This window comes from Geobacillus sp. Sah69 (assembly GCF_001414205.1).
Classification (GTDB): Bacteria; Bacillota; Bacilli; order Bacillales; family Anoxybacillaceae; genus Geobacillus; species Geobacillus stearothermophilus.
Window position 1 is genome coordinate 1 of the sequence record NZ_LLKS01000027.1, and the last position, 43408, is coordinate 43408.

Here is a 43408-nt window from a genome sequence, read left to right on the forward strand (position 1 = left end):
AGCCGGAAGCGGCGTCCACTCCAACACCGAAAGCGCCGTTTTCCCCAAGTCACGAAACACGGTCCAAAACTCTGGAAAATACCGATCCGTCCAGCGGACGATCGCGTTTTTCACCGCCGTCTGTTCCTTGCGGAGCTTCTCTTTGAGCGTGCTYCCCACGCGCAAATCGGCTTCAATCTCGTGCAGCAGCCGGGGAACGAGGAATCGTCCGTCTTTTGCCAGTCTGGCAATGACCAGGGCGTCTTTGGCGTCGTGTTTCGTCGGCAGGTTGTCATCAAGTTCTTTCGACCGGCACACATGCGCCGGGTTGACCATGACCAACGGGATCCCGTGCTCCTCGAGGAAGTAGGCCAGGTTCAACCAGTAGTGCCCGGTCGGCTCCACCGCGACGATCACCTCTGACTTCCCRAACGCTTGCATCGCCYCCTGAATCGCTTTATACAGCTGCTGAAACCCCTCTTTCGACTGGAAGATCGGGAACGACTTGCGAAGCACGCGCCCCCGGTCATCCACGAAGCAGGCGTAGTGGGTTCGTTTCGCGATATCGATGCCCACGACAAGCGTTTGTTCCGTAACTTGATCAATTTTATAGTTTTGTGTACAATTCATCTGAAGTCCTCCTTGGCATGATGGTAGGTATTGTTTGACACCCCTGCATCATACCAAGAGGGCTTTTTTTGATCAAGTCCCCGGAAAAGCTCCTAACGGGAATGCTCCTTTACGAGGCGGCGTGCTGCGCCGCGGTTATGGTTCGTTCGCGGCGGCGGCCGCTTCGTCATCGATGACAAACTGGCTTTTCAAATAGTTCATGGCTGTCGTGCAAATGCCGGCGTCGATCGCTTGCTGCAGCGCGACGAATTCGCGGTAGGCGTCCATTTCAAAGGCGCGGTACGGATCCTCTTGGCCGTAGCTGCGCAAATGAATCCCCTCTTTTAATACATTCAGTTGATTTAAGTGGCGAATCCAGTGGGCGTCGATGGTTTCAACCATCAAATGCTTAAGCCGCATCGTTTGTTCTTCGTCGCACGGAAGATCGGCGAGCGCCGCTTCAAGCGATTGGTATTCGTCCCAAACAAGTTGGGCGATTTCTTCTTTTTGCTTATGGCGAAGATCATCAATCGGATAGGCAAACTGGAAAAAGGCACGGCGCAGCTCGTTGTGCAGTCCTTCGATGTTCCACTCTTCAAAAAAGACGTTTTCCGGACAATAACGGTCGATCGTTTGCGTGATATAACGCTGAATGTGCCGAAGGAGCTCGGACAGCACCTCTGCTTGCTTCAGCGCCAAGACGCGATCGCGCATATGGTAGATGACTTTGCTTTGTTGGTCGATCACGGTGTCCAATTTCAATAAATGCAATCGCGCCGAATAATGGGCGTTTTCGATCGTTGTTTGCACTTTTTGGACGAACTTGATCGGGTCGGGCGACACGATGAGCCCGGTTTCATCCGTCTTGACTTTGCTTCGCCATTTTTCCAGCTCCTCTTGATCGTACAGCTGAAATAAATCATCCTCCAGCGAAATGATAAACTGGGAAGACCCCGGATCCCCTTGGCGTCCTGCCCGGCCGCGCAGCTGCATATCAATGCGATGGCTTTCATGCCGCTCTGTGCCGATGATGTGCAGCCCGCCAAGTTCCTTGACGCCTTCTCCAAGCAAAATGTCGGTCCCGCGCCCGGCCATATTGGTCGCGATCATCACTTGCCCTTTTTGCCCGGCGGTCGCGATGATGCGCGCTTCTTCTTCCTCCGTTTTAGCATTGAGCAGGTGGTGAGGGATGCCTGCTTTCGAAAACGCCGCTGACAACCGTTCCGACTGTGCGACCGATGTCGTGCCGATGAGAACGGGACGGCCGATGGCATTCATTTTTTTCACTTCGTCGATAATTTTCCGTACTTTCGCCTCGTACGTCTGGTAGACGAGGTCGTCCCAGTCGGTGCGGCGGGATGGCCGGTTTGTCGGAATCGTAATAACGCGCAGCTGGTACGTTTGCCAAAATTCTTCTTTCGACGGCGTAGCGCTGCCGGTCATCCCGGCTAGCTTCTCATACATGCGAAAATAGTTTTGGATCGTAATCGTGGCTTGGATGTCGTTTTCTTCGGTGATTTCCACACCTTCTTTCGCTTCAATGGCTTGATGCAGGCCGTCGCTGAACGAGCGTCCTTCCATCACCCGGCCGGTGAACGGGTCAACGATCATCACTTTGCCGTTTTTGACGATGTAATCGACATCCCGCCGCATGATAAACCAAGCGCGCAGCGACTGCATCGCATGATGGAGCAGCACGTGATGCTCCCAGTCGTATAGATTGTCGATGCCAAACGCCCGCTCGATTTTTTGCGCCCCTTCTTCGGTGAGGAAAATTTGTTTCGTCTCCAAAGACCGTTCATACTCTTTTCCTTCTTCGAAGGTGCGGACGATGCGCGCCATAATCGGGAACAATTCGGCTCCGATTCCCGATTTATTGGCGATAATGAGCGGGGTGCGCGCTTCGTCGATTAAAATGCTGTCGATTTCATCGATGATGGCGTAATACAGCGGGCGCTGCACTTTATCTTCGAGGCGGTACACCATGTTGTCGCGCAAATAATCAAAGCCGAACTCGGTGCCGGTGCCGTACGTGATATCGGCCGCGTACGCTTCTTTTTTCTCGCTGGCCGTCATTTGCGACACATTCAGGCCGACGGTTAAGCCGAGAAAGCGGAACACACGGCCCATTTGTTCGCAGTCCCGGCGCGCCAAATATTCGTTGGCCGTAATAATGTGGACGCCTTTTCCAAGGAGGGCGTGCAAGTAGCTTGGCAAAGTGGCCGCCAACGTCTTTCCTTCCCCGGTCTGCATTTCGGCGATGTTTCCTTCATGCATCGCCAATCCGCCCATCAGTTGCACGTCGTAATGGCGCAGACCGAGCACGCGCCGCGCCGCCTCCCGGACGACGGCAAACGCCTCGGTTTTTATGTCATCGAGCGTCTCGCCGCGTTCGAGCCGTTCTTTGAAGACAACCGTTTTTTGGCGCAGTTGTTCATCGCTCAGCGAAGAAATGGTTGGTTCCCATTCATTGATTTGCGCCGCCAGCTTGGCAAGACGCTGCACGTCTCGCGCGCTTTCGTCAAATAGTTGCTTTACTTTTGCAAACATATGTCCATTCCTCTCCTAGACAGGCATGATTCACACCAAGTGCTTTAAACCTAATTATAGCACAAGATGTTTCCTGTGGAGGGAGGATGTAAAATGTGGAATCGTTCGCCGGATTGGCGCTCGAGCTTCTCGCGGCAAGGGAAAAAGAAATTTTCCATCCTTGGGGACAAAAAAGGGGTGTAAAAAAAGATTGATTTACTCATCGTATATGGTAACATAAAGATGATGTGTGTTTCCGCGATTTTATAAGGCCAAGGTGATTGCATATGAATATGGAAGCATTTTCCGCATGTTTGGCTTCGTTTATCACAGTATTGGTCATCACCCCGTTCGTGATCAAACTCGCGGTCAAAATTGGCGCGGTCGATCGGCCGAACGGGAGAAAAGTGCATACAAAAGTCATGCCAAGGCTTGGCGGATTGGCCATTTTTATCGGTGTCGCCGTCGGCTATTTTGTCGGCGGGGTGTATAAAGAGCAAGTGACGGGGATGACGGTCGGCGCCATCATCATCGTGCTCGTCGGGATGCTCGACGATTTGTACGAGCTGTCGCCAAAAGTGAAGCTGGCCGGCCAGCTGCTGGCGGCGTTCGTCGTTGTTGCTTCCGGGCTGAAGGTCGATCTTTTGACCGTTCCGTTTGTCGGCACGTTTGAGTTGGGGCTGTGGAGCTACCCGATCACGATATTTTGGATTGTCGCGATTACGAACGCCATCAACTTGATCGATGGATTGGATGGATTGTCCGCGGGCATTTCCGCCATTGGGATTGCGGCCATTGCCGTTATGGCGGGCATGGCAGGCAAAATGCTCATTTTCACGCTCTGCTTGATCCTCTTAGGCAGCGTCATCGCGTTCTTGTTTTACAATTTCCACCCGGCGAAAATTTTCATGGGGGATACCGGCGCGTTGTTTTTAGGATATGCGATTTCCGTCCTGTCGGTGCTAGGGCTTTACAAAAGCGTGACGCTCTTCAGCTTCGTCGTTCCGGTGATCATTTTGGGTGTGCCGATTTTCGATACGACATTTGCCATTATTCGCCGCATTGTGAATAAAAGGCCGATCTCGGCGCCGGATAAGTTGCATCTTCATCATCGGCTGCTGGCCCTTGGCTTTTCGCATCGCAACACGGTGCTGCTCATTTATGCGTTTGGCTTGATGTTTGCCATCAGCGCGATTTTGTTCTCCGCCTCGACGTTATGGCAGTCCATTCTCATCGTCTTTGCCTTGATCGTCTTCGTGGAACTGCTGGCTGAACTGATCGGCTTGGTCAATGATCAGTACAAACCGTTTATGACTTTTATTCGTAAGCTGCTTCGGGGAAGCCGAAAAGTATACGGAAATGACCGATAAATAGCAAATGAGCCGTTTGTGCCATGAAAGGGACAAACGGCTTTTTTCAGGAATGCCCCGTCTTTGGAAAATTATGCCCTTCTTTTTCGTTGTTTATGCAGCTTCTGCCGTTCCTTCGCTGATTTTTTTGCGGCAAGGCCAAGATTGCCACAAAACTGTCATTATATATTGACGCAAAAATATGATAAACTAAACATGGTTATTCTACATATTTTTTGGATTCGGAGGAACTTGCGATGAACGTGCCAATGTTGGATTTAAGCGAACAGTATGAACAATTGAAGCCGGAGATCATGCGCGTATTGGATGAAGTGATGCGCTCCTCTCGCTTTATTTTAGGAGATTATGTCAAAAAGCTAGAAGCAGATATTGCTGCCTACAGCCGGGCGAAACACGGAATCGGCTGCGGCAACGGAAGCGATGCGATACATATTGCTTTGCAAGCGGCCGGCGTCGGGCCGGGCGATGAAGTCATCACAACGGCGTTCACCTTTTTCGCGACGGCAGGATCGATTGCGCGGGCCGGCGCCAAACCGGTGTTTGTCGATATCGATCCGGTGACGTTCAACATCGATCCAGCGCAAGTTGAAGCGGCGGTGACGGAGAAGACGAAAGCCATCATCCCGGTGCATTTGTACGGGCAAATGGCGGATATGGAGGCGATTGCCGCGATTGCCAAGCGGCATGGATTGGTTGTCATTGAGGACGCCGCCCAGGCGATCGGCGCGAAATACAACGGGAAATGCGTTGGCGAGCTTGGGACGGCGGCGACGTACAGTTTCTTCCCGACGAAAAACTTGGGCGCCTACGGGGATGGCGGCATGATCATTACGAATGATGACGAACTGGCCGAAAAATGCCGGGTCATCCGCGTTCATGGCAGCAAGCCGAAATATTACCATCATGTACTTGGCTACAACAGCCGCCTCGATGAGATGCAAGCGGCGATTTTAAGCGTCAAATTCCCGCATCTGGATCGGTGGACGGAACAGCGGCGCAAGCATGCGGCGACGTATACGCGCCTGCTCGAGGAGGCGGTCGGCGACCTTGTTGTGACGCCGAAAGAAGTCGACGGGCGCTATCATGTGTTCCATCAATACACGATTCGAGCGCCGAAGCGCGACGAGCTGCAAGCGTTTTTGAAAGAACAGGGGATCGCGACGATGGTGTACTATCCGCTGTCGCTGCATTTGCAGCCGGTGTTTGCTTCGCTCGGGTATAAGGAAGGGCAGCTGCCGGAGGCGGAAAAAGCGGCGAAAGAAGCGCTGTCGCTGCCGATGTTCCCAGAGCTGAAAGAGGAGCAGCAACAGTACGTCGTCGAGAAAATCGCGGAATTTTACCGTCATTTCGCTTGATCGTCCAACCGGCCAAAGGAAACGTCACTTGCGCACAGCAATGGCGTTTCCTTTGGCGTTGGATCATTTGTTTTGTTCACAACACTTTGTTATTTTATGATAAGGGATGGTGGCCGGATTGACGGCGGAAAAACGACCGTTTGTGCTGTACGAATATTTGCGCTTTTTTTGGCAGCGAAAATGGTGGTTTCTTGTTGTTCCGCTTGCGACGATCGTGTTGACCGTCATCGCAGGGCGGCTTTTGCTGCAGGGGGAGAAGTATACGGGGAAAGCTGTCGTGTTTACCGGATCGATTGATGTAAAAGAGTTGACGGATCCGAAAAATATAGAAGCGAAGTTTCCAGATGTGAAAAACTTGGATGTCGTCGTTCCTGAGGAACAGTACGTGCAAATCACGGTCAAAGGCGACGATGAACAAGACGTGAGTCGAGAATTGAAGCTTGTTGTGTCGGAATACAGCCAGGAGCTCAAGCGCCATTCGCAAGAGCGGATTGATGTCACCACGAAATACTTGCATGCGCTGGAAAAACGGGAACGCGCCTTGCAGCAAAAAGTCGATTATTATAGCGAACAAATACAGTCGGGCCGCTTGAATCCAGAACAGCTCCATGACATCAGCGACTTGTTGGTCGAGTCGGAAAACAACTTGACTGAAGTGATGGAGCGTGTCAATCGCATCCGCGGCAATCTTGTCTTTTACGAAAAACCGGCCGTATTGTCGGAAACGGTGGCGAAATCGAAAACGTATACGGGGCAGCTGATGGCCGTCGGCCTTGTCCTCGGCCTGTTTTTGACGGTCGTTTGGCTCGTGCTTTGGAAGTATATATTGGACGCGAGGAGGTACTATTCTTCATGATCCGTTTTGCCATTGTCGGCATGGGGCATATCGCCAAAAAACATATCGATGCCATTGAAAAGGCGGACGGCGCCGAGCTGGCGGCCGTGTGCGACACGAATCCGGAACGTTTGCGCGACGTGTCGGACGTTCCTGTTTACACTGATATGGAGACGATGTTGAAGGAGAACGAACAGATCGATGTCGTCAACATTTGCGTTCCGTCTGGATTGCACGCGCGGCTGGCCAAGCTGGCGGCCCGCTATCGCCGTCATATCATTGTGGAAAAGCCGATGGCGCTCCGTGTGAGCGACGCTGAAGAGATGATCCGCGCGGCGAAAGAATACGACGTGAAGCTCGCGGTCGTTCATCCGAACCGCTTCCGTCCGGCTATTCGGAAGCTGAAAGAGGCGATGGAGCGTGGGATGTTCGGAAAACTGAGCCATGCGAACGCCACGGTGCGCTGGAATCGAAATCAAGCCTATTATGATCAGGCAGCGTGGCGGGGGACGAAAGAGTTTGACGGCGGCGTCTTGATGAATCAAGCCATTCACAATTTGGATTTGCTGCTTTGGCTGATGGGGCCGGTCAAGGCGGTGCAAGCGATGGCGGCGACCCGTCTGCGCAAGATTGAGACGGAAGACGTCGCGGCGGCGGTCGTCGAGTTTGAAAGCGGGGCGCTTGGCGTCATTGAGGCAGCGACGACGATTTATCCGCAAAACTTGGAGGAATCGATCGCCATTTTCGGCGAAACGGCATCAGTGAAAATCGGCGGCCGGACGGCCAACTTTATCGAAACGTGGGAAGCGGAAGGCGTCAGCGAGGAAGAACGGGCAAAGCTCATCGATGAGATCAACGCCGACCCGTTTGGCAAGCCGGGGCACCAATGGATCATTGAAGATATGGTGCAAGCGATTCGCGAAGACCGTGAGCCGATCGTCACGGGTTTGGACGGATTGGCTCCTGTTCGGCTGATCGAAGCGATTTTGCGTTCGGCGGAAACGGGGACAAGAGTGCAACTATCTGAGTAGAAAGGAATGAGAGGAATGAACTACGCGGAACGGCTGTTGAAAAAGTTTGAGAAACGCGACGCGGTCATCGGCGTGGTCGGGCTTGGCTACGTCGGGTTGCCGCTGGCAGTCGAAAAAGCAAAAGCAGGGTTTCATGTCATTGGCTTTGACATCCAACAAAGCCGCGTCGATCAAGTGAACAATGGGATCAACTACATCGGCGATGTCGTCGATGAAGATTTGCATGAGATGGTCAAACAAGGGCGGCTTGTGGCGACGACCGATTACGCCCGGATCGCGGAAGTCGATGCCGTGGCGATCGCGGTGCCGACCCCGCTCGATGAGCATCATCAGCCGGATACGTCCTACGTCGAAAACTCGGCGAAGGAAATCGCTAAATACGCCCATGAAGGGATGCTTGTCGTGTTGGAATCGACCACCTATCCAGGCACGACGGAAGAAATCGTGAAACCGGCGCTGGAGAAAAAGGGGCTCGTCGTCGGGAAAACGGTGTTCGTTGCCTATTCGCCGGAGCGGGTTGACCCGGGCAACAAGCAGTTTAAGACGAAAAATACGCCGAAAGTCGTCGGCGGCGTGACAAAGACGTGCACGAAAGTGGCAGCGGCCATGTATCGAGCTGTGCTTGAAGGCGATGTCCACGAAGTGTCGAGTCCGGCGGTGGCGGAAATGGAGAAAATTTTTGAAAATACGTTCCGCCATATCAACATTGCGTTGGCGAACGAAATGGCCATTTTGTGCGAACGGATGGGCATTGACGTTTGGGAAGTGATCGAGGCGGCGAAAACGAAGCCGTACGGATTTATGGCGTTTTACCCGGGCCCGGGGCTTGGCGGCCATTGCATTCCGATCGACCCGTTTTATTTGACATGGAAAGCGCGCGAATACAACTACCATACGCGCTTGATCGAGCTGGCCGGAGAAATCAATAATGCCATGCCGGAATACGTTGTCAATCGCGCAATGCTCATTTTAAACGAAGAAGGCAAGGCGCTGCGCGGTTCGAAGGTGGCGGTGCTCGGCGTCGCCTACAAAAAAGACATTGATGATGTGCGTGAATCGCCAGTGTTGAAAATCGTCGAGCTGCTCGAGCAATACGGAGCGGAATTTGCGGTCGTCGACCCGTATGTTCCGTCGTTCCGGGCGTGCAATCGGGTGATTGAGACGGTCGAGCTGACGCCGGAACTGCTTGCACAGTCAGATCTTGTCTTGATTACGACGGATCATTCCAACATCGACTATGAAATGGTCGCTCGTCACAGCCGGGTCGTGTTTGACACACGCAATGCTATGAAAGATGTGTCGAAACCGGCCAAATACGTCAAATTGTAAGCGAAGGAGACGAAACCATGAACGTTGTCGATCCCTCTGTTGTTTGCGGTGAACGTGTCGAAATCGGCCATTTCACGGTCATCGAGGCGAATGTCAAAATCGGAAACGACGTTAAAATCGGACATCGCGTCACGATTCACGAAGGAACCGTCGTCGGCGACGGCGTGACGATCGCCGACGGAGCGGTGCTCGGCAAACCGCCGAAGCCGGCGAAAACGAGCACCGTCAAGCTGTCGGGTGAGCTGCCGCCGCTTGTCATCGGCGACCATTGCACGATCGGCGCCAACGCTGTCATCTATCGAGGAGCAGTGATCGGCGCCTACACATTGATCGCTGATTTGGCGAGCGTGCGCGAAAACGTGCACATCGGCCAATATGTGATCGTCGGGCGCGGGGTGTGCGTCGAAAACCACGTCCAAATCGGCGATCGGACGAAAATCCAGTCGAACTCCTACATCACGGCCTACACGACGCTCGAAGACCATGTGTTCATCGCCCCGTGCGTCACGACGACCAATGACAACTACATGGGGCGGACGGAAGAACGGTTCGCCAAAATCAAAGGGGCGACCGTCAAGCGCGGGGCGCGCGTCGGAGGCGGAGCGATTTTGCTGCCGGGCGTGACGGTGGCGGAAGAGACGTTTGTCGCCGCTGGGGCGCTCGTCACAAAAGATACGGAACCGAGGACGGTCGTGAAAGGATTCCCGGCGCGCTTCAGCAAAATGGTCGACGAGCGGGAGTTGTTATAAATTGTTCTCGGCATTCAAGCGTTTAGGAGCGGACTCGCTCCTTTACGCGTTTATGAACGTCGGCACGAAGATGATTGCCTTTTTGATGCTGCCGATTTATACAAGCTATTTGTCCAAGGCGCAGTACGGGGCGGTCTACTTGATCGACCAATGGACGTCGATGCTGACATTTCTCGTCATTTTCGGTACGGATTCGGCGCTCTCTTTTTACTATTACGACACGGACGACAAAGAGAAGCGCCTTTTGTATGTGCGCAACGTCATGTACTTCCGGCTGTTTGTCGTCGCCATCTTATTTTTGGCTGTCGTTTTGGCCGGTCCGTGGATCGCAGGCGCGCTGTTTCAAGAACCTCGCTATGTCGATTTGCTGTACATCAGTATCGCGACGTTGCTGCTCGATACGATTTTCGTCATGGCGACGACGGTGCTGCGGTTTGAATTTCAGACGAAAAAAGTCGTGATTTGGACGCTCGTGAAAATGCTGCTTGTCGCTGTGCTGTCGTATGCGGCGCTCCGGTGGTTCGCGGCGACGCCGGAAGGGCTGCTCATCGGCCGGCTCGTGAGCAGCGCGCTCGTGTTTTTGTTGATGCTGCATTTGACCGTAAAGTATATGGTGTGGCGCGTGCGCTTTGACGTGTTAAAGGAGCTGCTTGCCTACGCCGCCCCGCTCGTGCCGACTTCGCTCGCCTTTTGGGTGATCGCCAACGTCAGCACGTTTTTCATCCAACGGTTTGCGTCGTTGGAGGAAGTCGGGGTGTTTGGGGTTGCCTTGCGTCTCGCGACCGTGATCACGCTCATCACGAGCGGCGTGCAGATGGCGTGGCGTCCGTATTCGATGTCGATGAAAGACCGGCCGGAAAGCCGTGCGCTGTTTGCGAAAGTGTATATGGCGCTTTTGCTCATTGGAGCGTTTGGGTTGCTTTTGATCGCCACGGCGAGCCCGTGGCTTGTGGAAACCTTTTTCAAACCGGAATATCGCGATGCAGCGTCCTATATCCCGTTTTTATCGGCCGTCACGTTTTTGAACTTTTATTATCTGATTGTTTCCACCGGCTTGTTTTTGACAAAGGAAACCGGCTATATTTCACGGGTGTTCACGCTAGCGGCGCTTCTTCATCTTGCATTGAACGCCGTTTTGGTGCCGCTTTGGCTCAGCTGGGGGGCGGTCGCGGCCAGCCTCATGACGTATATGGTCGCTGTGGCTTTCATTTTTCGCAAAAGCCAGCAAGTGTATCCTGTGCCAGTGTCATGGAAAAAGATGGCTTTGGTTTTGGTCGGCACATTGCTCTCCCTCATCGTCATCGTCTACGTTCAGCAGGCGCCGCTTGCTGACGGCTGGGTGCTCGCTGGTTGGGGCCTGTTTGCCGCCACACTCTTTGCCAGCCGGGTTGATCGTGATTTGCGCCGTCCGGTGCGCACGATCGAGGATGAAAATGCGCAAAATACTTGATAACCGCTCATCTGATCTAGGAGGTGCTTCGGATGAAAATCGCCACCGTGTTAGGCGCCAGACCGCAGTTTATCAAGGCTGCCCCCGTCTCGCGCGTCTTGCGAAAACAATATACCGAAGTGCTGATCCATACCGGGCAGCACTATGACCCGAATATGTCGGCCATTTTTTTTGAGGAGTTGAACATTCCGACGCCTGACTACTATCTTGGGGTGGGTTCAGGCAGCCATGGAAAGCAAACGGGCGAAATGCTGATGAAAATTGAAGAAATTGTCATGCAGGAAAAACCGGATTATGTGCTCGTCTATGGCGATACGAACTCGACGCTCGCGGGCGCTCTTGTCGCAGCGAAGCTCCATATTCCCGTCATCCACGTCGAAGCCGGACTGCGCAGCTTCAACAAGCAGATGCCGGAAGAAATCAACCGCATCATGACCGATCATGTCTCCGAGCTCTTATTTTGTCCAACGGAGACGGCCGTGGAAAATTTACGAAAAGAAAATATTACGCGAAACGTCTGGAATGTCGGCGACGTCATGTATGACGCCATTTTGTACAACAAGGAGCTCGCACAGCGCCAATCGACGATTTTGGCTGATTTGTCGCTGGCGGAACAATCCTACTACTTGATCACCATTCACCGAGCGGAAAATACCGATGACCCCGACAAATTGAAAGCCATTTTGGCTGCTTTTCGGGATATTGACGGAACGAAAGTGTGGCCGATTCATCCTCGGACGCGGCATAAGCTTGAAGAGTACGGCTTGGACGCTTCGGCGATTCCAGGGCTTCGGCTGATCGATCCGGTCGGTTATTTGGACATGCTTCGGTTAGAGAGCGGCGCGAAAAAAATCATCACCGATTCAGGAGGCGTACAAAAGGAAGCGTATTTCCTTCGTGTGCCTTGCGTGACGGTGCGCGAACAAACCGAATGGGTGGAAACGCTCGAAGGCGGGGCGAACATCTTAACCGGCACGGACCGCGAGAAGATCGTCGCGGCGGTCCACAAGGAAGTCGCCCCTGTTTATGCGGACGTCTTTGGCGATGGGCATGCGGCGGAGAAAATCGTGGCGGCGATCGGACAGCGATAAGGGTGCGTCGGCATGTTGGACGTGTTGATTGGGTTGATTGTTCTTGTCGTCTCCACCTTGATGTTTCGCTATGCAGCGGGGACGCTTTCATGGACGGCGCCGAATCTCGTGTCGATTGTGTACTATTACTCGTTCCTTCTGTCAAGCTTCATCGGCGCGCTGCTGATCGCCTTGGGGATGGACGATTACTACATGATTCGCAAGCTGTTTCGGCCCGAGGAATACCGGCAGATTGGATTTGCTGTCGTATGCTTTGTCATGATCGTGTTCCCGCTGTCGATGGTGGTCGTTTCAAGGCTGTGCGGATTTGAAGCGAGGCAGGAGTTTCGCGCCTATTTGCAAAAGCCGCTTTCTCCGTTGGCTGGAGCGACGGGCAGCCAAGTGTTTTATGCGTTTTTGGCGCTGTCGCTCCTCAGTTTTGCCGCCATTGCGTATATGATTTGGAAAACGCCGACGATTCCGGTGTTTGCGCTCTTGACAGGGACGGATGAGAGCTTGGCTGCGTTGCGCATTGAGGCGTCGCGCCATTTTGCCGGAAACGTGCTCGTTCGCAATATTTTTGCCATTACGCTCACGCCGCTTTTGTCGTTTATCGCTTATTTGTTTGCCGAGCTGACGCACGAGTGGCGGTGGAAGCTGCTGTTTATCTGTCTGTTTGTCGGAGCGGTGTTCGTCAATGTGTATGATTTGGCCAAATCGCCGATTTTCTTTTATGTGATGATGTTTTTCCTCATTCGCATTTACATTGGAAAAACAAGGCTGTCGGCGGTGAAACTGGCGCTGTATGGGGGAGTGGGGGCGGCGGTGCTCGTCGGCATGTACATCGTCATTCAAGGGGTGCAAGATGCCACGACCTTTTTGTCTTACAACAAGGGCCCGATCGGCCGCATGATTTTGGCGCAAATCGCGCCGACGTTTCTTCATTTGAATTTGTTCGGCGAAGCGCTGCCATTTCTTTATGGAAAAAGCTTGCCCTCGATTTTAACAGGGTTGTTTGACGTCGAGAACGTCCGCTCCGCCCGCCTCGTGATGGCGCACGTGTTCCCAGAGCGGATTGAAGACGGGACAGGGGGAGTGTTGAACACCCTTTTTGTCGCTGAGGCGTATGCCAATTTCGGTTATGTGGGAATCGTCATCGGCACGCTGTATGTCGGTGTCGTGACGCAGCTGTTGTACATTGGGTTTCTACGGCTGCCAAAAAATCCTTTGTTTTTAAGTTTGTTCGTTTATTTTTCCATTAACATCCCCCGCACGCTCGTCGGTGGGTTCACCGATTTTTTGTTCAATCCGACCTGGGTGCTGCTCGTGGCGTTGTTTGGCGGAATGGCGTTGTGGCTGCGGGTGCAGGGGGATTTACGGGCATGGTTTGCAGCGAAAAGGCGAATCACGGATGAGGGATGAATGATGAAAACCGTATTGATTTATTACCCGTTTTCACTCGTCGCGGAACGAAACAGCGGGTCAAAGCTGCGGCCGTATGAAATGCATCAGGCGTTTTTGCGCTGGGGAGCGAAAGAGGGAGTGGACGTTCTTCTGATCGCCGGCACGTCAGCCGAGCGGGAGAAGCAATTTCAAGAGCTCCGCAGCCAAGGCAAGCTCGATGATGTCTGGTTTTGCTATATGGAAAACCAGACGATTCCGCTTTGGCTCACGGACCCAGGACACCGGCCGCAACGTCCGTTCGTCGACCGGGACGTTCTCCGCTACTTGAAAGCCCGCAACGTTCCGATCGGCGTCTTTTACCGCGACGTCTATTGGAAGTTTCCTGATTTGTATCCGCTCCGCGGTTGGAAAAAAGCGGCCATGCAAATGATGTACCGTTGGGAAGAACGGTTTTACGAGCGGTACTGCGATGTCATCTTTTTGCCGAGCCTCGAAATGGGAACATACGTCACGATCCGCCGCCCGATGGTCGATTTGCCGCCGGGTGGGAAGCAAAAGCCGTTTCAGCGGTTCGGGACGGCGAAACAGCCGCTGAATGCCATTTATGTTGGCGGCATCAACAATGCTGACTATGGGCTTTTGCTCCTGCTTGAGGCGATTCGCTTGGCAAACCGCCGCAAGCCGCTTGTTTCGCTCACCGTCGTCTGCCGAAAAGACGAGTACGAGCGGCAGCCGCTTGCGGTGAAAGAAGAGCTTGCCGCCTTGCAAGTGCGCGTCGAGCACGTCAGCGGCGAAGCGCTCGACCGTTTGTATGCGGAGATGGATTTCGCCTTCATCCCGCGGCGGCGGAGCGAGTACAATGATTTTTCCGTTCCCGTCAAGCTGGTTGACTATCTGTCGAGCGGCCTGCCGATTGTCGCCACCGCTTGCTCAGCGCAAAAGCGGTTGATTGAAGCGGATGGGTACGGCGTCATTTGCGACGACAACCCGTCGTCGATGGCAGAAGCGATCGCCAAGATGGCGGACATGCTCGAGGAGTGCCGCTTGCGCATTGCGCGGACGTTTATGGCGAAACATTCATGGGAAGCGAGAGTGGAAAAGGTGAAAGAAACGTTGGTGGGGGGCCTCCGATGAAAGTCGCCTTATTGGCTCCAAGCAAATCGATCCATACGCATAAGTGGGCCCGCTTTTACCAAACGCAAGGCATCGATGTGAAAGTCGTGACGTTTAAAGACCATTACGGGCCGGAGCAAGCGAAAGAAGTCGAGACAGTCGTGCTGCCGAAATGGCTGCCGGGGAAGTTGTCGTATTTTTCCACTGTCTTTTCATTAAAGCGGCTGCTCGCTTCGTTTCGACCAGATATTTTGCACGCCCATTATGCCTCCAGCTACGGGTTGATCGGGGCGCTTGCTTCGTATCATCCGTTTTACGTCTCCGTCTGGGGACGCGACGTGTATCAGTTTCCGAATGCCAATCGCTGGAACCGACGGATGCTTGAATATACATTGCAGCGAGCGGATGTCATTTGTTCGACAAGTCATGTGATGGCGAAAGAAACCGGAAAGTATACGGACAAACCGATCGAGGTGACGCCGTTTGGGGTGGATGTCGCCCGCTTCAAACCATTGCCGAAACAGCCGAAACGGACCGTGACGATCGGCACAGTGAAAGCTCTTTCGGACAAGTACGGGATCGCTGATTTGATTCGAGCGTTTGCCGTTGTGCACGAGCGGCATCCACAAACGGAGCTGTTGATCGTCGGCGATGGGCCGCAGCGAAGTGAATACGAGGAGCTGTGCGCCCGCCTCGGCATCCAATCCGTGACGACGTTTGTCGGCAAAGTTCCGAACGAACAAGTGCCACTGTACATCAATCAAATGGATATTTTCGCCGTGCCTTCGACTGAAGACAGCGAAAGTTTTGGCGTTGCCGCCGTCGAGGCGATGGCGTGCGGCGTTCCCGTTGTCGTCTCCAACGTCGGTGGATTGCCGGAAGTCGTCCGTGAGGGAACAACGGGGTTGATTGTGCCGAAAAACAGTCCGGAAAAGCTAGCGGAGGCGTTCGAACGGCTGTTGCTTGATGAGAGGCTGCGGCAACGAATGGGGGAAAACGGCGTCAACCATGTTCATGAACATTACGATTGGACGGAAAATGCGATGCGCATGATCCGATTGTATGAACAAACGTTGAAAGGCGGTGGAGGGAGTCGATGAGGAACAAAGCCGTCATATCAGCCGCCGCGGTTGGTGCTCGTTTGTTGCCGAAAGCGGCGGCTAGGACGCGAAGCCGGCGGCTTTCCGTTGGCAAGCTCGTGATGGCCGTTGGCTTACGGCAACGACTATACATCCAAGGACAGCGAAACGATGCCAGGGGGGCGTTGCCCTTTTTCCACGCCTCGTTTGCGCTCGCCTCTTGGCGCTCGAAATGGAACGTTCGTTTGCGATTTTGGGGGAAAGTGGTGTGGAGCGGACGATGAGGATCATTTACCTATGCCAACACTTCCCGCCGGAAACGGGCGCACCGCAAATTCGTGTGTATGAGGTGAGCAAAGAGCTGATCAAACGGGGGCATCAAGTGGAAGTGCTCACGGCATTCCCGCATCATCCGCACGGCGTCATCCCCAAGCCATACCGCGGCCTGTTTTATTTGTTCGAACAATGGGACGGCATTCCCGTTCATCGGACATGGATTTATCCGTCGCCAAAGGGGAGCTTTTGGAAGCGACTCGCTTCGTATTTTTCGTTTACGTTCAGCTCTTTTTATTCGCTGCTTGTGAAAGCGAAGCCGACGGATGTGATCATTTGCAATTCCCCGCCGTTGTTTTTAGGGATCACCGGGTACGTGGGCGCGAAGTTGAAACGGGCGAAGTTTGTCTTCAACGTCGCTGACATTTGGCCGGAATCGGCCGTTGAGCTCGGCATTTTGAAAAATCGGCTGTTCATCCGAATGGCGAGATGGCTCGAGCTGTTTTTATACCGGAAGGCTTGGAAAATCGCTGCCGCGACAGAAGGCATTCGCGATTATATGATTGAACAAGGAAAGGCGCCCGAGGATGTCTTTTTATTGCCGAACGGCGTCAACACGGATGTGTTTCGCCCGCTGCCGAAAAACAAAGAGTTGCTTGCGGAATTAGGGCTCGAAGGAAAAGTGGTGTTTACGTACGCCGGAACGATGGGATACGCCCAAGGGCTCGATTCGGTGCTGCGGGCGGCGGCCATCGTCAAAGCAAAAGATGAACGGGCGCATTTCCTGTTTGTCGGCGATGGCCAAGAGCGAGAAAAGCTGATGGCGTTAAAAGAAGAGCTCGGCCTTGACAATGTGACGTTTTACGGATCCGTTCCGGTTGAGAAGATGCCGGAGATTTTCTCGATCACCGATTACAGCATCGTTTCGCTGCGCAACATCGACTTGTTTAAAGGAGCAAGGCCGTCGAAAATTTTCCCGGCGATCGCCACCGGAACCCCGGTGCTGTATTGCGGCGAAGGGGAGAGCGCCGAGATTTTAGAAACATACCATTGCGGAAAAATCGCTCCTCCAGAAAATCCCGAACAGATCGCTGCCGCGGTTCTCGAGCTGCTTTGCCTTCCGAGCGAGGAATACGAAAAGATGGCGGAAAATGGGCGCAAGTTGGCGGTGGAGCAATACTCATGGATTCGCATTGTCGACGATTTGCTTCACGCCCTTGGCGATGAAACAAAACGTGAATCCGTCAGATGGACAGAAAAATAGAAAAAGAAGAAAGGGCGTTCCGCTCACAAAGAAGGACGCCCTTTTTTGTTCCCGCGTGATGCCGAGGTGGAGAGCAAAATCCCGTATGACATCATGGACTCTGTCGCTAGAACGAGACTTCAGCACCGGGGAAGTAGTGTTCTAAAATTTGCTCTGCCGTCCATCCGCGCTCGGCGAATGCTTTTGCTCCGTATTGGCTCATGCCGACCCGGTGCCCCCAGCCTTTTCCCGTGACGGTGATCGAGCTAACCCCTGACGGCGAGGCGGAAAGCGGCATGATGCCATCCGTTGTTTGCACCTTGATTCCTTCGACGCCGACGAGCGAAACGGTTCCGCTCCCTGTTTGGACGGAGTAAGATGACAAGGAAGAGGTGGCGATGTTGCCGCTGGCCGTTTGAATCGACACGGATGGGCCGCTTTTTTGCACTTGAATGTCAAACCAGTTGGACGGCAAGATGCCGTAAAATTGATTGCCGTCTAGCGGGAACAGTTTGCGGATGATCGTTTCATTGCCTTTCACCGTTTTTTCGCCTGCCGAGGTTTCAATCGTGACGGCCCCCACTTCTCCGTTCGAGCCGGTTTTGGCGATCGAGACGTCGTATAAAACAACCGATGGATCGGTGAACCCGAACGAACGCAACAGCACAGCTGGGGAGAAGATGAATGACCATCGGCTGTACGGCGATGATTCATACGGGTCATCGACGCTCGCCAAATATGGGTAGGCGGTTTGCGACGAGTTCCAGACGTCGCTTACATTGGCGGTTCTGCCGCCACTTGTCGAGTGGTAATACGTTTCAATGACACTGCCATTATATTTCAGATACCATCCTCTTGTCGCATCCACTGCCTCGTTCGATCGGGGAGATTCTCCATCATATCCTTTATACGTCTGTGTGTTTGGATTGGTCGTCAAACTTGTTTTATGTTTATAGGCATAGTTTCGGGCTGCAATGGCTTGCGCCTTCAGCGCCTCAAGCGGCCAAGAGGCAGGCATCTCGCTCGGCACGACTCCTTTTAAATAATCTTCCATATCTAAAATATTGACAACATACAAGGCGCTGTTTTGCAGGCGAATGTCGACGCTTCCCCGATACCGCGTTTGGTTCACCTTGACAAGGGACAACGGCGCCGCGCCGATTGTTTCTTGAATAGTAAATCCGGTGCTTGAAAAATCCGTCTTTCCATTGTACGTGACAAACACGGTCGAAGAGGAAGACCGAAATGTCAGATTTGTCCCGCTTGGCAGCGGGGTGATCGTCAACGTCTCTTTATTGACGATTTGATAGTTTCCTTCGACGGCGGCTGTCACCGATGTCCCTTTATATAAAAGGACTTGCACGGGATTGTTGTACGTTTTCACCCCATCGGCGTTCGAGGCGGAAGGAGAGACGATGAGCCAAAACAGGCCGACGGCCAACCACGCTAGTTTTTTCACCGTCTACTTCACCTCACCAAATTCAGCGGCCATCCAACCCCGACGCCCATCAGACAGTTGCACGTTGTACCATTTCTCCCCTTTGCTGTTGGTAAACGGCTGAATATAGACCATCTCTGTCCCTTTTGGAACGGTCGCAATAATCGGATAAGAAGTCGTCGCTCCTTTTCGAATATTGACCGCGGCCGTGGCGATGACGTGCTTGGTGCTGTCGCTGCTGACGGCGGATGTCGAGACATCGCCGGAATAAATCCAACCTTTCAACGATGAGGGGAGGATGATGTTGTACCACAATCCTTGGGAAGTAAGGTACGCCCCGACCACTTGCAGTGAAGCCCCTTTCTGTTTATAAGTGATGACGCGGTATCTCGTTGCCGCTCCGCTGCGGACGGCCGCATTGTTTTTCGCTACATAGACGACAGAAGGCAAAGAAGGCGAAGCGGGTTTGCTGGCAAGTTGTTGTTGAAGTTGTTGAATTTGTTGTTGCTGGGCGGCCAGTTGTGCTTTCAGGTTGGCAATGTCGTTTTTCATCGGGTTGAGCTGGGAAGTCACCCAGTCGACGCTCGCTAACACGACTTCTTCTGATGCTTTCATCGCCGATGGCGTAAACAAGAGGGCGCCTGCCGTCATTCCGACCGCCAGGCTGGCAGCAACGGCCCATTTGGCTTTTCGTTTCATCATGTTCATCTCCCCCGTTTTTGGATATGGAAAGAAAGGAGAATAATAGCTTTCCTAAAAGGCCGGTGAAAAACAACGGATTCGCTCGGTTCATGAGGAATCGCAAGGAATGAAAACGCGATGCTGCCATGTTTCTCAGTTTGACGAACTCCGTCGTAAAGCTTTGCAATCCGTTGCATTACCGGCCTTCTCATGCTATTATTCTCCGAACGCGAACAAACTAGAATTGGCTGAAATACTCTTCCAGTCCTTCGCGAATGCCGACGGCCGCTTTTTGGCGGAACGCTTTCGTTTTGAGCTGCGCCTCTTCATTTGGATTGGAGATGAAGGCGAGCTCAACGAGAATGCTCGGCAGCTCGTTTTTCCGGTTGACGTAAAAGTTTTGCGTTTTATGGCCGCGGTCATATGTTCCGAGCTGTTGGACAAGATGTTTTTGCACGATGGCGGCCAACTGCTCGCTTTTTGGCCCATTGAAGTTGCTCGATACGTTGTAGTACGTTGTCGTTCCGCGAGATGTCCGCGAGTATGAGTCGGCGTGAATGCTGATAAAGGCGTCGTAGTCGGAACTGTTGGCGATCCATGTCCGTTCAGACAGCTCCAAAAAGATGTCGGTGCTTCGCGTCAATTTCACGATCGCTCCGGCCCGCTCCAATTCTTCTTTTAGCAATAAGGCGGTGTCGAGAGTAATATCTTTTTCCCGCGTGCCGCCAGGGCCGATCGCCCCGGTGTCGTGCGCCCCATGCCCTGCGTCAATGATGATTTTTTTGCCCTTGAGTCCGGTCTCGAGAATTTTCAGCGCCAATCGGTCGCTGTAATGGCGAAGGGTGAACGTGTACCCCGGTTCAAAGGTGATGAGCAGGCTGCTGCCGGTCCATTCCACGGTTTGTATGCCTGGAATATCGGTCGACGGGACTTCAGCGTAGGAAAACGAGCCGGTGATTTTCAGACGATTGCCCGGCAACAACGAATAGGAGACGTGGAAATTAGACGTTTTTTTCCACGTCAAATAGGCATTGTCGTTGATGGTCGAAAACGTCGGTTCCACGAGACTATTTAAGGCGACGGTAGAGGTGCTTGATTCCTCCACCCATCCGCGGACGCCATTGGATGTTTCGACATTCAGCCATCCATGATATTCGTAAAGGACAGCAAGCCGCTCATTCGCTGCCAACGCCTTCAACGATTGATAGTTCGAAGATGCACCTCGGCGCAGCGGAGTGCCCGCCTGTTTGACGTATACGTAGGATGGGGCTTTTACTTCAAACACCGGCATCCATCCCGTTTTCCCCGATGCAGAGGTGACTTGCACCCAGTCGAACGGAGATGCTTCTGTCGTCTTCAAAACCGTGACCGTTCGGTTTTTCGCAATCCGCTCGATGACGGCGGCGCTCGACGAAGGTTCGGCAAACAGCGCCGCATTAGCGGTTGTCACCTGCTTTTGCATCCCCTGGCTGGCTGGTGGGGAAAGGTAGGATTTGGTTACGACCGTCTCGTGCACCCAGCCGAGCGTTTTTCCATTGAGGAGCACTTTGTACCAAAGCGCTCCCGACGCATCTTTGGCGCTTGACAGGCTGTTCAGTTTGGTTCCTTTTTTCAGTTGGGTGACGACTTTTGCTTTTAAAGATGGAGCTTGCCGCACATTGGCGACCGAAACGCTGACCGTCAGCGGCTGGCCTGAGACGCTGGACGTATCCGAGACACCGCTTGGAACCGACATGGTTGATGACATCGTCAACACTTTTTCCGACACCCATCCCCGGACATGTCCGAGATCAACGCGGCACCAAAGTTCCTGACCATTTGTGACGAACAAATCGATCACTTTGACAGATTGACCGCGTGACACTGTGGCGACGGCGCGGTAATGGACGCTCGCCCCGCGGCGAACCGGGGAGGACTGCACAACGTTCATGAATGTCGGCAAAAGTGTCAGAAGCTGTTTGGGTATGTAGATCTGTTCCGTTTTCACCCATCCTTTGACTCCCGCCCACTCCACACACACATACTGTTCCCCGAGCGAATTGGTGAACTCGGCAATGATGGAGACGACATCGCCGTTAGACAGTGTTTTGACGACCGGATAGTAAGGGGATGCCCCCTTGCGCATCGCGATGTCGTTGGCGGCGATCACCGCACGCTTTCCGACGAGCATGGAAGGCGGTTGGTTAGAAAAGCTGTCCGCGCGCGTCCAGCCGGTGACGCCTCCGTACTCGATGCGGTACCACGTTTCACCATAGGCATTTTGAAACTCATCTATGACTTTCACTTGTTGGCCAGCGGAAATGGATTCGACGATTTGATAGGAATCCGTCGCTCCTCTCCTCAGCAAAGCGTTATGCTCCGCGACCATGAGTGTCGGTGAGGATGAGGACGGACTTCCATCGGCGGCCAAGGCGGCCGACGGCCACAGCGGGCAAGTCGCCAACAAGACGGAAAGAAGTGTTTTTTTCAAGGATTCGATCCCCCCTTTTTTCTCAAGTTTGCGTTTTCTATACTATCATAGCGAATTTTGCCGTTTTATCCAACCCGAATTCAGTCCTATTATGAGAAAAAATGAAAAGTTTTGTTGAAAAAGAGAAAAAAAAACAGAGGACATGAAAAGTTGTGTTCTTTCATCATCATTGCGGCATGATATACGCTGTAAATGGAAAAAGGCGCCCCATTGCTTTTGGGAGCACCTTCTTTGTGATCGTTAATTTTGGTTTTGTGTGGATGGTGAATTGCTGCGCGTGAGGGAGGCGTTGGACGTCTCGAGCGCTTGCCGCAGCGTTTTATTGATTGAGCTGACCGATTGCTCGTCGGGGATGTAGTAGTACACGCCGTTGATTGTTTCGTCGTATCCTTTCAAATGCAAATTTTTTACATCCGCGTTTTTCATTTTTTGATAGACATAGATGAACGATAACAAATCGGCCGGAGGGATGTTCGTCCGCACGTGATCCCCTAAATCGGCGATGATGTCATCCAGCTTCGGCAGCGAGGTGATGGATGTGCTTTTGTCAATAATGGCACGGATGACTTGTTTCTGCCGTTCATTCCGCCCAAGATCGCCGCGAGGGTCCGATTTTCTCATGCGCACATAGGCGAGCGCTTCATTGCCGTTCAACTCTTGTTTGCCTTTATGGAACGTATGCCATTTGAGGGAGCCGGTCAGTTGGGCTTTGAATGTGAACGGAACATCCACCGTGACGCCGCCTAAGGAATCGACAATTTTCTGGAACCCGTCAAAATCGGTTGTCACGTAATAGTCAATCGGTACATCGATCAGCTCATTGACGGCTGCAATCGTCGATTGAATGCCGCCGTAGCTGTAGGAATGGGTGATTTTGTCTTTCCGCCCTTCGCTCGGGATGTAAACGCGCGTGTCGCGCGGAATGCTCAACAAATACACTTTGTTCGTCTTCGGATTGACGGTCAAAAGCATGACGACATCAGACCGCCCCTCCTCGTCGTGGTACTGGTTTTCCACTCCGACTAACAGAACGGTAAATGGGTCTTTGCGCATCTCAATGTTTCTTGCCGGCTTGCCTGATGGATCAAGCGCTTGATAAATTTTGCTTGACGCCTGTTTCGTCTCGGAGTAAATATTGTAGCCAAAGGCGCCGACACCCCCGAGCAAAAGAAGAAACACGAGCAAAAATAATCGGCGGAGCCGTTTTTTTTTCTTTCGCTTTTTCACCGTTTTTCTTGTATGATTCATCGTTTAACCCTTCTTTCCTTTCCAGTTTCGTTTTAGGAAGACGGAAGCAACCGTTCGGCATACTCCATCGCTCCCGCCTGAATGTCCGCCCTTCCGTTTGTCAGTTCGGTCATCCACTCGCCGAACGAAGACTGGCTGTCCTCGGGAACGAGAACATCAAACGTGACGCGGTCGGCATATTGGATATTTTTAATAGTATATACGGAAGAGCGCAGCTCATTTTCCACCTTCCCAAGCCACGAATAGTCAATCGTCACCTGCATGACGCGCATGAGCCGGCGTTCGACGATGCCTGCGGCGTTCAGGCCTTCTGAGACGGCGCGGCTGTATGCACGCACCAAGCCGCCCGCACCGAGCTTGATGCCGCCGAAGTAGCGGGTGACGACGGCGACGGTGTCTTTCAATCCTTTTTTCTTCAGCACTTCAAGCATCGGCACCCCTGCGGTGCCGCTCGGCTCACCGTCATCGTTCGCTTTTTGGATTTGGTCATGCTCCCCAATCAAATAGGCGGAGCAGTTGTGGGTGGCATCCCAATGCTTCTTCTTGATCTGTTGAATAAAGGCGATAGCCTCTTCTTCCGTTTCCGCGCGGTTGACATAGCAGATAAACCGTGATTTTTCAATTACGATTTCGTGTTCACCGTATCCTTTAACCGTGTAATATTTTTGTAACAAAACGAAACACCTCAACGATCAACATCGTGCAAACGGTTTATTTGTTTATTTTTGCAAGAACGGCTAGCGCTCTACTCTCATTATGGTAAACTAAAAATAGAGCATGCTTTTATTATTATAAATCGACAACTTTTTTCCTTCAAACAAATTTTGCTGGCGCCCATGCGCACCGCTTGGCAGCGCTGTTGGAGGTTGGCAAATGGCTAAGGCAAAACAGTGGGACGTAAAGCAGTTAGATCGGATTGTCGAAAAAATGATCGACACCGTTCAACATAGCAAAGACGAAATTTTCCGCATCGGGGAGCAGTCGCGTCAAGAGCACGACCATTTGCTTCGTGAACTCGAGGAGGTGAAGCGGCTGACCGTGCAGGCGATCGAAGAAGCGGACCGGCTCGAAATGGAGGCGCGCCGGGCGCGCCGCCGCCTGTCGGAAGTGAGCCAAAACTTTTCGACCCACTCGGAGCAAGATATTCGCGAGGCGTATGAAGCGGCGCACGAGCTGCATATGAAGCTGACGATGGTGCGCGAGCGGGAGAAACAGCTGCGGCTGCGCCGTGATGAACTTGAGCGGAGATTGGCGAGCCTTGCGCAAATTACAGAACGCGCCGATTATTTAGTCGGGCAAATTACGGTCGTGCTCCACTACTTAAACAGCGATTTCCGCCAGGTCAGCGAGCTCGTTGAAGGAGCGAAGCAAAAGCAGGAATTTGGGCTGAAAATCATCGAAGCCCAGGAAGAAGAGCGGCGGCGGCTGTCGCGGGAAATCCATGACGGCCCGGCGCAGCTGCTTGCGCATGTCCTGCTTCGATCGGATCTCGTCGAAAAGGTGATCAAAGAGCGAGGGACAGAGGCGGCGATCGCCGAGATTCGTGATTTTCGCAAAATGGTGCGTTCGGCTTTGTCCGAAGTGCGCCGCATCATTTACGATTTGCGGCCGATGGCGCTTGATGATTTAGGATTGGTTCCGACGCTAAAAAAATACTTGCAAACGACCGAAGAATATAATAACGGAGTCCACATTTCCTTTGTACATATCGGCGAAGAAATTCGGCTGCCGTCGCGGATGGAGGCGGCCGTGTTTCGCCTTGTCCAAGAATCGGTGCAAAATGCCTTAAAGCATGCCGAAGCGCGCCACATCGACGTCAAAATGGAAGTGACGTGCCGCCATCTGCTTGTCAGTGTCAAAGACGATGGCAAAGGATTTGATCCATTGGTCAAAAAAGAAAATGCGTTCGGCTTGATTGGCATGCGGGAGCGGGTGGAGCTGCTCGGCGGCACGCTCGACATCCGCTCAAAGATTGGCAGCGGAACGACCGTGTTCATTCGCGTTCCGCTCGACCGTTCGACTGACGAAACGAACAAGGAGGAGAGGAAACGATGAAAACACGCATCGCGATTATCGACGATCACCAGCTGTTTCGCGAGGGCATCAAGCGCATTTTGGAATTTGAGGGCGATTTTGAAGTCGTGGCGGAAGGAAGCGACGGAAGCGAAGTGCTTTCGATCGTCGAAACATACCGCCCCGATTTGGTGCTGATGGACATCAATATGCCGGACATCAACGGCGTGGAGGCGACGAAACAGCTGATCGAAGCTTACCCTGATACGAAAGTCGTCGTGCTGTCGATCCATGACGATGAACACTATGTGATGCACGCTTTGCAGACGGGGGCGACGGGGTATTTGCTGAAGGAGATGGATGCCGATACGCTCATTGAGGCGGTGAGAATCGTCGCGGAAGGCGGATCGTATTTGCATCCGAAAGTGACGCACAACTTGATTCGCGAATACCGCCGCTTGACGTCGGAAAAAGGCGGCGTGGCGGTCAAACAAGAAGTGCGTCGTCCGCTGCATTTATTGACGCGGCGAGAGTGCGAAGTGCTGCAGCTGTTGGCCGACGGCAAAAGCAACCGCGCCATCGGCGAAGCGCTGTACATTAGCGAAAAAACAGTGAAAAACCACGTCAGCAGCATCTTGCAAAAGTTAAACGTCAATGACCGGACGCAAGCCGTTGTGGTCGCGATCAAAAACGGCTGGGTGGAGGTGCGCTGAACGGAACGGGGGCTCTCGCCAGTCTTTGCAGCGGTGCGTTGACGATCGAAGCGGCTTCCTGTGGCATCGATGCGCCGTTTGACGGCGAAGGAGCGGCTTGGGCAAAGCGTTGCATGAGGATCAACGATGTTCCGCTTCACGGCCTGCCCGCGTTCTTTGTCTCCTCATGCATCGAGCGGTGGTGGACAACGAGTCTTTTTGGTATAATGGCAGAAAAGGCTGAATCAGGAAGGAATGGCGCCTGTGAAAATTGCGATTGTCACCGATAGCACGGCTTATTTGCCGAAAGACGTGCGCGAGCGGCTCGGCATCCGGATGATTCCGCTCAGCGTCATTTTTGGGGACGAAACATATCGTGAAGAGATCGATATGACGGCGGATGAATTTTTTGTCAAAATCAAGCAGAGTCCTAAGCTGCCGACGACATCGCAGCCCTCAGTCGGCGAATTTGTCGACTTGTTCACTGCCATTCGTGAGGAAGGGTACGACGCTGTCATCAGCATCCACCTCTCAAGCGGCATCAGCGGCACGTATCAAGGCGCGGTGACGGCGGGAACAATGGTCGATGGTCTGCGCGTTTACGCCTATGATTCGGAAATCAGCTGCATGGCGCAAGGGTTTTACGCCATCGAAGCCGCCGAGATGGCGAAGGCGGGGAAAATGCCGGAGGAGATTCTCGCCCGTCTTGATGAGATGAAGCGGACGTTGCGCGCCTACTTTATGGTCGACGACTTGTCCCACCTGCAGCGCGGCGGACGGCTCACTGGCGCGCAGGCGTTCATCGGCGGCCTCTTGCAAATCAAGCCGCTCCTTCGCTTTGAAAACAAAGTGATCGTGCCGTTTGAAAAAATCCGCACGCGCAAAAAGGCGGTGCAACGCATCGAGGAGCTGTTTGACGAAGATGCGGACAAAGGCGTTCCGCTCAAAGCCGCTATCATCCATGCCAACCAGCCCGATGAAGCGAGCCGTTGGCGCGATGAGCTGGCCGCCCGCTATCCGCACGTCGAATTTTCGATCAGCTATTTTGGCCCCGTCATCGCCACGCACGTCGGCGAAGGGGCGCTCGGGCTGACGTGGTATCAGCCATAAGTCGAGGCCGCAAAGCGCCGCCTTGAGGCGCTGCAGCCGAGCACAAGGCGGAACGGTGTGCCCCGCCTTGTGCGGCGGCGAATTTGTTTTACATTCGTTTTCTCACCTCCTTATGAAACGGACCGGAGATGCGGTACTGGCCGAACTTGTCGAACCGTTTTCCTTTCCTGAAAAATTTGTCGCTATTTCCCCGGGAATGTTGTCGAAATACGTTGTCGATCAACTCCGTGACTGTTCTGTGAATCTTCGCTGGCGTCAAGTTTTGCTGCATCCATTTCTTTTGAAGACCGATATGTCGTGAAAAAGACGGTCAAACCACATCCTTATTCCATTTGGAAAGGCCTTTTCACCTCCACTTTCTTTTTTGATCGAATGTTGCCGTTTTGTGCATGGCGTCTGTTTTTTATTACCAACCTTCTAAAGAATGCCGTGAGATCGCTCTTTCTGTCCCTTTATGCGTTTCAAGCCTCTCAACTTGGGGAGAGGGTGTTTTCCAAGGCGTTTTTGCCGCGTCACCCGCTCTGTTAGGATCTCAGAGACATGCTTTTCCTGAATGACAAAAGGAGTGATGCTCATTGTACATCCCCCCATCAACCGCTGCTTCGCCGCTTGTCGTCTGGCTCAATGGCCAGCGCCTACCCCGAGAGCAGCTGCCGTTTCCCGATGGAGAAGTCGCTGCCGCCATCCAGACCGGTTCGCTATGCGAACAGCCCGGGCTCATCAACACAGCGCGCGGCTGGCGCTGCGTCCGTTGCGGAAACGACGATCGTCGTCTGTTCGCCTCGTTTCCGTGCGCCCGCTGCGGGGCAGATTGCGCGTATTGCCGCAAGTGTCTCGTGATGGGGCGCATCAGCTCCTGCACCCGCCTTGTGCACGTGACGATGCCGCTTCCGTCCGAGCTGCACGAAGCGCCGCTTTCCTGGGACGGGGAACTGTCCGCCGCTCAGGCGGAGGCTGCCCAGGCAGTCCGCCAGGCGGTGCTGGACCGAAGCGAACTGCTCGTTTGGGCCGTATGTGGGGCAGGGAAAACCGAGATGTTGTTTCCTGCCATCGCTGCCGCCTTGGAGGAAGGTTGGCGAGTTGGCCTCGCCACGCCTAGAGTGGACGTTGTCCGCGAGCTTGCTCCCCGCTTTCGCCAGGCGTTTCCTCGCGTTCCGCTCGCCGTTTGGCATGGAGGAAGCGAAGAGCGCGGGCGGATCGCTTCCTTGGTCCTCTCCACCACCCACCAGTTGCTGCGAGCCTACCGCGCATTTGACGTTATGATCGTGGATGAAGTCGATGCCTTTCCATATTCTGCTGAGCCGATGCTCGAATACGCCGTCAGTCAAGCGCGGAAAGAACGATCAAGCCTCATCTATCTCACCGCCACTCCCTCCCGCGCTTGGCAACGTGACATTGCGCGTGGCAAACGGAACGCCGTCGTCATCCCCGCCCGCTACCACGGCCGTCCGCTTCCCGTCCCCGTGCTTGAATGGTGCGGCAATTGGCGCAAGCAGCTCGAGCGCGGCCGCTTGCCCGAAAACGTCCTTGCGTGGGTTCGCCATCGTTTGGAACAGAGAAAGCAGGCGTTTTTGTTCGTTCCTCATATCGATGAGCTTGAAGCGGTCACCCGCCTCTTGCAACGGGTCGATCCCCGCATCGTCGGCGTCCACGCCGAAGCCCCGGATCGCGCCGATCATGTGCAGGCGTTTCGCGACGGGCGCGTTCCGCTGCTTGTGACGACGACGATCCTTGAACGGGGAGTGACGGTACCGAACATCGATGTCGCCGTTCTCGGTGCCGAAGACCGCATCTTTACGGAAAGCGCTCTCGTGCAAATCGCCGGCCGCGTCGGCCGCCACACCGCGTTTCCGGATGGCGACGTCCGCTTTTTCCATCACGGAAAAACGAACGAGATGGTACGGGCGCGTCGCCACATTGTCCGCATGAATGAGACAGCAAAGAAAAGGGGGTTGCTGCATCGATGAACTGCCTCCTTTGCCATTCTCCGTACAATCCGATCACGAGCTGGCGCCAGCTGTTTCTTCTTGAAGACCCAGACGTCCTTTGCCCGCGCTGCCGCGGTGCGTTTGTGCTTATTGACGGCCGCCTTTGCGAGATGTGCGGCCGCCCGCTTGAGGAGGCGGCGCCATCCGTGTGCCCCGACTGCCTTCGGTGGCAGGAAGATGAACAATGGGGGAGGGCGCTCGTGAAAAACCGATCCGTCTATGTATACAATGACTGGATGAAAGACGTCGTCGCCTTATGGAAGTTCCGCGGCGACTATGTCATCGTCGAGGCATTCCGCCGTCCGTTTGTCCACGCGTTTTTCCGCCATTTCGGCCGCGATTGGTGCATCGTTCCGATCCCGCTGAGCCCCGAACGGCTGTATGAGCGCGGCTTCAACCAAGCGGAAGCGCTCGCCCGCCTGCTTCCATCCCTGTATTTCCCTTGGCTGGCCCGTAAACATTCCGAAAAGCAATCGAAAAAATCGCGCCGCGAGCGGCTCGAGACCGACAACCCATTTTTCCTTGCCGATCATCCCCCGCTTGACGGAAAACGAATCGTGCTGATCGACGACATTTACACAACGGGCATCACCATCCGCCACGCCGCCCTTGTTTTGCTTGAAGCGGGGGCGGCCGAGGTGGGGGCGTTGACGCTCATTCGCGCGTAACAGTGTAAACATGGGAAGCCTACGTACCGATATAAACAGTAGGAGAACAAAGAGCGAGGAAGAATGATGATGCGTATCCATCACGATCAACGATCCAATGAGATCGCCGCACCGGCTGTTTCATTGCAGCCGGGGAGCGTGCAGATGGCGGTAATGAAAGAAAGGTTCAACGATCAAGAGGCCGTGGTCGCCATCGGCCAACAGGATGTACGCGTCCACTTTGTGGATGGCGTCCCAAGCGACCGTTCGTTTATGGTGCGGCTTGTGAAGCAAGAAGGTGGAACTTGGATGGCGCAAGCGGTGCCACTATCGTCTATAGGGCGGTTTCTGCCATCTTCGTTGGACGATGGAATCGATTCATGGCTGTCGGCCCGTGGCATTCGCCTGACCGAAAAGGAAAAAGAAGCCGTTCGTCGTTTTTGGGAGACGGAAGGCGGCTCGATAAAGAAAAAACAGGAAACCTTCGCTGCTTTGGCGGCGAAACAGCTCGAGGTGACCGAGACGCATTTGCGCCTAGCGCATGAAGCGCTCCATGGCCCGCCGCTCGGAGACCTGTTGGCGCCGTTGTTGACGAAAACGGAACCGGAAGAAACCCATGAAGCAAAAGCGGCGCCTGTTCGTGAACAAACGGAGCGATTGGAAGGTTCGCGCGCGTATGCGGCTGCATCGGAGCTGGTTCTTCCGACGGCAGAGGCTCGGACGTTTGTCATGACGGCAGTGACAGAAAAAATAAGGCAATTGGTCCACGATTTTCGCGTTTGGCAGCGTGATATGGCCCGTCAGCTTGAACGATTTGCGCATGCCGCTGCCCAACAGTCGACAGAGCGAGCCGCGCCGCTTGTTGAGTCGCTCATTCATTCACTCGACCGCATGCTGTTGCACGGGGAATGGTTGTTGTTTACTGACATGAAAACGGAAACGAAGTTGCTTGAGGCGGGGGCGAAATTGGCAGAAGCGAAACGCGGCCTTGCGGAAGGAAAGACGGACGAAGCGGCCAAGACGGCGCGTGAAGTGAAAGCGTTGTTGGAGTCGCTCCGCTTTCAGCCATCTGAACAAAAAGTACAGCGGTTTTTCATGGAATCGGAAGCGTGGCAGGGCACGAAGCCGCACGAGCAGCTGTCGCGCCTTCTGAAACATGTGGACCAAGCGCCCAACGATGGCGCATTATCGGCGAGAGGAGTCTTTGAATCGCTGCGTCGCCTCGGCTTTTTCCATGAGCAAGAAGCGGCCCGTGCACTCTTGAGTGGAGAGCGATTACAGCCGGTCGAGAATTTGAAGGCGATGCTGCTGTCATGGGTTGAGGAAGGAACGGCTCCTGCGCAGGCGGAACGGCTGCTCATGAATCTTACCGGCCAACAGTTGCTCAACAAATTTACTGTTGACAGCCACACCCAAACTATGTTGTACCAGTGGCCACTCTCGCTTCATGGTGAGATGGCGACCGTGCATGTGCACGTCAACGCTCGCAGCGGTGGCGGCCAACTTGATTGGCAAAACTGCCGCCTCTACTTTTTGTTGGACACGAATCAAGGCAAAGTCGGCATTTCCTTGCAGGCGATCGAACGGCAGCTGTCCGTAACGGTGGAAACAGAATACGAGCGGTTGGCGGCGGTGTTGCAGTCATATGCGGCGACAGTCAAAGATCATTTGGAACAGATCGGTTATCGAGTGCAACGCCTCATTTTCCAACCGATGGACACCCAAGACGAGGAGCGGGCGGCGACAGACAGAGTGAAGACGGAAAACGAAACGAGCCAGTGGGAGTGGACGATATGAACAGACACCGTTACGCCCCTGCTTTCAAATCATATGAGCAACATCTTGGCCGACAGCCGCGGCAGCTCGCTGATGAGGTGGCCGACAAGGCGGGGCGGGCGGGCATTCCGCTGCCCCATGACCGGGAGTTGCTGAGACAGCTGGTCGATCCGGTGCCGCGCGTCCCGCCGCAGCTTTACGCGGTGATCGGGGAAGTTTTAAAATGGATTCAGAAGCTTGATGAACAAGGCGGTAGGAGCGAAGAAGATGGAGATCAATAAAATTGCTAACACCCCATCGGTTCCAATCGGCAAAAAAGCGGCGGCTTCTTTTTCGCCATCCGTGTCATTTGCCGAGCTGACCGCCAAGGAGCAGGAAAAGCTGCGAAACGAGCGGCTGAGGCAGCTGGCGGATGAAATCGAACAGCAAGGAAAAAAACTGGCCAAGTTGCGGACGGTTGACGATTTGCGGCGGTATAAACAGCTCGTCAGACAATTGCTCGATGAAGCGGTGAACCATGGCTTGAAACTGACGGAGCAGTATGGGTTCCATTGGAGCGGCCGTTCCCGCGTCTATCATATCGTCAAAACGATCGACCAAAAGCTGCTGGACGTCACAAACGCGGTGCTCGAGCAAGAACGGCCGAGGATTGATTTGCTGCAGACGTTGGGGGAAATTCAAGGGTTGATCGTCAATTTGTATACGTAATGGGCACATTGGGAGGGGAGAATGATGAACTTAGAAAATTGCCCGGTTTGCGGCCGTCTGTTTGTCCGCTCGCCGTTTCGCGATATTTGCCCGTCTTGTCATGAAGAAGAACGGCAATTTCAAACCGTGGTCCAATTTTTGCGGCGCCGGGAAAACCGGTTGGCGACGATGGAGCAAATTGTCGATGCGACAGGGGTGCCTGAGACGCTGCTGGTCAAATTCATCAAAAGCGGCCGCTTAACGTTGGCGCAGCTGCCGAATTTAGGATATCCGTGCGACCGTTGCGGCAAGCTGATCCGCGAAGGCAGAATGTGCGCTGACTGTTCAAAAGATTTGCAAAGGCAGCTGGAAATGGCGAAAAAAGAAGAAGAACAGAAGAAAAAACAAGTGTTTCGCACATATTACACCGACAAAGAGCGAAATGGCCGCTAAACAAATGAACGGATTGACCGATAATAGTAGTAAGGCAACAACGGGCGGAACGGATAGGAGGAATCGCAGTGAGAATCGATAACCGGTTTTTGATTGGCGTTCATCCCTACCGTCAGTACTCGGGCATCCCACAAGGAAAAACAGGGCAACCCGGGCGGCGGGATCGCGTCGAAATTTCTGAGGAGGCAAAAGAGCTGCAGCAACGCTCCACTTGGGCCGCCGAGCGGGAAGAGAAAGTGCGCCGGTTGAAGGAACAAATCGACAACAGAACGTATGAGATCGATGCCCGCGCCATTGCGGAGAAACTATACAAGTTCTATAAGGGCGATGGCCAATGAACACAAGGGTAGAAAATCGCCGAACCGATGATGAACAGCGTGCGCCAGCGCTGCAGCTGATGGCGCTCCTTGACCGGCACTTGACGCTGCACCGGCATTTGCTTCAATTGGCCTATCAAAAAACGGACGTATTAAAACGAGGCGATATGGACGGATTAATGCAGCTGATCCAAAAAGAACAAACTGCTATCGCCGCCATCCAGCAGCTCGAGCGCGAGCGGGCACAACTCGTCGCCGCATGGTCCGATGGCGGGCATCCGCTGACATTGGCCGATTGCTTGCCGAAAATGGACGAGGAGGAGCGGCAAAAAGCCGAACAGTTGGCTAGCGAGTTGCTCGACGTGATCAACGAGCTCCAGGCAGTCAACGAGCTGAATGGGCAGCTCATCCGCCAGTCGCTGCAATGGGTGACGCTGATGTTGGACCAATTGATGCCGCAGCCGCCCAACGTGAACTATACCGCGCCAAACCAATCAACGAGACAATATGGACATGGACGAAGCCGTTCACTCTTTGATTCCAAAGCATAGCAGCACAAATCACCGACGGAAAATAAGGAGAGATCGATCCATCCAACAGCCGTCAAAACGAAACAGAGCCGCTAGGCAGAAAACAGCGGACAATCATTAGAAGATGAAAAGGAGGGGCACGATGGGATCAACATTTCACGGGCTGGAAGTCGCCAAGCGCGGCATGGCCGTGCAGCAAATGGCGCTGTACACGACCAGCCATAACATTGCCAACGCCAATACGCTCGGCTATTCCCGTCAGCGTGTCAATTTTGTCCAAAGCGAGCCGTACCCGCCGGCGTCCCTCAACCGCCCGCAAATTCCGGGACAGATGGGGACGGGGGTCGAGGCGGGGTCGATTGAGCGGGTGCGCGACCGCTTTTTTGACTGGCAATACCGCGGCGAGAACAACAAGCTCGGCTATTGGCAAGCCCAAGCCGATGCATTAAAAAAAATGGAGGACATTATGAACGAACCGTCCGACAGCGGTTTATCCAAAACCATGGATCAATTTTGGCAGGCGCTCCAGGATTTAAGTGCAAACCCAGAAAATACAGGGGCCCGCTCGGTCGTGCGCCAGCGCGGACTGGCGGTGGTCGAGACGTTTCATTATTTGGCCGATTCGTTAACCTCTATTCAAAACGATCTCGCCAATGAAATTCAAGTGACCGTCAAATCGATCAACTCGATCGCGGAACAGCTGTATAAAATCAACCAACAAATCGCCGAAGTCGAACTGCACGGCTACTTGCCGAACGATTTGTACGATGAGCGCGACCGACTGCTCGATGAACTGTCTGCGCTCGTCAAAATCGAAGTCGAGCCGAAGCCAAGCGGCGGCAATGCGCTGAAAACGGCGGAGGGGTCTTATGATGTATATATTTTTGATGGCAACGGCCAGCGTCAGCTGCTGGTCAATGGCAACCAAGGATACCAGACGCTGTCCGTATCGCCGAGCGCCAGCTCCTCCCCGGAGATGCCGACCGGTCCGCTTACCGGACTTTCGCTTGGAGGCTCTTCCATCCCGTTTGTCGCCTCCGGCAAGTTGAAAGGGTTGATCGAGGCCTACGGATATGATGACGGAAGCGGTGTCAAAGGCATTTATCCCGATATGTTGAAAAAGCTCGATACGCTCGCGTATTCGTTCGCCAAACGGTTTAACGAAGTGCACCAAACAGGGTATACGCTCAGCCCGAGCAACCCGGGAGGGCTGTTTTTCAGCGATTTGACGCAAGTGGACGGGGCAGCGAAAGCGATCCAATTGTCATCCAATATTGATGATTTAAACAATATCGCCGCTTCATTAGCGCCGAACGAACCGGGGAACGGCTTAAACGCCATTCGTCTCGCCAATGTCAAAAACAGCAATTTTGCCAACCTGCAAAATCCGGCGCCGTCGGTCTCGTATCCGATCACAGCGGGCACGCTGCAGGCGTATTACGAAAGCATGATCGGCCAGCTGGCGGTCGACACCCAACAGGCGAACCGCCTCGTCAACAACTCCGAAGTGCTCCGCCAGTCGGTGGAGGAAAGGCAGCAGTCCGTCAGCGGGGTGTCGCTCGATGAAGAAATGACGAACATGATTCGGTTTCAGCACGCCTACAACGCGGCGGCGCGCACGATTACAACGATTGATGAAATGCTCGATAAAATCATTAACGGCATGGGAATTGTCGGAAGGTAGGTGAGCGATGATGCGCGTCACGCAATCGATGTTGACGCAAAATATGCTGCGCAACTTGAGCCAAAGCTATGAACGGCTCGGCAAAATTCAAGACCAGCTGTCCACCGGCAAAAAAATTGCCCGCCCGTCTGACGACCCGGTCGTGGCCATCAAAGGGATGGCGTACCGGACGAACTTAACTGAGGTGGAACAGTTTAAACGCAATTTCTCCGAAGCCCATAACTGGATCGATGCGTCCGACTCGGCGCTTAACGAAGCGACGCAAGTGCTCCAGCGCATTCGCGAGCTCGTCGTCCAGGCAAGCAACGATACGTATGAGCAATCGCAGCGTGAGCATATCGCGAAAGAGATCGATGAGCTAAAAAACCATTTAGTGTCCATTGCCAACACACAAATTGCGGGCAAATACATTTTCAATGGCACGGATACCCTTCGACCGCCGGTCAACTTGGACGCCCCAGTGAACAAAGTGTCGACGAACACAGAACAAGTGAAAATCGAGCTGTTAAAAGGCATCCAGCTCCCGGTCAACGTCAATCCGACGCGCGTCTTTACGTACAGCGCGACTCCAGGACAAGGGCTGTTCAGCGATTTAGAAGCGCTTGTGAATGACTTGGAAGCTGGCAAGAGCGGCCAAGAGCTGAACGGTTATTTATCCTATATTGACAAGCACATCGACAACGTCTTGGCCGAGCGTGCCGAGCTTGGCGCGCGAAGCAACCGCCTTGAGCTGATGGAAGCGCGTGTCGATGAACAGGAAGTGATCGCCCAACAAATTTTGTCGGACAATGAAGACGCCGATATCGAACGGGTCATTACCGATTTGAAAACACAGGAAAGTGTGCACCGCGCCGCCCTTGGCGTCGGCGCCCGCATCATTCAGCCGACGCTGCTCGACTTTTTGCGCTAAGCGGATAAGGGGGAGATGACGATGCAGCTGCCGCAGATCCGCTTGCAGTCAACGATGGCGAAAATCGCCATCGAAACCGTTCCGGCGAAACTAGAAATCCAACAGCCGCCTGCCGAGTTGGAAATCGAGCAATCTCCGGCCCGACTCACGATCCGTACGACGCCGTCCAAGCTAACGATCGATCAGACAAAAGCGTGGGAAGACATGAACTTAGAACATATCTTCCGCCGCATCGAAAAGTTTGCTGAACAAGGATACAACGATTGGCTTGACGGGCTGGCCCGCGTCTCTCGCCAAGGCGACGAGCTCATGCGCATTGAGGACGGCGGCAACCCGATCGCCGAGCAGGCGAAAGAAAACAGCGAAACTCCGATGTACGAATTCAACATCGGCTGGGTGCCGTCCCCGTTCAGCGTTCACATATCCTATACTCCGGCGGATGTGGATATTCGCTTTGAGGCACGCAAACCGGTCATCCGCGCCCGCACGCATCCACCGGTCATTCGCTACATGCCGGGCGAGGTGGCGATCCGCCTCGCCCAGCGTCCGTCGCTTCACATTGACGTCGTCATTTGAGGAACATAAGGAGGAGCAAGCATTGAACATCGACACGAAATACCACGGAACGGTGGCGGTGAAGGACGAAGACATCATCCGCTTCCCCCACGGCCTGCCCGGATTTGCGGACGAGAAGCGGTTCGTCCTTTTGCCGCTTGCCGACACGCCGTTTGTCATCTTGCAGTCGGTCAAGACCCCCGCGCTTGGGTTTGTGCTGATTGAGCCGTTTTCGTACTTTCCGGCGTACGAATTTGAACTGGATGAAGGGACGGTCGAACAACTTAACATCGAAAGCGAACGCGACGTCGCCGTGTACGTCATCTTGACGGTTGCTGACCCGTTCGACAACACGACCGCGAACTTGCAGGCGCCCGTGGTCATCAACGCCCGAAAACGAATCGGCAAGCAAGTGATCTTATCGAACACCCCGTACAAAACGAAACATCGCCTCTTCCCGGAAAAAGCGGCGACGTAAAGGAGGCGGGCGAACCATGCTTGTTTTAACGCGCAAACTCAAAGAAGCGATCCAAATCGGCGATGACATCGAAATCACCGTCCTCGCCATCCAAGGCGATCAAGTAAAGCTTGGCATCAACGCGCCCAAACACATCGACGTTCATCGCAAAGAAGTGTACCTCGCCATCCAAGCGGAAAACAACGCCGCCTCCGAAGCGCCCGAAGCGTCGCTCGCCGCATTGACCGCCAAACTGAAACAATGGAAACAACGATAACCCGAAGCGCCCAAACGGCGCTTTTTTCGCTCCATCGAAAAAAATTAAATTTCCCTATTAAACTTCCAAAAAACGCGCCGATATAAAAAGTGAGCGCGGTTTGCGGCGAAAGGCGGCCGACTTTCGCCCTAGCCCCGCCGTTCCACAAGGACGTGGAAAACATCATTTCAAGGAGGAAGAGAACATGAGAATCAACCACAACATTGCAGCTCTTAACACGTATCGCCAATTAACTATTGGTAATGCAAACGCTGCGAAAAACATGGAAAAACTCTCTTCTGGTCTTCGCATTAACCGCGCTGGTGACGATGCGGCAGGTCTTGCGATTTCGGAGAAAATGCGCGGGCAAATTCGTGGGTTGGAGCAAGCGTCACGCAACGCACAGGACGGAATCTCGCTCATCCAGACAGCAGAAGGGGCTTTAAATGAAGTTCATTCTATTCTTCAACGTATGCGTGAATTGGCTGTTCAAGCTGCGAATGACACGAATACAGGTACTGACCGTGACGAGATTCAAAAAGAAATTAATCAATTAACTTCTGAAATTAATCGTATCGGTAATACAACTGAGTTCAATACTCAAAAATTATTAGACGGAACAAGAGCCACAAGAACTACTACTCCTTTATCTACAGCTACAGGGGCAACATCGAATGGTGGTACTGGTGCAGCATCTGCAGAGACAACATCGAATGGTGGTACTGGTGCAGCATCTGCAGAGACAACATCGAATGGTGGTACTGGTGCAGCATCTGCAGGAAATAGCATTGCTACTCCTGTTACGGGTGTAACTACAACAATGGGTGGAATAACTTTACAAATTGGTGCGAACCAAAGCCAAAGCTTAACAATTGACATTCAGGACATGCGTGCTAGGGCACTTGGTATCACAGGAACAGCTGGTACTTCAGGGTTTACTGCTACAAACACTGTCACTGATGGTACAAACAACGCTACTGTGGAAGCTGCACTTGATGTATCGAATGCAGCGAATGCATCTGCTGCCATCACAAGGATTCAAATTGCAATCGATAGAGTATCTGCAGAGCGTTCAAAGCTAGGTGCTTATCAAAATCGTTTAGAACATACTATTAATAATCTCGGCACCTCTGCAGAAAACCTACAAGCCGCAGAATCCCGCATCCGCGACGTTGATTATGCCTTAGCTGCCTAAGCAGCGACAGGCACAGTCGTCCTAGCTGGAAACGGCTAGGATCATCACCGGGTGAATTGCTGGGAAGCCCTGAGAGCCTTTGGCGCCACAACGGAGCTGGAAACGGCAGACGTGAGGGCGGAAAAAGCCGAAGGATTGGGCAATCAGCAGCCAAGCTCCTGTCCCGAAAGGGTGGAGAAGGTTCAACGACTAGGGCATACCGCCTACGGCTTGTGCTATGGCGATGAAGCCCGTAGGGTGAAGAGGATTTCCATCGTCCTCGCTCATCCGAAGAGCCCGGCCCCTAACAGGTGAAGCTGAGGGTGAAGATGTAGTCTTGTCCCGCACCGAAAGGGCGGGTGGCACGATGGCCAAAGAAATGATGGAATTCACGAAAAACAACATCTTGGCTCAAGCAGCGCAAGCGATGTTGGCTCAATCAAACCAACTGCCGCAGGCTGTGTTGCAGTTGCTTCGGTAGTCCGGTTTGAAGGGCGTCTTAGCTGGAAACGGCTAAGAGGATCACTGGGTGAATTGCTGGGAAGCCCTGAGAGCCTTTGGCGCCACAACGGAGCTGGAAACGGCAGACGTGAGGGCGGAAAAAGCCGAAGGATTGGGCAATCAGCAGCCAAGCTCCTGTGGCGAAAGCCTGGAGAAGGTTCAACGACTAGGGCATACCACCTACGGCGAGTGCTATGGTGATGAAGCCCGTAGGGGAGGCCGATGCCGAACCGAAGCGCCCAGCCCCTAACAGGTGAAGCTGAGGGTGAAGAGGTAGTCTACACAACGTTCGAAAGACGTTGAGGCATGGCAAGCCAACCAACAACCGCAAGGAGTATTGCAATTGCTTCGTTAATACGAGAAAACATACCGAGGGACATTTGGTTTCCTCGGTATTTCTTTTGTTAGGATGGTAAGACAAAAAATTTTAAAAGTATATGGAACGTATGTTTGTATATGTGCTATAATCGAAGGGGGTGATTCAAGTGACGGATACAAATGAATATCGGACAATTCCTTGTTACGAATTGGAGCAATTCCCGATTATAGGTGTGTACAAAGAATTGCTAGCTGGAAAGAGAAAGGCGCTTCCGGCAGGGACATGGGAAAAGGACGAAAATGTCATTATCTTGGTACGCTATGTGTTAGAAGTACAACTTGGTTTATCAAGGGAACAAATTCCAAAGATAAATAAAAAGATTATTGGAGAACAAAAACTTTGGGGAGTTTTGAATCGGTTTAAATCTCCCCGTCGGCTCATTGAGTTTGTTTACCCTAACCAATATAATGAATTCGACTTCTATCGTGTTCCGGTTGATTATTGGGGTAATGTGGAGAATATACGTAAACGCCTAGAGTGGTATTTAGAGAAAGAGGGAATCAAGATTGAGGAGATCCCTCAAAAAGTAAATCGCTATGTTCTTGTCGAATGGGGGTTTTCCAATCCTTTAAAGCGGTACGGTTATTCTCCATTTCGCCTTATGAACGCCCTATACCCCGGCCGTTTTAAAGAAACGGATTTTAAAAAAATTCCTCAAGGTTATGCAACAAACCGCGAATTTTTGAGAGAGCAGTTTATGGACATGCTTCGTAAGGAAAAGATTCAGTTCGAAGACGTGCCGAAGAAAGTGACGCAGCAAATGCTCATCAAGCATCGTTTTAGTGCAGCTTTAAAACATCACCGCAATTCGCCTCTAGAGTTTATACAATATCTTTTCCCCAACCAATTTTCACTCGATGATTTTCACACAAAACCAAACGGCTACTGGAAAGATATCAAGAATGTCAGACAGGCCATTATTGATTTGATTGAAAGGGAGGGAGTAGCCGAGCAGGATGTCCCGCGCTTTATGACGAAACAGCGGCTGATGGCGGAAGGGCTGACTGGTCTGTTACATGAATATCACGGTTCGCCGATTGAGATTATAGAGGCGGTGTTTCCGGGGAAGTATGATGTGACAGAGTTTCAGCGTGTGCCGAACCAACATTGGCATTCGCCGCAAAACCGGGTGCAGGCGCTGCGGACGTTTTGTGCCAAGCGGGGGATCGGCCGCGAGGAGTTGCCGAGGTTAAACCGGGCGTATTTTCGCAAGCATTTTCCACGGTTTATCAGCATGGTCGATCGTCATTACGACAGCAAATTTTACCGTTGGATTATGGAATCATTCCCCGAATATACATTTCAGCCTGAGGAATTTAATTTGCTAGTTGGGATTGACGGGCAATTGTGTGATTCAAAAGAAGAACTAGAAATCCATAACTTTTTGATTCGCGAGGTCGTTGATGGGAAAGTGGAAAGAGAAGGATGTCGTTTTGTGAACCAAGAATATGACGAAGTATATATCCCTGACTGGGTGATTGAACAAAACGGCAGAAAGTGGATTGTCGAATATTTCGGACTATATGGTTCGACGCGTTACAAGTGGTATACGGAGAAGGCGGACCGAAAAATGCAGTTTTACCATTCGCTCGCCGATTATACGTTGATTGTGATCATGCCTGATGATTTTCGGGAAAAAGGGTTTCAAAGAATTGTGTCCCTTTTGATTAGTAATGGGATACAGATTAATGTTCATTGTTCTCTGGAACGATGATTTTTAAGGCATTAAGAGGTTAAAAATGATAAAATGAAGCAAAAAGTTGAAGAGATTATGTACCAATGTCATTGCCATAAACCGATAGCTGTCCGGCCGCATTGGTACTACTGAAGGAGGTGACGCAATGATCATCCTAAAACAAGGCAATCTCTTGGAAGATGAAGCAGAAGCTTTGGTGAACACGGTCAATTGTGTCGGCGTGATGGGGAAAGGAATTGCACTGCAATTTAAGCAAGCTTATCCAGAAATGTTTTCGGAGTATGAAAAGGCTTGCCGCCGTAAGGAAGTGCAGCCAGGCAAAATGCATGTCGTTTCCACTAAATCGTTATTGAACCCAAAATATATTATTAATTTTCCTACAAAACGCCATTGGAAAAATAAATCCCGGATGGAAGATATTGAACTAGGGTTGGCAGATTTGATAAAGGTGGTTAAGGAGCTTAATATAAAATCGATTGCGCTTCCGCCGCTTGGCTGTGGAAATGGTGGGCTTAGATGGGATGAAGTACGTCCTAAAATTGAAGCGGCTTTTGAGCATTTAAAAGAGGTGGAAGTGCATTTGTATGAGCCTGCAGGGAGCCCTAACCCTGATCAAATCAAAATACGTACAAAACCTCCAAAGATGACAAGATCTCGAGCGTTATTGCTAATGTTAATGAATGATTATTCCATTCCGGGGTATAAGTTGTCATTGCTGGAAATTCAGAAGTTGGCTTATTTTCTTCAGGTTGTCGGCGAACCGATGAGATTGCGATTTGAGAAAGGAAAATACGGTCCATACGCGGACAACTTGAATCATGTTTTACTGCGTTTGGACGGTCATTTTATTCGAGGTTTTGGCGACCGCAACCCGGATGCAGAAATTTATTTACTACCGAATGTGGTACAAGAAGCTGAACAGTATTTGCAGGGGGATTCCGAGGCTGACGAACATTTAGAAAAAGTGCGGAATGTCATTCAAGGGTTTGAAACTCCATATGGGCTGGAATTGCTTTCAACTGTACATTGGGTTGTGAAAGAAAATCCGGATATAAAAGACGATATTCATTCCATTATTAAAGAAATTCATAATTGGAACGAACGAAAGCGGAAGATATTTAAAGAAACGCATATCACAAAAGTTTGGCAACATTTGAAAGGAATAGGGATGCTTAATTAATAAAAAATGCTTGTTAGATTAAGCCTTGCTCGTTCGGGGAGTGAGGCTTTTATTATCAGTGTAAACCTTAATTAGATTCTTATCCCAATCAAATAAAGATACGTCCAGACCTTTTAAAGATGACAAAATCGAATGTGATATTATGCAATATTTGTAATTTTTTATATTTGGCGGCTAATGGGTAGATGAGTCAGAAAATAACGATGAAACAAACGATATACGAAACATTTTCTGTAAATTGTATTCAGATGGTAGCAAGGACATGAAAATTTACTTATTACTGTGGATATTAGTCAAAAATTTTTGCTCGATATCGAATAGGGTCCCGATTGAAAAAGCAGAGGACAAGCAAACTCCCTTAGTATAGTTTGTTTCTATCGATATGATGTTAGACGTTGGCATTAAATTGTACTCATACTGCTTGCCACGCTTAAATTTTAAAAATATTGCTTTATATATGTAAGGTGATTAGTGATAAAATGTAATAAAAAGAGATGGAGGCAAACAAATGAAATGGTCAGAGTTACGTAAGCAATATCCAAATCAATTTGTGTTGGTGGAGGCTATTTCGGCTTGTTCACAAAATGGCAAACGTATCATTAAGGAAATGGCAGTGATCGATCGGTATCATAGTGTGTCTGATGCATGGAATGGTTATAAACAGCAGCACAAAACTTTTCCGGAGAAAGAATTATATATTTTTCACACAAGTAAGGAGCAAATAGAGGTAGAAGAACAATATTTTATAGGGATTCGGTGTAAACTAGCACATTATTTCAGAATCCCTTTTTCAAATTATTTCAGGCGGATTCGGAAATAATGTGCAAAATTTTTGCGGATTGTTCCGGATTTTGCACATTCTTTCGGAACGTTTGCACGCTCTTTCAGATGAAGATTTCCAGCGCGCCTGATGGACCTATGGAAAAGAGAAAGCACAAAAGAGGCCGATTCGGCCCCTTTCGTGCTAATACCCCATTTCCTCTGCGGCCATGCGCACCATTTCTTCGTCAATGGCGTCCTTTTTCAGCTGATACCCGTATAACAGGCACGTCGTGGCCAACGTGTTGATCACCCGAGGCCATCCCCGCGACTGCAGGGCAATCGCCTCTAACGCCGATGGGGTGAAGATCGGATGCTTCGCCCCGGCC

General features: G+C 52.4%; 41 protein-coding genes and 1 pseudogene. 34 read left to right on the forward strand and 8 right to left on the reverse strand.

From position 1 onward, the window contains the following. Together AP057_RS05410 and secA2 are read right to left on the reverse strand one after the other, a co-directional pair. Positions 1-609: transposase (locus AP057_RS05410; RefSeq protein ID WP_152968862.1), on the reverse strand; the 609-nt coding region annotated here is incomplete at its 3' end. Between the two features lie 135 nt (positions 610-744). Continuing rightward, positions 745-3138: an accessory Sec system translocase SecA2 gene (gene secA2 / locus AP057_RS05415; protein ID WP_049626154.1), complete on the reverse strand. Its 2394-nt coding sequence runs from the start codon at positions 3136-3138 to the stop codon at positions 745-747. 266 nt (positions 3139-3404) lie between these two features. Between secA2 and AP057_RS05420 the strand changes: the two genes are divergently transcribed. The 13 genes from AP057_RS05420 to AP057_RS05480 all read left to right on the forward strand — a co-directional run bounded on the left by AP057_RS05420 (position 3405) and on the right by AP057_RS05480 (position 17439). Beyond that, the gene (locus tag AP057_RS05420) at positions 3405-4487 is read left to right on the forward strand and encodes a glycosyltransferase family 4 protein (RefSeq protein WP_049626155.1); all 1083 of its coding nucleotides are present in this window, start codon (positions 3405-3407) and stop codon (positions 4485-4487) included. A 236-nt stretch (positions 4488-4723) separates the two neighbouring features. Further along, on the forward strand, positions 4724-5842 hold the full coding sequence (locus AP057_RS05425; protein ID WP_055358237.1) for a DegT/DnrJ/EryC1/StrS aminotransferase family protein: 1119 nt from the start codon (positions 4724-4726) through the stop codon (positions 5840-5842). A 118-nt stretch (positions 5843-5960) separates the two neighbouring features. Next, entirely contained in the window at positions 5961-6698 is a 738-nt protein-coding gene (locus tag AP057_RS05430; RefSeq protein WP_055358263.1) for a hypothetical protein, read from the forward strand. Further along, complete coding sequence (locus tag AP057_RS05435) at positions 6695-7708, forward strand: Gfo/Idh/MocA family protein (RefSeq protein WP_013524681.1); 1014 nt, start codon at positions 6695-6697, stop codon at positions 7706-7708. Before AP057_RS05430 ends, AP057_RS05435 begins: the two co-directional genes overlap by 4 nt. Positions 7709-7723: 15 nt before the next feature. Beyond that, positions 7724-9037: a nucleotide sugar dehydrogenase gene (locus AP057_RS05440; protein ID WP_055358238.1), complete on the forward strand. Its 1314-nt coding sequence runs from the start codon at positions 7724-7726 to the stop codon at positions 9035-9037. A 17-nt stretch (positions 9038-9054) separates the two neighbouring features. Then, a complete protein-coding gene (locus tag AP057_RS05445) occupies positions 9055-9786 on the forward strand; it encodes an N-acetyltransferase (protein WP_033014903.1) in 732 nt (243 codons plus the stop codon). 1 nt (position 9787) lies between these two features. Beyond that, positions 9788-11236, forward strand: a complete 1449-nt coding sequence (locus AP057_RS05450) for a lipopolysaccharide biosynthesis protein (RefSeq protein WP_055358239.1) — start codon at positions 9788-9790, stop codon at positions 11234-11236. A gap of 32 nt (positions 11237-11268) precedes the next feature. Beyond that, complete coding sequence (gene wecB / locus AP057_RS05455) at positions 11269-12327, forward strand: non-hydrolyzing UDP-N-acetylglucosamine 2-epimerase (protein WP_025950142.1); 1059 nt, start codon at positions 11269-11271, stop codon at positions 12325-12327. A 12-nt stretch (positions 12328-12339) separates the two neighbouring features. Beyond that, complete coding sequence (locus AP057_RS05460; RefSeq protein ID WP_055358240.1) at positions 12340-13728, forward strand: O-antigen polymerase; 1389 nt, start codon at positions 12340-12342, stop codon at positions 13726-13728. Beyond that, on the forward strand, positions 13729-14844 hold the full coding sequence (locus tag AP057_RS05465) for a glycosyltransferase (RefSeq protein ID WP_055358241.1): 1116 nt from the start codon (positions 13729-13731) through the stop codon (positions 14842-14844). It begins immediately after the preceding gene. Then, positions 14841-15923: a glycosyltransferase gene (locus AP057_RS05470; protein ID WP_033014914.1), complete on the forward strand. Its 1083-nt coding sequence runs from the start codon at positions 14841-14843 to the stop codon at positions 15921-15923. The genes AP057_RS05465 and AP057_RS05470 overlap by 4 nt, the downstream gene beginning before the upstream one ends. Beyond that, entirely contained in the window at positions 15920-16186 is a 267-nt protein-coding gene (locus AP057_RS05475) for a hypothetical protein (RefSeq protein ID WP_033014916.1), read from the forward strand. Before AP057_RS05470 ends, AP057_RS05475 begins: the two co-directional genes overlap by 4 nt. Further along, positions 16183-17439, forward strand: a complete 1257-nt coding sequence (locus AP057_RS05480) for a glycosyltransferase family 4 protein (protein ID WP_055358242.1) — start codon at positions 16183-16185, stop codon at positions 17437-17439. Before AP057_RS05475 ends, AP057_RS05480 begins: the two co-directional genes overlap by 4 nt. A gap of 106 nt (positions 17440-17545) precedes the next feature. Here the strand turns inward: AP057_RS05480 and AP057_RS05485 are convergent, their stop codons facing one another. The 5 genes from AP057_RS05485 to AP057_RS05505 all read right to left on the reverse strand — a co-directional run bounded on the left by AP057_RS05485 (position 17546) and on the right by AP057_RS05505 (position 23929). Continuing rightward, a complete protein-coding gene (locus AP057_RS05485; protein WP_055358243.1) occupies positions 17546-18877 on the reverse strand; it encodes a SpoIID/LytB domain-containing protein in 1332 nt (443 codons plus the stop codon). Between the two features lie 3 nt (positions 18878-18880). Next, positions 18881-19558, reverse strand: a complete 678-nt coding sequence (locus AP057_RS05490; protein ID WP_055358244.1) for an SH3 domain-containing protein — start codon at positions 19556-19558, stop codon at positions 18881-18883. Between the two features lie 217 nt (positions 19559-19775). Continuing rightward, positions 19776-22007: an SH3 domain-containing protein gene (locus AP057_RS05495; protein WP_055358245.1), complete on the reverse strand. Its 2232-nt coding sequence runs from the start codon at positions 22005-22007 to the stop codon at positions 19776-19778. Positions 22008-22247: 240 nt separating this feature from the next. Continuing rightward, complete coding sequence (locus tag AP057_RS05500) at positions 22248-23255, reverse strand: LCP family protein (RefSeq protein WP_055358246.1); 1008 nt, start codon at positions 23253-23255, stop codon at positions 22248-22250. Positions 23256-23287: 32 nt separating this feature from the next. After that, positions 23288-23929, reverse strand: a complete 642-nt coding sequence (locus AP057_RS05505) for a YigZ family protein (protein WP_055358247.1) — start codon at positions 23927-23929, stop codon at positions 23288-23290. Positions 23930-24128: 199 nt separating this feature from the next. On the opposite strand from AP057_RS05505, the gene AP057_RS05510 reads away from it, so the two are divergent. The 21 genes from AP057_RS05510 to AP057_RS05615 all read left to right on the forward strand — a co-directional run bounded on the left by AP057_RS05510 (position 24129) and on the right by AP057_RS05615 (position 43080). Further along, positions 24129-25310, forward strand: a complete 1182-nt coding sequence (locus AP057_RS05510) for a sensor histidine kinase (protein WP_055358248.1) — start codon at positions 24129-24131, stop codon at positions 25308-25310. Next, positions 25307-25981 (forward strand): response regulator transcription factor, encoded by a 675-nt coding sequence (locus AP057_RS05515; RefSeq protein ID WP_055358249.1) that lies wholly within the window; start codon positions 25307-25309, stop codon positions 25979-25981. Before AP057_RS05510 ends, AP057_RS05515 begins: the two co-directional genes overlap by 4 nt. A 243-nt stretch (positions 25982-26224) precedes the next feature. Next, positions 26225-27070, forward strand: coding sequence for a DegV family protein (locus tag AP057_RS05520; protein WP_053532162.1), 846 nt, complete (start codon positions 26225-26227; stop codon positions 27068-27070). Positions 27071-27645: 575 nt separating this feature from the next. Continuing rightward, on the forward strand, positions 27646-29037 hold the full coding sequence (locus AP057_RS05530) for a DEAD/DEAH box helicase (RefSeq protein ID WP_055358251.1): 1392 nt from the start codon (positions 27646-27648) through the stop codon (positions 29035-29037). Next, a complete protein-coding gene (locus tag AP057_RS05535) occupies positions 29034-29726 on the forward strand; it encodes a ComF family protein (RefSeq protein WP_055358252.1) in 693 nt (230 codons plus the stop codon). Before AP057_RS05530 ends, AP057_RS05535 begins: the two co-directional genes overlap by 4 nt. 63 nt (positions 29727-29789) lie before the next feature. After that, positions 29790-31502 (forward strand): hypothetical protein, encoded by a 1713-nt coding sequence (locus tag AP057_RS05540; protein WP_152968863.1) that lies wholly within the window; start codon positions 29790-29792, stop codon positions 31500-31502. After that, positions 31499-31762 (forward strand): hypothetical protein, encoded by a 264-nt coding sequence (locus AP057_RS05545; protein WP_023633638.1) that lies wholly within the window; start codon positions 31499-31501, stop codon positions 31760-31762. Before AP057_RS05540 ends, AP057_RS05545 begins: the two co-directional genes overlap by 4 nt. After that, positions 31749-32189, forward strand: a complete 441-nt coding sequence (locus AP057_RS05550; RefSeq protein WP_020756448.1) for a YaaR family protein — start codon at positions 31749-31751, stop codon at positions 32187-32189. The genes AP057_RS05545 and AP057_RS05550 overlap by 14 nt, the downstream gene beginning before the upstream one ends. A gap of 21 nt (positions 32190-32210) precedes the next feature. Next, on the forward strand, positions 32211-32621 hold the full coding sequence (locus AP057_RS05555) for a TIGR03826 family flagellar region protein (RefSeq protein ID WP_200910056.1): 411 nt from the start codon (positions 32211-32213) through the stop codon (positions 32619-32621). 68 nt (positions 32622-32689) lie between these two features. Continuing rightward, positions 32690-32959, forward strand: coding sequence for a flagellar biosynthesis anti-sigma factor FlgM (gene flgM, locus AP057_RS05560; protein ID WP_033014950.1), 270 nt, complete (start codon positions 32690-32692; stop codon positions 32957-32959). Further along, positions 32956-33489, forward strand: a complete 534-nt coding sequence (locus tag AP057_RS05565; RefSeq protein WP_023633641.1) for a flagellar protein FlgN — start codon at positions 32956-32958, stop codon at positions 33487-33489. The genes flgM and AP057_RS05565 overlap by 4 nt, the downstream gene beginning before the upstream one ends. 121 nt (positions 33490-33610) lie before the next feature. Further along, the gene (gene flgK, locus AP057_RS05570) at positions 33611-35152 is read left to right on the forward strand and encodes a flagellar hook-associated protein FlgK (RefSeq protein ID WP_055358255.1); all 1542 of its coding nucleotides are present in this window, start codon (positions 33611-33613) and stop codon (positions 35150-35152) included. Positions 35153-35162: 10 nt separating this feature from the next. Then, positions 35163-36062: a flagellar hook-associated protein FlgL gene (flgL, locus tag AP057_RS05575; RefSeq protein ID WP_033014971.1), complete on the forward strand. Its 900-nt coding sequence runs from the start codon at positions 35163-35165 to the stop codon at positions 36060-36062. Between the two features lie 21 nt (positions 36063-36083). Beyond that, entirely contained in the window at positions 36084-36638 is a 555-nt protein-coding gene (locus AP057_RS05580; protein WP_033006521.1) for a DUF6470 family protein, read from the forward strand. 22 nt (positions 36639-36660) lie between these two features. Further along, a complete protein-coding gene (fliW, locus tag AP057_RS05585) occupies positions 36661-37095 on the forward strand; it encodes a flagellar assembly protein FliW (RefSeq protein ID WP_055358256.1) in 435 nt (144 codons plus the stop codon). A 16-nt stretch (positions 37096-37111) separates the two neighbouring features. Next, entirely contained in the window at positions 37112-37351 is a 240-nt protein-coding gene (csrA, locus tag AP057_RS05590; protein WP_055358257.1) for a carbon storage regulator CsrA, read from the forward strand. A 184-nt stretch (positions 37352-37535) separates the two neighbouring features. Next, entirely contained in the window at positions 37536-38525 is a 990-nt protein-coding gene (locus AP057_RS05595; protein WP_055358258.1) for a flagellin, read from the forward strand. A gap of 346 nt (positions 38526-38871) precedes the next feature. After that, positions 38872-38985 carry a flagellin gene (locus tag AP057_RS17795; protein WP_014196766.1) on the forward strand — a complete coding sequence of 38 codons (114 nt, stop codon included), beginning with the start codon at positions 38872-38874 and terminating at the stop codon, positions 38983-38985. Positions 38986-39490: 505 nt separating this feature from the next. Then, positions 39491-41098 (forward strand): hypothetical protein, encoded by a 1608-nt coding sequence (locus tag AP057_RS05605; RefSeq protein WP_055358260.1) that lies wholly within the window; start codon positions 39491-39493, stop codon positions 41096-41098. Positions 41099-41225: 127 nt separating this feature from the next. Beyond that, the gene (locus AP057_RS05610) at positions 41226-42260 is read left to right on the forward strand and encodes a macro domain-containing protein (RefSeq protein WP_055358261.1); all 1035 of its coding nucleotides are present in this window, start codon (positions 41226-41228) and stop codon (positions 42258-42260) included. 508 nt (positions 42261-42768) lie between these two features. Then, complete coding sequence (locus AP057_RS05615; RefSeq protein WP_055358262.1) at positions 42769-43080, forward strand: hypothetical protein; 312 nt, start codon at positions 42769-42771, stop codon at positions 43078-43080. 144 nt (positions 43081-43224) lie between these two features. Here the strand turns inward: AP057_RS05615 and AP057_RS05620 are convergent. Next, positions 43225-43408: pseudogene (locus AP057_RS05620) on the reverse strand (AAA family ATPase); the annotation flags it as partial.

What these genes read in the sequence shown, in the direction of transcription:
- secA2 (WP_049626154.1), bottom strand. Translation starts at nt 3,138, where the DNA reads ATGTTTGCAAAAGTAAAGCAACTATTTGACGAAAGCGCGCGAGACGTG.
- AP057_RS05420 (WP_049626155.1), top strand. Translation starts at nt 3,405, where the DNA reads ATGAATATGGAAGCATTTTCCGCATGTTTGGCTTCGTTTATCACAGTA.
- AP057_RS05425 (WP_055358237.1), top strand. Translation starts at nt 4,724, where the DNA reads ATGAACGTGCCAATGTTGGATTTAAGCGAACAGTATGAACAATTGAAG.
- AP057_RS05435 (WP_013524681.1), top strand. Translation starts at nt 6,695, where the DNA reads ATGATCCGTTTTGCCATTGTCGGCATGGGGCATATCGCCAAAAAACAT.
- AP057_RS05440 (WP_055358238.1), top strand. Translation starts at nt 7,724, where the DNA reads ATGAACTACGCGGAACGGCTGTTGAAAAAGTTTGAGAAACGCGACGCG.
- AP057_RS05445 (WP_033014903.1), top strand. Translation starts at nt 9,055, where the DNA reads ATGAACGTTGTCGATCCCTCTGTTGTTTGCGGTGAACGTGTCGAAATC.
- wecB (WP_025950142.1), top strand. Translation starts at nt 11,269, where the DNA reads ATGAAAATCGCCACCGTGTTAGGCGCCAGACCGCAGTTTATCAAGGCT.
- AP057_RS05460 (WP_055358240.1), top strand. Translation starts at nt 12,340, where the DNA reads ATGTTGGACGTGTTGATTGGGTTGATTGTTCTTGTCGTCTCCACCTTG.
- AP057_RS05465 (WP_055358241.1), top strand. Translation starts at nt 13,729, where the DNA reads ATGATGAAAACCGTATTGATTTATTACCCGTTTTCACTCGTCGCGGAA.
- AP057_RS05470 (WP_033014914.1), top strand. Translation starts at nt 14,841, where the DNA reads ATGAAAGTCGCCTTATTGGCTCCAAGCAAATCGATCCATACGCATAAG.
- AP057_RS05475 (WP_033014916.1), top strand. Translation starts at nt 15,920, where the DNA reads ATGAGGAACAAAGCCGTCATATCAGCCGCCGCGGTTGGTGCTCGTTTG.
- AP057_RS05480 (WP_055358242.1), top strand. Translation starts at nt 16,183, where the DNA reads ATGAGGATCATTTACCTATGCCAACACTTCCCGCCGGAAACGGGCGCA.
- AP057_RS05490 (WP_055358244.1), bottom strand. Translation starts at nt 19,558, where the DNA reads ATGATGAAACGAAAAGCCAAATGGGCCGTTGCTGCCAGCCTGGCGGTC.
- AP057_RS05500 (WP_055358246.1), bottom strand. Translation starts at nt 23,255, where the DNA reads ATGAATCATACAAGAAAAACGGTGAAAAAGCGAAAGAAAAAAAAACGG.
- AP057_RS05510 (WP_055358248.1), top strand. Translation starts at nt 24,129, where the DNA reads ATGGCTAAGGCAAAACAGTGGGACGTAAAGCAGTTAGATCGGATTGTC.
- AP057_RS05515 (WP_055358249.1), top strand. Translation starts at nt 25,307, where the DNA reads ATGAAAACACGCATCGCGATTATCGACGATCACCAGCTGTTTCGCGAG.
- AP057_RS05535 (WP_055358252.1), top strand. Translation starts at nt 29,034, where the DNA reads ATGAACTGCCTCCTTTGCCATTCTCCGTACAATCCGATCACGAGCTGG.
- AP057_RS05540 (WP_152968863.1), top strand. Translation starts at nt 29,790, where the DNA reads ATGATGATGCGTATCCATCACGATCAACGATCCAATGAGATCGCCGCA.
- AP057_RS05545 (WP_023633638.1), top strand. Translation starts at nt 31,499, where the DNA reads ATGAACAGACACCGTTACGCCCCTGCTTTCAAATCATATGAGCAACAT.
- AP057_RS05550 (WP_020756448.1), top strand. Translation starts at nt 31,749, where the DNA reads ATGGAGATCAATAAAATTGCTAACACCCCATCGGTTCCAATCGGCAAA.
- AP057_RS05555 (WP_200910056.1), top strand. Translation starts at nt 32,211, where the DNA reads ATGATGAACTTAGAAAATTGCCCGGTTTGCGGCCGTCTGTTTGTCCGC.
- AP057_RS05565 (WP_023633641.1), top strand. Translation starts at nt 32,956, where the DNA reads ATGAACACAAGGGTAGAAAATCGCCGAACCGATGATGAACAGCGTGCG.
- flgK (WP_055358255.1), top strand. Translation starts at nt 33,611, where the DNA reads ATGGGATCAACATTTCACGGGCTGGAAGTCGCCAAGCGCGGCATGGCC.
- flgL (WP_033014971.1), top strand. Translation starts at nt 35,163, where the DNA reads ATGCGCGTCACGCAATCGATGTTGACGCAAAATATGCTGCGCAACTTG.
- AP057_RS05580 (WP_033006521.1), top strand. Translation starts at nt 36,084, where the DNA reads ATGCAGCTGCCGCAGATCCGCTTGCAGTCAACGATGGCGAAAATCGCC.
- csrA (WP_055358257.1), top strand. Translation starts at nt 37,112, where the DNA reads ATGCTTGTTTTAACGCGCAAACTCAAAGAAGCGATCCAAATCGGCGAT.
- AP057_RS05595 (WP_055358258.1), top strand. Translation starts at nt 37,536, where the DNA reads ATGAGAATCAACCACAACATTGCAGCTCTTAACACGTATCGCCAATTA.
- AP057_RS17795 (WP_014196766.1), top strand. Translation starts at nt 38,872, where the DNA reads ATGGCCAAAGAAATGATGGAATTCACGAAAAACAACATCTTGGCTCAA.
- AP057_RS05610 (WP_055358261.1), top strand. Translation starts at nt 41,226, where the DNA reads ATGATCATCCTAAAACAAGGCAATCTCTTGGAAGATGAAGCAGAAGCT.
- AP057_RS05615 (WP_055358262.1), top strand. Translation starts at nt 42,769, where the DNA reads ATGAAATGGTCAGAGTTACGTAAGCAATATCCAAATCAATTTGTGTTG.